This is a genomic window from Sporofaciens sp. SGI.106 (genome assembly GCF_050314255.1).
Lineage (GTDB): Bacteria > Bacillota > Clostridia > Lachnospirales > Lachnospiraceae > Claveliimonas.
The window spans coordinates 1-57,671 of record NZ_JBNPMZ010000003.1 but is presented as its reverse complement, the minus strand read 5'-3'; the positions used below and the strand labels follow the sequence as shown (position 1 = coordinate 57,671).

General features: G+C 44.4%; 52 protein-coding genes, 3 tRNA genes, 1 pseudogene and 1 other annotated feature (1 of these 57 running past the window's edge). Of the genes and pseudogenes, 48 read left to right on the top strand and 8 right to left on the bottom strand.

Annotated elements, in window-relative coordinates; translation table 11 throughout:
- On the top strand, nt 1-937 hold the 3' portion of the coding sequence (gene dnaJ / locus ACQRCC_RS03375; RefSeq protein WP_427849393.1) for a molecular chaperone DnaJ. It extends 248 nt beyond the left edge of the window; 937 of the gene's 1,185 nt are visible here — the last part of the coding sequence; its start codon lies off the left edge, out of view; the stop codon is at nt 935-937.
- A gap of 60 nt (nt 938-997) precedes the next feature.
- Here the strand turns inward: dnaJ and ACQRCC_RS03370 are convergent, their stop codons facing one another.
- Together ACQRCC_RS03370 and ACQRCC_RS03365 are read right to left on the bottom strand one after the other, a co-directional pair.
- Nucleotides 998-1,618: a response regulator gene (locus ACQRCC_RS03370; RefSeq protein WP_427849555.1), complete on the bottom strand. Its 621-nt coding sequence runs from the start codon at nt 1,616-1,618 to the stop codon at nt 998-1,000.
- Nucleotides 1,619-1,622: 4 nt separating this feature from the next.
- On the bottom strand, nt 1,623-2,744 hold the full coding sequence (locus ACQRCC_RS03365) for a sensor histidine kinase (protein WP_427849392.1): 1,122 nt from the start codon (nt 2,742-2,744) through the stop codon (nt 1,623-1,625).
- A 173-nt stretch (nt 2,745-2,917) separates the two neighbouring features.
- Between ACQRCC_RS03365 and ACQRCC_RS03360 the strand changes: the two genes are divergently transcribed.
- The 16 genes from ACQRCC_RS03360 (at nt 2,918) to ACQRCC_RS03285 (ending at nt 21,836) form a co-directional block, all read left to right on the top strand.
- On the top strand, nt 2,918-3,847 hold the full coding sequence (locus ACQRCC_RS03360; protein ID WP_427849391.1) for an ATP-binding cassette domain-containing protein: 930 nt from the start codon (nt 2,918-2,920) through the stop codon (nt 3,845-3,847).
- Between the two features lie 13 nt (nt 3,848-3,860).
- Complete coding sequence (locus ACQRCC_RS03355) at nt 3,861-4,985, top strand: ABC transporter permease (protein WP_427849390.1); 1,125 nt, start codon at nt 3,861-3,863, stop codon at nt 4,983-4,985.
- Nucleotides 4,972-6,126, top strand: a complete 1,155-nt coding sequence (locus ACQRCC_RS03350) for an ABC transporter permease (RefSeq protein WP_427849389.1) — start codon at nt 4,972-4,974, stop codon at nt 6,124-6,126. The genes ACQRCC_RS03355 and ACQRCC_RS03350 overlap by 14 nt, the downstream gene beginning before the upstream one ends.
- 82 nt (nt 6,127-6,208) lie before the next feature.
- Nucleotides 6,209-7,399 (top strand): iron-containing alcohol dehydrogenase, encoded by a 1,191-nt coding sequence (locus ACQRCC_RS03345; RefSeq protein WP_427849388.1) that lies wholly within the window; start codon nt 6,209-6,211, stop codon nt 7,397-7,399.
- Nucleotides 7,368-8,771 carry an MATE family efflux transporter gene (locus ACQRCC_RS03340; RefSeq protein ID WP_427849387.1) on the top strand — a complete coding sequence of 468 codons (1,404 nt, stop codon included), beginning with the start codon at nt 7,368-7,370 and terminating at the stop codon, nt 8,769-8,771. The genes ACQRCC_RS03345 and ACQRCC_RS03340 overlap by 32 nt, the downstream gene beginning before the upstream one ends.
- A gap of 1 nt (nt 8,772) precedes the next feature.
- Nucleotides 8,773-9,723 carry an ornithine cyclodeaminase family protein gene (locus ACQRCC_RS03335; protein WP_427849386.1) on the top strand — a complete coding sequence of 317 codons (951 nt, stop codon included), beginning with the start codon at nt 8,773-8,775 and terminating at the stop codon, nt 9,721-9,723.
- 2 nt (nt 9,724-9,725) lie between these two features.
- Complete coding sequence (locus tag ACQRCC_RS03330; RefSeq protein WP_427849385.1) at nt 9,726-10,100, top strand: RidA family protein; 375 nt, start codon at nt 9,726-9,728, stop codon at nt 10,098-10,100.
- Nucleotides 10,101-10,121: 21 nt separating this feature from the next.
- Entirely contained in the window at nt 10,122-10,952 is an 831-nt protein-coding gene (locus ACQRCC_RS03325) for a P-loop NTPase (protein WP_427849384.1), read from the top strand.
- A gap of 20 nt (nt 10,953-10,972) precedes the next feature.
- Entirely contained in the window at nt 10,973-11,893 is a 921-nt protein-coding gene (locus ACQRCC_RS03320; protein ID WP_427849383.1) for an AraC family transcriptional regulator, read from the top strand.
- Between the two features lie 132 nt (nt 11,894-12,025).
- Nucleotides 12,026-13,447, top strand: a complete 1,422-nt coding sequence (gene melB, locus ACQRCC_RS03315; RefSeq protein ID WP_427849382.1) for a melibiose:sodium transporter MelB — start codon at nt 12,026-12,028, stop codon at nt 13,445-13,447.
- Between the two features lie 15 nt (nt 13,448-13,462).
- Nucleotides 13,463-15,694, top strand: a complete 2,232-nt coding sequence (locus tag ACQRCC_RS03310) for an alpha-galactosidase (RefSeq protein ID WP_427849381.1) — start codon at nt 13,463-13,465, stop codon at nt 15,692-15,694.
- A gap of 5 nt (nt 15,695-15,699) precedes the next feature.
- On the top strand, nt 15,700-16,344 hold the full coding sequence (locus tag ACQRCC_RS03305) for a YczE/YyaS/YitT family protein (protein ID WP_427849380.1): 645 nt from the start codon (nt 15,700-15,702) through the stop codon (nt 16,342-16,344).
- 544 nt (nt 16,345-16,888) lie between these two features.
- Complete coding sequence (locus ACQRCC_RS03300) at nt 16,889-18,199, top strand: putative DNA modification/repair radical SAM protein (protein ID WP_427849379.1); 1,311 nt, start codon at nt 16,889-16,891, stop codon at nt 18,197-18,199.
- Nucleotides 18,196-18,975 carry a TIGR03915 family putative DNA repair protein gene (locus ACQRCC_RS03295; protein WP_427849378.1) on the top strand — a complete coding sequence of 260 codons (780 nt, stop codon included), beginning with the start codon at nt 18,196-18,198 and terminating at the stop codon, nt 18,973-18,975. Before ACQRCC_RS03300 ends, ACQRCC_RS03295 begins: the two co-directional genes overlap by 4 nt.
- A gap of 121 nt (nt 18,976-19,096) precedes the next feature.
- Nucleotides 19,097-19,324, top strand: coding sequence for an HPr family phosphocarrier protein (locus tag ACQRCC_RS03290; protein WP_427849377.1), 228 nt, complete (start codon nt 19,097-19,099; stop codon nt 19,322-19,324).
- Nucleotides 19,325-19,472: 148 nt separating this feature from the next.
- Complete coding sequence (locus ACQRCC_RS03285; protein WP_427849376.1) at nt 19,473-21,836, top strand: ATP-dependent DNA helicase; 2,364 nt, start codon at nt 19,473-19,475, stop codon at nt 21,834-21,836.
- On the opposite strand, the gene ACQRCC_RS03280 is transcribed toward ACQRCC_RS03285, so the two are convergent.
- Nucleotides 21,803-22,699, bottom strand: a complete 897-nt coding sequence (locus ACQRCC_RS03280; RefSeq protein WP_427849375.1) for a LysR family transcriptional regulator — start codon at nt 22,697-22,699, stop codon at nt 21,803-21,805. The two genes, ACQRCC_RS03285 and ACQRCC_RS03280, sit on opposite strands and share 34 nt — an antisense overlap.
- A gap of 105 nt (nt 22,700-22,804) precedes the next feature.
- Between ACQRCC_RS03280 and ACQRCC_RS03275 the strand changes: the two genes are divergently transcribed.
- The 9 genes from ACQRCC_RS03275 to ACQRCC_RS03235 all read left to right on the top strand — a co-directional run bounded on the left by ACQRCC_RS03275 (nt 22,805) and on the right by ACQRCC_RS03235 (nt 31,622).
- On the top strand, nt 22,805-23,521 hold the full coding sequence (locus ACQRCC_RS03275; protein ID WP_427849374.1) for a TIGR01906 family membrane protein: 717 nt from the start codon (nt 22,805-22,807) through the stop codon (nt 23,519-23,521).
- A 120-nt stretch (nt 23,522-23,641) separates the two neighbouring features.
- Nucleotides 23,642-27,442 (top strand): phosphoribosylformylglycinamidine synthase, encoded by a 3,801-nt coding sequence (locus tag ACQRCC_RS03270; protein ID WP_427849373.1) that lies wholly within the window; start codon nt 23,642-23,644, stop codon nt 27,440-27,442.
- A 239-nt stretch (nt 27,443-27,681) separates the two neighbouring features.
- Entirely contained in the window at nt 27,682-29,016 is a 1,335-nt protein-coding gene (gene gdhA / locus ACQRCC_RS03265; RefSeq protein WP_427849372.1) for an NADP-specific glutamate dehydrogenase, read from the top strand.
- A gap of 139 nt (nt 29,017-29,155) precedes the next feature.
- On the top strand, nt 29,156-29,281 hold the full coding sequence (locus tag ACQRCC_RS03260) for a hypothetical protein (protein ID WP_427849371.1): 126 nt from the start codon (nt 29,156-29,158) through the stop codon (nt 29,279-29,281).
- A 91-nt stretch (nt 29,282-29,372) separates the two neighbouring features.
- The gene (locus ACQRCC_RS03255; RefSeq protein ID WP_427849370.1) at nt 29,373-29,528 is read left to right on the top strand and encodes a hypothetical protein; all 156 of its coding nucleotides are present in this window, start codon (nt 29,373-29,375) and stop codon (nt 29,526-29,528) included.
- Nucleotides 29,529-29,532: 4 nt separating this feature from the next.
- Nucleotides 29,533-30,135 (top strand): hypothetical protein, encoded by a 603-nt coding sequence (locus ACQRCC_RS03250; protein ID WP_427849369.1) that lies wholly within the window; start codon nt 29,533-29,535, stop codon nt 30,133-30,135.
- A gap of 26 nt (nt 30,136-30,161) precedes the next feature.
- A complete protein-coding gene (locus ACQRCC_RS03245; protein WP_427849368.1) occupies nt 30,162-31,247 on the top strand; it encodes an alpha/beta fold hydrolase in 1,086 nt (361 codons plus the stop codon).
- A gap of 191 nt (nt 31,248-31,438) precedes the next feature.
- Nucleotides 31,439-31,511: transfer RNA gene (locus ACQRCC_RS03240), tRNA-Val, on the top strand.
- A gap of 37 nt (nt 31,512-31,548) precedes the next feature.
- Nucleotides 31,549-31,622, top strand: a tRNA-Met gene (locus ACQRCC_RS03235).
- A gap of 77 nt (nt 31,623-31,699) precedes the next feature.
- On the opposite strand, the gene ACQRCC_RS03230 is transcribed toward ACQRCC_RS03235, so the two are convergent.
- Both ACQRCC_RS03230 and ACQRCC_RS03225 read right to left on the bottom strand, forming a co-directional pair.
- On the bottom strand, nt 31,700-31,864 hold the full coding sequence (locus ACQRCC_RS03230; protein ID WP_427849367.1) for a DUF6774 domain-containing protein: 165 nt from the start codon (nt 31,862-31,864) through the stop codon (nt 31,700-31,702).
- Between the two features lie 397 nt (nt 31,865-32,261).
- Entirely contained in the window at nt 32,262-33,758 is a 1,497-nt protein-coding gene (locus ACQRCC_RS03225) for a phosphomannomutase/phosphoglucomutase (RefSeq protein ID WP_427849366.1), read from the bottom strand.
- Between the two features lie 177 nt (nt 33,759-33,935).
- Between ACQRCC_RS03225 and ispF the strand changes: the two genes are divergently transcribed.
- The 12 genes from ispF (at nt 33,936) to ACQRCC_RS03165 (ending at nt 46,239) form a co-directional block, all read left to right on the top strand.
- Nucleotides 33,936-34,487 carry a 2-C-methyl-D-erythritol 2,4-cyclodiphosphate synthase gene (gene ispF, locus ACQRCC_RS03220; RefSeq protein ID WP_427849365.1) on the top strand — a complete coding sequence of 184 codons (552 nt, stop codon included), beginning with the start codon at nt 33,936-33,938 and terminating at the stop codon, nt 34,485-34,487.
- The gene (locus ACQRCC_RS03215; protein WP_427849364.1) at nt 34,435-35,514 is read left to right on the top strand and encodes a GNAT family N-acetyltransferase; all 1,080 of its coding nucleotides are present in this window, start codon (nt 34,435-34,437) and stop codon (nt 35,512-35,514) included. Before ispF ends, ACQRCC_RS03215 begins: the two co-directional genes overlap by 53 nt.
- Before the next feature lie 157 nt (nt 35,515-35,671).
- Complete coding sequence (locus tag ACQRCC_RS03210; RefSeq protein ID WP_427849363.1) at nt 35,672-36,379, top strand: response regulator transcription factor; 708 nt, start codon at nt 35,672-35,674, stop codon at nt 36,377-36,379.
- Nucleotides 36,351-38,447 (top strand): sensor histidine kinase, encoded by a 2,097-nt coding sequence (locus tag ACQRCC_RS03205; RefSeq protein ID WP_427849362.1) that lies wholly within the window; start codon nt 36,351-36,353, stop codon nt 38,445-38,447. Before ACQRCC_RS03210 ends, ACQRCC_RS03205 begins: the two co-directional genes overlap by 29 nt.
- Nucleotides 38,448-38,529: 82 nt before the next feature.
- Nucleotides 38,530-38,760: a binding site (T-box leader), on the top strand.
- Nucleotides 38,761-38,966: 206 nt separating this feature from the next.
- The gene (epsC, locus tag ACQRCC_RS03200; protein WP_427849361.1) at nt 38,967-39,656 is read left to right on the top strand and encodes a serine O-acetyltransferase EpsC; all 690 of its coding nucleotides are present in this window, start codon (nt 38,967-38,969) and stop codon (nt 39,654-39,656) included.
- Nucleotides 39,643-41,052, top strand: coding sequence for a cysteine--tRNA ligase (gene cysS, locus ACQRCC_RS03195; RefSeq protein ID WP_427849360.1), 1,410 nt, complete (start codon nt 39,643-39,645; stop codon nt 41,050-41,052). The genes epsC and cysS overlap by 14 nt, the downstream gene beginning before the upstream one ends.
- Nucleotides 41,037-41,504, top strand: coding sequence for a Mini-ribonuclease 3 (locus tag ACQRCC_RS03190; RefSeq protein ID WP_427849359.1), 468 nt, complete (start codon nt 41,037-41,039; stop codon nt 41,502-41,504). Before cysS ends, ACQRCC_RS03190 begins: the two co-directional genes overlap by 16 nt.
- Before the next feature lie 2 nt (nt 41,505-41,506).
- Nucleotides 41,507-42,277 carry a 23S rRNA (guanosine(2251)-2'-O)-methyltransferase RlmB gene (gene rlmB / locus ACQRCC_RS03185; RefSeq protein WP_427849358.1) on the top strand — a complete coding sequence of 257 codons (771 nt, stop codon included), beginning with the start codon at nt 41,507-41,509 and terminating at the stop codon, nt 42,275-42,277.
- A 56-nt stretch (nt 42,278-42,333) separates the two neighbouring features.
- A complete protein-coding gene (gene sigH / locus ACQRCC_RS03180; protein ID WP_427849357.1) occupies nt 42,334-42,948 on the top strand; it encodes an RNA polymerase sporulation sigma factor SigH in 615 nt (204 codons plus the stop codon).
- A 183-nt stretch (nt 42,949-43,131) separates the two neighbouring features.
- The gene (locus ACQRCC_RS03175; protein WP_427849356.1) at nt 43,132-43,812 is read left to right on the top strand and encodes a hypothetical protein; all 681 of its coding nucleotides are present in this window, start codon (nt 43,132-43,134) and stop codon (nt 43,810-43,812) included.
- The gene (locus tag ACQRCC_RS03170) at nt 43,784-44,611 is read left to right on the top strand and encodes a class C sortase (protein ID WP_427849355.1); all 828 of its coding nucleotides are present in this window, start codon (nt 43,784-43,786) and stop codon (nt 44,609-44,611) included. Before ACQRCC_RS03175 ends, ACQRCC_RS03170 begins: the two co-directional genes overlap by 29 nt.
- A 65-nt stretch (nt 44,612-44,676) precedes the next feature.
- Complete coding sequence (locus tag ACQRCC_RS03165; protein ID WP_427849354.1) at nt 44,677-46,239, top strand: SpaH/EbpB family LPXTG-anchored major pilin; 1,563 nt, start codon at nt 44,677-44,679, stop codon at nt 46,237-46,239.
- 63 nt (nt 46,240-46,302) lie between these two features.
- Here the strand turns inward: ACQRCC_RS03165 and ACQRCC_RS03160 are convergent.
- A tRNA-Thr gene (locus ACQRCC_RS03160) sits at nt 46,303-46,375 on the bottom strand.
- 150 nt (nt 46,376-46,525) lie between these two features.
- Here ACQRCC_RS03160 and ACQRCC_RS03155 point away from each other — a divergent pair.
- Together ACQRCC_RS03155 and ACQRCC_RS03150 are read left to right on the top strand one after the other, a co-directional pair.
- Nucleotides 46,526-48,193: a glutamine--tRNA ligase/YqeY domain fusion protein gene (locus tag ACQRCC_RS03155; RefSeq protein ID WP_427849353.1), complete on the top strand. Its 1,668-nt coding sequence runs from the start codon at nt 46,526-46,528 to the stop codon at nt 48,191-48,193.
- 6 nt (nt 48,194-48,199) lie between these two features.
- The gene (locus ACQRCC_RS03150; RefSeq protein ID WP_427849352.1) at nt 48,200-49,609 is read left to right on the top strand and encodes a PLP-dependent aminotransferase family protein; all 1,410 of its coding nucleotides are present in this window, start codon (nt 48,200-48,202) and stop codon (nt 49,607-49,609) included.
- 88 nt (nt 49,610-49,697) lie between these two features.
- Here ACQRCC_RS03150 and ACQRCC_RS03145 read toward each other — a convergent pair whose 3' ends face one another.
- Entirely contained in the window at nt 49,698-50,054 is a 357-nt protein-coding gene (locus ACQRCC_RS03145; RefSeq protein ID WP_427849351.1) for a hypothetical protein, read from the bottom strand.
- Nucleotides 50,055-50,242: 188 nt separating this feature from the next.
- On the opposite strand from ACQRCC_RS03145, the gene cls reads away from it, so the two are divergent.
- The 4 genes from cls (at nt 50,243) to ACQRCC_RS03125 (ending at nt 55,123) form a co-directional block, all read left to right on the top strand.
- Nucleotides 50,243-51,799, top strand: a complete 1,557-nt coding sequence (gene cls / locus ACQRCC_RS03140; protein ID WP_427849350.1) for a cardiolipin synthase — start codon at nt 50,243-50,245, stop codon at nt 51,797-51,799.
- 129 nt (nt 51,800-51,928) lie between these two features.
- Nucleotides 51,929-53,203: an adenylosuccinate synthase gene (locus tag ACQRCC_RS03135; protein WP_427849349.1), complete on the top strand. Its 1,275-nt coding sequence runs from the start codon at nt 51,929-51,931 to the stop codon at nt 53,201-53,203.
- Between the two features lie 186 nt (nt 53,204-53,389).
- Nucleotides 53,390-54,838, top strand: a complete 1,449-nt coding sequence (locus ACQRCC_RS03130) for an aminoacyl-histidine dipeptidase (RefSeq protein WP_427849348.1) — start codon at nt 53,390-53,392, stop codon at nt 54,836-54,838.
- Between the two features lie 114 nt (nt 54,839-54,952).
- Nucleotides 54,953-55,123, top strand: a complete 171-nt coding sequence (locus ACQRCC_RS03125) for a hypothetical protein (RefSeq protein ID WP_427849347.1) — start codon at nt 54,953-54,955, stop codon at nt 55,121-55,123.
- Between the two features lie 25 nt (nt 55,124-55,148).
- Here the strand turns inward: ACQRCC_RS03125 and ACQRCC_RS03120 are convergent, their stop codons facing one another.
- Entirely contained in the window at nt 55,149-55,385 is a 237-nt protein-coding gene (locus ACQRCC_RS03120) for a hypothetical protein (protein ID WP_427849346.1), read from the bottom strand.
- Nucleotides 55,386-55,526: 141 nt separating this feature from the next.
- On the opposite strand from ACQRCC_RS03120, the gene ACQRCC_RS03115 reads away from it, so the two are divergent.
- The 4 genes and pseudogenes from ACQRCC_RS03115 to ACQRCC_RS03100 all read left to right on the top strand — a co-directional run.
- A complete protein-coding gene (locus ACQRCC_RS03115) occupies nt 55,527-56,033 on the top strand; it encodes an SEC-C metal-binding domain-containing protein (RefSeq protein WP_427849345.1) in 507 nt (168 codons plus the stop codon).
- A 15-nt stretch (nt 56,034-56,048) separates the two neighbouring features.
- Nucleotides 56,049-56,921, top strand: a complete 873-nt coding sequence (locus tag ACQRCC_RS03110) for an aldo/keto reductase (RefSeq protein ID WP_427849344.1) — start codon at nt 56,049-56,051, stop codon at nt 56,919-56,921.
- Between the two features lie 86 nt (nt 56,922-57,007).
- Nucleotides 57,008-57,322 (top strand): DUF1540 domain-containing protein, encoded by a 315-nt coding sequence (locus ACQRCC_RS03105; RefSeq protein ID WP_427849343.1) that lies wholly within the window; start codon nt 57,008-57,010, stop codon nt 57,320-57,322.
- 97 nt (nt 57,323-57,419) lie between these two features.
- Nucleotides 57,420-57,671 (top strand): annotated as a pseudogene (locus ACQRCC_RS03100) (AI-2E family transporter); the annotation flags it as partial.

Genomic DNA, 57,671 nt, shown 5'->3' with positions numbered 1-57,671 from the left:
CGGTGGATTCGGCGGTTTTGATTTCAATGGTGCCGATTTCAGTGATATCTTTGGTGATATTTTCGGAGATCTGTTTGGCGGAGGCCGCAGAGGAGGCCGTGCAAGTCAGGGACCGATGAAAGGCATGAATATTAGAAAGAGCGTGCGCATTACATTTGAAGAGGCGGTATTTGGCTGTGAAAAAGAACTGGATGTGGTACTGAAGGATCCATGTACCAAGTGTGGCGGAACCGGCGCAAAACCGGGAACATCTCCGGAGACCTGTCCGAAATGTGGAGGAAAAGGCCAGGTTGTATACACACAGCAGTCCTTCTTTGGAACCGTTCAGAATGTGCAGACCTGTCCGGATTGCGGCGGAACAGGTAAGATTATTAAAGAAAAATGTCCGGATTGCGGCGGAACAGGATATGTGTCCAGTAAGAAGAAAATTTCCGTTTCTATTCCGGCAGGTATTGATAACGGACAGAGTGTGAGAATCCGTGAAAAAGGAGAGCCGGGCGTAAACGGAGGTCCGAGAGGAGATCTTCTGGTAGAGGTAAGCGTATCCAGACACCCGATTTTCCAGCGTCAGGATATGCACATCTTCTCAACCGTTCCGATTACTTATGCTCAGGCAGCATTGGGAGCAGATATCCGTATTAAGACGGTAGATGGTGAAGTGCTCTATAACGTAAAACCGGGAACAAAGACGGATACGAAGGTGCGCCTGAAAGGAAAAGGAGTTCCTTCTGTGAGAAATTCCCAGGTTCGCGGCGACCACTATGTAACACTTGTCATCCAGACACCGGAACATCTGAGCGCGGAAGCCAAAGAAGCACTCCGCAGATTCGATGAGCTGACAGGCAATTCCCTGAATCAGGCATCCGGCGATGAGGGAAAAGGAAAACCAAAAAAGAAAGGTTTTATGGATAAAGTAAAAGAGGCCTTTGATGATTAATTCATCAGGGGCCTCTCCTTTTGTTCTAATTCAGGTACATTTCTAAGTCTTCAGAAGGCTTTACCGGTGTTGATAATAAAACACGGCGAGCTGTGTCCGATCCCGGAGCTGTAATTTGTCCAGAATACTGCTCAAATAGTTCCGCACAGTTCCCTCACTCAGATAGAGATGTTCTGCAATTTCCCGGTTACTGAGTCCTTCGGCAACCAGAGTAATAATTTCGTATTCTCTTGATCCAATGTCATAATTTTCGTAATCAAAGTCTGTATTTTTCTTAAGAAGTCCGGGGATGCGGGACATGATTTCTGTTCCAAATACGGTCTGACCGGTGCAGACTGCCCGGATAGCAGGAATGATGCTGGTATAATCCTGCTTCAGAAGATATCCTTTTGCTCCCAATTTCAGCGCTTTTACTATATATTCGTCATCAGAGAAGGTGGTAAGAAGAAGGATTCTTGCCTCCGGAAATTCCTTTAATATCTGCTCTGATGCGTCCAGTCCGCTCATATTCTTCATGCGGATATCCATGAGGAGAACGTCAGGTTTGCATTTTCGGTAGAGGGAGACAGCATCCGATCCGTCTGCTCCGATTTCGGCAACGCGCAGCTCCTTATCTGCTTCCAGAATGGTTTTCAGAGCATTTGCTACTAATATATCATCGTCTACGATAACGATATTTATCATGTCAGAAATCCTCCTTTTTTGGAATGGTAATAAAAATGCGGAATCCATTCTTCGTCTGAATCTGGATGTGTCCATTCAGGGCATTTACCCTTTCCTGCATATTGGTAAGGCCAAGCTGCTGGGTGGAACAGGAAAAATCCCAGTCGTCAGGATTGCAGGGTTTCCCGTCTGAGCAGGAGCCTGCGGCGGCAGTTGTCCCGTTGTCTTCGATAATCAGCTGATAGATTCCGGGGTGTTCACGGACAATGATGGATGCGCTGGTTGCATTACTGTGTCTGGAAATGTTGTTCAGAGCTTCCTTTACAATCGTAATGAAACTATATTTCACTGTGCGAGGGACTTCATACCCCATGTCGTATTCCAGTGTCAGCCTGCAGAAAGTAAAGGAATTTACAATTTCTGTCAGGGCTTCTTTCAGATTAATGGATTCATCGTGCAGGTCGTGCACACTTTCCCGTACATTATTCATGGCAGTGTTCAGCGTGTTTTCCAGCTGTTCCAGGTGAGGCTTCAGAGTATCTTCCTGATTCAATGCCCGGATCGCCCCGGTCATAAGAATTGCGCGGGAGAGCATATGCCCCACATTGTCATGGATTTCTCTGGCGATTCGGTTTCGCTCTTTCAGTGTGGCGGCGTAAATCTCAGAATTTTGTTTTTCCAGCAGGGCCTGATTTTTTTCCTTCAGTAGGAGGTTACGCTCAACACCGTCATCCCGGGTTTTTTTATAAGCCTGTGTCAGGTACTCGTTTTCGGCGGAACGACTTTGCAGGAGCATAGCGATCATACATCCGGGAATCAGGAAGAAGCATATGATCGAATACGAATGTCTGAGTGCCAGCAGGGCTATTGTTCCTTCTGCTGCGATTAAAAGGCGGCTTCTGTGTTCCAGAAGACCATAAAGGATGACAGGAAAGAACAGGGCAAAGGCATGATTGACCATGAAAAGCGGGGTAAATGCTGTGGACAGCAGGAAGGCAATGCATTTTTTTGAGCTGTAATAGCATGCGGAGGCATAGATGACAGCGCACAAAAATGCCACAAGGAAGGCGGTATCTGCTTTCTGTGACAATACAGCTCCAAAACAATATATGAGAATAACCAGCCAGTCGGATAAGCGTTTCATAAAAATCTCCCATCTGATATTACATTTGTCATGTGAAATGCTGACACGAAACACTTTCATTATAAATTGGCAATGATTATACTACAAGTGACAAATGTCAGAAAAGCCGCCGCACATGACTGTGCAAATGCGGTAAATTACATTTTAAAGTGAAAATATCTGGAGGGAAGACTATGGTTAGAATTACGAATCTGGTGAAGAGATATGGAAATCTTGTGGCACTTGACCACCTGAATCTGGAAATAAAAGAGGGAGAAATATTCGGGCTTCTGGGACCGAATGGATCGGGAAAGACAACAGCCATTAATTGCATGCTGGCATTGCTAAAATACGATAAAGGAAGCATTCGGATTATGGGACAGGATATGCATCCGGACAGCTATGACGTGAAACGGAACATCGGAGTGGTGATGCAGAATGTGGCAGTTTTCGAGCAGATGACGGTGCGGGAAAATATTGATTATTTCTGTGGACTCTATATTCAGGATAAAAAGAAGCGGGAAGAGCTGGTGGATGAGGCGATCCGGTTTGTGGGACTGGAGGATTACCAGAAAATGCGTCCGGGAAAATTGTCCGGCGGTCTCCTGCGCAGACTGAACATTGCCTGCGGCATCGCCCATAAGCCCAGGCTGATCATTATGGATGAGCCGACGGTTGCCGTGGATCCCCAGAGCAGAAATAAGATTCTGGAGGGAATTCTGGAACTGAACCGACAGGGCTCTACAATCATTTATACTTCTCATTATATGGAAGAAGTGGAGCAGATCTGTTCCCGGATAGCAATCATCGATCACGGACAGGTGCTGGCAACGGGAACGAAAGAAGAACTGAAAAGTATGATCAAGACGGGAGAGACCATTACCATTGAGGCAATCTCACTGGAACCGGGACAGCTTGCAGGAATCCGTGAGCTTCCCCATGTGTTTGACATTTCCTATGAGGATCAGGTGCTGAAAATCCGTTTGAGCGGGGCGAAGCATAATCTGGTGCGGATTCTTCATTATCTGGAAGAACAGGATATTTCTTTTGGAAGAGTATTCTCCGAACTTCCGACACTTAATGATGTATTCCTGGAAATCACAGGAAAAGAGCTGAGAGATTAAGGGGGCGTAAAAAATGCTGCATTTAATGAAATACCAGTTTAAACAGACGGTTCGGGAAGTGTCCATTATGTTCTGGGCACTGGTGTTCCCCATCATTCTGGGAATCTTTTTCTACGTTTCCTTTGGAAACAGTGATATGGGAGAAAATATGGAAATGCTGCCGGTGGCGGTAGTGGAAACAGAAAATGCAGATTCTGAAGAGCCATTTCTGGAATATCTGGGCCATCTGGATGGTGACATCATAAAAGTAAAGGTTATGGAGGAGAAGAAGGCGATAAAGGCTTTGGAGGAAGATGAAGTGGAAGGCATTTTCTATGCAGGGGAGGAGCCGGAGCTTACCGTGGCAAAATCTGAGATTGAGCAGAGCATTCTGAAATCCCTGCTGGACACGTATCAGAAGAATGCAAAGATGATCATGACAGTGGCAGAACATCATCCGGAAAAACTGAATGAGGCAATGGATGAGTTGGGCGATTGGCGGGAGACAACGGAGGAAGTCAGCGTGGGCGGCAGGACGATGAATCCGAACATTACCTATTTCTTTGCCCTGATTGCCTATGCATGCCTGTCCGGAGCGTTTCTGGGAGTGAAAGGCTGCTGTGACAGCCAGGCAAATCTGTCGGCACTGGGTGCAAGGCAGTGCATTACACCGACACATAAGATGAGGATGCTTTTGTCCGTATTTTTTGTGCTTTTTGGGATTCATTTTGTAAATATTATGGTTTTGACGGCCTTTATCCGTTTCGTGCTGGGAATTGATCTGGGGGGAAACCCGGGAGGAATCATTCTGGTAAATCTTATGGGAAGCATGATCGGAGTTTCAGCCGGAATTCTGCTTGGAAGTGTCAGCAGATTATCATTTGGTGTGAAAATGGGATTTACGGTAATGGTTACACTGGTTCCGGGATTTTTTGCAGGCCTTATGTTTGGAGATATGAAAAATATTCTGGAACAGCATGCTCCGATTGTAAACCGGCTGAATCCGGCGGCAGTGCTCAGTGATTCTTATTACTGTATGGCGGTATTTAATGATGCTGCGCGGATGAACAGGAATCTTCTGACTCTGTTTCTGATGAGTGCAGGGTTCGTGCTGGTGGCATTTCTGGTGACAAGGAGGGAACGATATGACAGTATTTAAGGGATTTATAACGCTGATTAAACGGAATATTTTTATGTGTATCCTGTATCTTGTCATCTTCATGTCCATCTGCATTTCCATACAGATGCTGACCGGAGGGAAGGGAACCACCCAATTTGAGGAAGAGCGTCTGAAAATCACGGTTATTGACAGGGATGGAGGGGATCTGGCGGAAAGTTTGAAGGAATACCTTGGGGAAAAGCATGATCTGGTGACATTGAAAGATGATGAAAATGTGATCCAGGAGAATCTGTTTTACCGAAATATCTATTACGTACTGACGATTCCGGAAGGATTTGAAGAAAAATGCCTGGATGGAACCGAAAAGCTTAAAACAACGAAAATTCCGGGAACTACCAGTGCTTTCTATGTGGACCAACAGATTGATACCTTCCTCAATGATGTGCGGGTGCTGAAAGCGTCCGGGTTTACAGTAGAAGAAGCTGTGGAGGAAGTGAAAAAAATCGGGGATATGAAAACAGAGGTAACATTGCTGGATAAAAACGGGTACGGCGGTGAACGGCCGGCTCATGCATATATGTTTCAGTTCATGCCTTATATGATGATTTCGGTGCTGTGCTACATTATTGGTTTTATTATGATTGCTTATCGGAAGAAGGATGTCCGACAGAGAATCCGCTGTTCCGCTACCTCCCTTTTCAGTCAGAATTTACAGCTTGTAATGGGATATATTGTCTTTGGAATCGGATTCTGGATCATCTGCATGCTGATGCCGACGGTGTTATACACGAAAGACTTTGTGACAGACCGGAATCTGGGATATTATCTGCTGAATTCTTTTGTTATGATGCTGGTATCGCTGTCTATCTCATTCTGTGTGGGTGTTCTGGTAGAGCGGGAAGAGATTGTCAACGGAGTGGTCAACGTGATCTCTTTGGGCATGAGCTTCACCTGCGGTGTATTCGTTTCCATGAGTGTGCTTGGAAAAGGAGTTCGCGCCGTGGCACATTTCCTGCCCGTGTACTGGTATGAGATTGTAAATGAAACCATTGCCGATAATGGGGCACTTTCCGCCTCGCAGCAGACGGCGGTCTGGCAGGGCATCGGGATACAATTGCTGTTCGCGGCAGCTATACTTGGTGTGGGAATGATGCTTAGCAAACGCGGCAGTCAGGAATAATATTATCTATGGAAGAAACCTTCCGTATGTGTTACAATCTTTACAGAGTGAAAGGTTGAGAAACAGATACGGGAGGTTTTTTATGCAGAATTTCAGACAATATACACCAACGGAGATTGTATTTGGAAAGGATACGCAAAAAGAGGCCGGACATCTGGCAAAAAAATGGGGCGCATCCAGGGTGTTGATCATCTATGGCGGCGGAAGCGTAGTAAGAAGCGGTCTTCTGGATACGGTGAAGGAAGCGCTTGACGAGGAAGGAATGGAACATGCTGAGCTTGGAGGTGTACAGCCAAATCCAAGGCTGTCACTGGCAAGAGAGGGTGTGCAACAAGCGATTGATTTCCAGGCAGATTTGATTCTTGCAGTGGGCGGCGGAAGTGTAATTGACACTGCAAAAGCAATAGCCATCGGTGCCGCAAATCCGGGAAAGGATATCTGGGACGTGTTCTGGATGGGACAGGAACCGGTGACACGGGCACTTCCGACAGGAGTGGTACTTACCATCGCGGCAGCCGGCAGTGAGACCAGTGAATCCGCGGTTCTGACGAATACAGATACGGGGAAGAAGACCGGACTCAGCACAGAGTTCAACCGCCCGAGATTCGCCATTATGAACCCGGAGCTTGCGGCTACTCTGCCGAAGTACCAGGTGGCATGCGGAGTGGTCGATATTATGATGCATACCCTTGAGCGGTATTTTACACCGGTCTCTGAGGGGAATCAGATGACGGATGAGATCGCAGAGGGGCTTCTGCGGACTGTGATTGAAAATGGGAAAAAAGCGTGGGAGAATCCGACGGATTATGAAGCTATGAGCGAAGTGATGTGGTGCGGAAGCCTCTCGCACAATGGGATTACCGGGCTTGGAAGACCCAAGGATTTCCTGAATCATAAGCTGGGTCATGAGCTGGGGGCCATGTTTGATGAAGCTCACGGGGCCACACTCTCCGCAGTGTGGGGAAGCTGGGCCCGTTACGTATACAGGCTGGATGTGGCAAGATTTGCCCGATATGGAAGAAAGGTCTGGGGAATAGAAGAAGAACAGGAGGAGGAAGCTGCGCTTCAGGCAATTGCGGCAACGGAAAACTACTTCCGTTCCATAGGGATGCCGGTGTGTCTGGGTCAGATGGAAATGGGAGTACAGCCGGATGAAGTTCTAAAAGATCTGGCATGGCGTGCCACAAAGGGAGACACGGTTTGGCTGGGCTCTTTTATGAAAATGAATGCGCAGAATATGTATGAAATCTATAAAGCAGCAAACCACGGATAATCTGAATATTAACTGGAAGAATTTTTATCGCAGCGTATTTGCACTGGTGATACCAATGGCACTGCAGAATCTGATCAATGTAGGTGTTACGGCAGCGGATGTGATCATGCTTGGCAAAGTGGGAGAGAAGGTGCTTTCCGGCGCGTCGCTGGCGGGGCAGATACAGTTTATCATGATGCTGATCTTCATGGGCATCACCTCGGGGGCAACGGTTCTGACGGCACAATACTGGGGAAAGAAGGATACCCGGACGATTGAGAGGATTCTGGGCATGGGACTTTCGGCAGCACTTTTGATTGCGGCCCTCTTCGCGGCTGCAGCAATCTTTATTCCGCAGCCGCTGATGAAAATCTACACTTCAGACCCGGAGGTCATTAAAGAAGGAGTGAAATACCTTCAGATTGTAGGAATTTCCTATGTTTTTATGGCGGTTACCCAGGTGTATCTTAACATCATGCGGAGCATTGAACGGGTGCTGATAGCTACGATCGTTTATCTGGTGTCTCTTCTGGTAAATATCAGCATCAATGCGGTGCTGATCTTCGGATTATTTGGTGCTCCGGCTCTGGGAATCCGGGGCGCGGCAATCGGAACACTGTGTGCCCGGATCGTGGAGATGATGATCGTATTTTTCTATGCATTCGTGAAAAACAAAGTGGTTCGCATCCGGTTTGGCGATATGATCCATATTGACAAGATCCTGCTGAAGGATTATCTGGTTTATGCCATGCCTGTGGTGCTCAATGAGATGATGTGGGGGATGGGAAGCTCTGCAAACACGGCGGTCATCGGGCATCTGGGAAGTGCGGCGGTCGCAGCCAATTCTGTTGCTCAGGTGGCGAGGCAGCTGGCAACGGTGGTGGCGTTCGGTATCTGCAATGCCACGGCAATTTATCTGGGGAAAACCATCGGTGAGCGCAAACTGGAGCATGCGAAGGCTTATGCGAAGCGCTTTATCTGGCTGAGTGTGATCCTGGGCATTTTGGGCGGCGCCATGATCCTGCTTGCGGCACCCATTGCAAATGCCAATCTTGCTCTTACCGGAGAGGCAAAGGAATATCTGTCATTTATGTTTTTTGTCATGTCCTATTTTACCTTCGGACAGTGCTGGAACAGTACGATGGTAGTGGGCATCTTCCGCTCCGGCGGAGATACCAGATTTGGTCTGATTATGGATGTGTCGACTATGTGGGGATGTTCCATATTATTGGGAGCGATTGCGGCCTTTGTATTCCATGCCAGTGTGCCGGTGGTTTATGTAATATTAATGAGTGATGAAATAATTAAGATGCCGATTACATGGAAAAGGTATAAAAGTTATAAATGGCTCCGGGATGTGACCCGGGAAAAAGAAGAACTGGAGGGAGCGTAAAATGGTTATTTTAAGCAAAGAGGAAATTGAGGCGTTGATTGACCCGAATGAAATGATGGACACCATCGAAGAGGCATACCGTATATTTGGGGCAAATGAATTCTATATGCCGCCCAGACCGGTGGTAGAGCATGAGAACAAGACACTGATGTATATGCCGTGTTACACAAAAGAGATTATTGGAACAAAAATTCTCAGCATTTTCCCTGAAAATACAAAGCTGGGTCTTCCGTCTATTGATGGGGTGGTTCTGTTAAATGACCAGCAGACAGGAGTTCCTGTTGCCGTGATGGATGGGCAATCTGTGACAGCCTGGAGAACCGGAGCAGTCGGTGGTGTGGGAATCCGACATCTGTCCAGAAAAGATGCGCATTCCGTGGGAATCGTAGGAGCGGGGGTACAGGGATTCCATCTGGCACTGTATGCGTGTGCCGCAAGAGACATCCACACCGTGTATGTATTCAATCACAGTGACAGAAATCTGACCGATTATCTGGCAAGGCTTCAGAAAGCTATTGCGGACCCGTCGGTAGAAGTAGTACAATGTAAGACGGTGGAAGAACTGGTAAAGGCAAGTGATATTATCTGTACGGCGACCCCGGCAACATCACCGGTACTGCCCAACGATGCAGAACTCTTAAGAGGTAAATGTATCATTGCTATCGGTTCTTATACACCGGAGATGAGAGAAATCCCGGATGTCATCTGGGATCTGGTGGACAATGTATATATTGAACTTCCGTATGCATGTGAGGAAAGTGGCGACTTGAGCCAGCCGCTTGCACAAGGACGACTTACCATGGACAGAACTGTTCTCATGGATCAGTTTTTAAAGTCCGGAGCAGATGAAAATGAAATCACAAAAGGCACCACCTACTTCAAATCTGTAGGAATGGGACTTTTTGATGTGTGCATTGCACAGAAATTATTAGAGAAAGCAAAGGAGAGATAATTATGAAAGTAGTAGCAACAGAAAAAGCACCAAAGGCACTTGGACCATATTCCCAGGGATATGTACACAATGGAATCTTATATTCAGCAGGACAGATTGCCATCAATCCGGCAACAGATGCTGTTGAGGCAGATACCATTGAAGGACAGGCAGATCAGGTATGTAAGAATCTGGGAGAAATCCTTGCAGCAGCAGGAACCGATTTTGATCATGTATTAAAAACAACCTGCTTCCTTGCAGACATGGGAGATTTTGCTGCATTTAATGAGGTTTATGCAAAATACTTCACATCCAAACCGGCAAGAAGCTGCGTGGCTGTAAAAACATTACCGAAGAACGTACTCTGCGAGATCGAAGTCATCGCTGCAGTTGAGTAGGACAGAAAGGGAGTTAGTGTTATGGAAGAACAGAAACAGGGATGTTCCCCGTCTGACTGTGCCGGATGTGCACATGCAGGCTCCTGTGGGAGCAAGCCGGCAGACTTAAGAGAGCCAGCCAATCCATTTTCTCATATTAACAAAGTCATTGCCGTAGTCAGCGGTAAGGGCGGCGTGGGAAAATCCATGGTAACGGCATCCCTTGCAAGAATGATGCGGGAGCAGGGATTCTCAGTGGGAATTCTGGATGCGGATATTACCGGTCCGTCCATTCCGAAAATGTATGGACTCCATGAGAGTGCAAAAGGAAGCGAAGAGGGAATCTTCCCTTGTGAAGCGAAGGACGGTACCAGAATCATGTCTGTCAATCTGCTCCTGGAGAATGAATCAGACCCGGTGATCTGGAGAGGTCCGGTCATCGCCGGTGTAGTAAAGCAGTTCTGGACAGATGTTATGTGGGGAGAGCTTGATTATCTGTTCGTAGATATGCCTCCGGGAACCGGAGATGTTCCCCTTACCGTATTCCAGTCCCTTCCGGTGGACGGAGTGGTAATCGTAACTTCACCGCAGGATCTGGTGCAGATGATCGTGGAGAAGGCTTATCACATGGCAAAGCAGATGAATATTCCGGTTCTTGGTATTGTGGAAAATTACAGCTATCTGGTATGTCCGGATTGCGGAAAGAAGATTTCCGTATTCGGTGAAAGCCATATTGATGATATCGCTGCCGGACTCAAGGTTCCGGTACTTGGTAAAATGCCAATTGACCCGGCACTTGCCGAGGTGGTAGAGGCAGAACGCTTCTATGAGATGGATAATCCGTATCTTAAGGATGCGGTAAATAAGCTGTAAGTATGGAAGACGCATATGTATTGCAGTTATTAGAGCCGAAATTCAAGGAGTTCCATCTGTGTTTCTGCGGTTATGCTGAGTGTGACCCACTGCACAGCTATGGTCCGGCAACCCGCCCGAATTATATCATTCATTATATTCTGGACGGAAAAGGGATCTATCAGGTGGGCGAGCGAAAATATATTCTGACAAAAGGGCAGGGTTTCCTGATTGAACCGGAGACCCTGACTTTTTATCAGGCGGACAGAGAAGAACCCTGGAGTTATCTGTGGGTGGGATTCGGCGGAAGCGGAGCGGCAAAGCTGGTTCAGGATATTGGACTTAACAGTCGCCAGACGACATTTCAGTGTGATTACGGAGAAGAGCTGAAGAAAATAGTATTCTCCATGCTGAAGCATACGGAGTCATCCACCTCGAATTTATACTATCTTCAGGGCAAACTATATGATTTCTTTTCGGTACTTACCAGAGATATTGTGATCGACTCCTATGAGGATGAGAACAAAGAAAGTATGTATGTACAGAAGGCAATTGCCTATATACGTAATCACTATTCGGAAGGAATCACAGTGCTCGATATTGCGGAGCATTTGAATGTCAACCGGAGTTATCTGTATACCATTTTTAAAAACAGTCTGGAACTGTCTCCCAAGGAGTTTCTGACGAAATTCAGGTTGTCCAGAGCGAAGGAACAGCTGACACTGACGGATGTATCGGTGGAAAATATTGCATACTCCTGTGGATATCGAAGCCCTCTTGTTTTTACGAAGGCATTCAAACAGGAGATTGGAATGACTCCCAGCAGGTATCGAAGTACAAACCGGACAGAAACAAAAGCTCATCTGGTGGCCAGCAAAGAGGAGTTGGATGAGATAGGAGAGAAAGGAAAGAAATTTATCCATAATCAGCGGAATGATTTGGCGCTAAAACAAACAAAATGATATGAGGATTTCTGTTATCTAACATTTTGCATGGTGTTTAAAACAAAATGCTATAACAGGAGTCCTTTTTTTCGTCTTATACTAATTTTAGAGATAAGGAATGCGCGCGTAAATCCATTGAGGAGGATAAAAATGAATACGCAAAAAGAAATTCAGAAAACAAATTATAAGTATGCATCAACAAGAGAAAAAATGTGTTTTGGTATTGGTGCAATTGGAAAAGATGCCATTTGTAACCTGGTAGGAGCATTTTTAATGCTGTATTTTACAGATACTTTATATCTTGCACCGGCATTTGTAGGAGTGCTGTTTTTTGTCGCGAGAATCTGGGATGCTATTAATGATCCAATGATGGGAATGATTGTAGATAATACGCATACAAGATTTGGAAAGTTTCGAATCTGGCTTGTAATTGGAACATTAGTAAATTCAGTAGTATTTGTTCTTTTGTTCCACAGTTTTCAGCTTTCAGGTACCTCTTTGTATGTGTATGTTTCTGTAATGTACATATTATACGGTATGACTTACACAATTATGGATGTACCATACTGGTCATGGCTTCCGAATTTGACAAATGATCCGCATGAGCGTGAAAAAGTATCAGTCATCCCGAGATTTTTTGCCAGTCTTGCAGGCTTCTCTGTATCGACTTTTGGTCTTTATATTATTAATTATTTTAATCGTATGGCAGGGGAAGAAAACCTGTTTGCAGAAACAGGATATACGATTTTTGCAATTGTAATAGCATTTATCTTTATTGTAACAATAGGTATTACTGTATTTAACGTAAAAGAGGAATCTACAGTTGGTACTTCAGCAGAAAAAACAAGCCTGAAACAGGCATTTAATGTTATTGTTAAAAATGATCAGCTTATGGCATTTATAGGACTGCTTCTGACATTCAATCTCTGTACACAGATTGCCAAAAGTTTTGCAGTTTATTATTTTAAAAATGTATGTGGAAATGAATATCTCTATTCTATTTTTGGATTAGCTATTATCGCAGAGATGATCGGACTTGTATGTTTCCCCAAAATTGCAACAAAAATAAGTCGTGAAAAAGTGTATGCTCTTGCATGCGGGCTTCCAATTTTGGGATTTGTTTTGCTTGGCGCAGCCGGTTTTGTCGCACCTCAAAATGCGGTTTTAGTTGTAGTATGTTGCGCACTGCTGTTTTTTGGGTCCGGTTTATCTCTGGGTGTTACGACTTGCTGTATGGCAGATGTTATTGACTACGGTGAGGTAAAATTTGGAGTTCGTAACGAAAGTGTTACCTGTTCTGCCCAGACTTTCTTGATGAAAGCAGCAATGGCAGCTGCAGGAGGCTTGACCGGTATCGGACTTCAGATTGTAGGATATGATGCAAAGGCTGCAGTTCAAAGTGCAGGAACGATTATGGGAATCCGGGTTTTAATGATTGTTGTTCCGATTATTCTGGCGGCAGTGAGTTTTGGAATTTATAAAAAATTCTATACCCTTAAAGGGGAGAAAATGGAAGAAATTACAAGGAAAGTAAATGAAAGGCATGCCCTGAAAGAAACGCAGGCAGCATAAGAACAGGAGGAACCTATGGCAAATATCATTTTTCATGAAGATACGAAAACATTTCATCTGTATAATCAAAAAGTGAGTTACATTATTCAGGTGTTGGAGAATGGACATCTGGGTCAGTTATACTATGGAAAGAAGATTCATGATAAATCGGATTTCTCTTATCTGGTAGAGAAATATCCCAGACCGATGACGTCTTACATATACGAGGATGACCGGACCTTTTCGCTGGAGCATATCCGTCAGGAATATCCGGTTTATGGAACGACGGATTATAGACATCCGGCAGTGGAGGTTCTGCAGGAAAATGGAAGCCGTATTTCGGATTTCCGTTACCAGAGTCATGAAATTTCAGAGGGAAAGCCTAAGCTTGCCGGGCTTCCGGCTACCTATACGGAAGATGATGAGGAGGCAAAGACCCTCTGTGTTACAATTCTTGATCCTGTGACACAGGTAAAGGCAGAACTGCTCTATACCATTTTTGATGGAGAAGCTGCTATTGCGAGAAGCGTGAAATTCTGCAATGAGGGCACAGAGCCCGTGCATCTTCTGAGTGCCATGAGCTTAAGTATTGATCTTCCGGATAAAGATTATGTGTGGATGCAGCTTTCCGGAGCCTGGTCCAGGGAGCGCCATGTCAAGAATCGTATTCTGGAACAGGGTATTGTGGCAATAGATAGCATGCGGGGTAATTCTTCCCATGAACATAACCCATTCATGGTGTTAAAAAGACCCAATACAACGGAAAGAGAAGGGGAGGTCATCGGATTCAGCCTGATCTACAGTGGAAATTTCCGGATTCAGGCAGAGGTGGACACTCATGATGTGACACGAATTACGGCGGGAATCAATCCTTCCGGATTCGACTGGAAACTGGATGCAAAAGAAAACTTCCAGACACCGGAGGCAGTGATGGTGTATTCGGATTCAGGTCTGAATGACATGAGCCAGACCTTCCACCGTCTGTACGGGAGACGCCTGGCAAGAGGATACTGGAGAGATCGTCCGAGACCCATTTTAAATAATAATTGGGAAGCCACATATTTTGATTTTACGGAGGAGCGTCTTGTGGAAATTGCCGCAAAGGCAAAGGAATGCGGTGTAGAGTTGTTTGTTCTGGATGACGGATGGTTTGGGGAGAGAAACAGTGACCATGCGGGATTGGGAGACTGGGCACCGAATAAGGAACGTCTTCCTAAGGGAATACGGGGACTTTCGGAAAAAATAGAGGCGCTTGGAATGAAGTTCGGACTCTGGTTTGAACCGGAGATGACGAATAAGGATTCTGAACTGTACCGCGCGCATCCCGACTGGATTCTCAAGACACCGAACCGCAGTGTTTCTCACGGAAGATATCAGTATGTACTGGATTTTTCCCGCAAAGAAGTGGTAGACTGTATTTACGGAATGATGGAAAAGATTTTATCCGAAGCAAAAATCTCTTATATCAAATGGGATATGAACCGGAGTATTACGGAGTGCTACAGTGCTTCTCTTCCGGCAGACCGCCAGGGAGAGGTGTTCCATCGGTATATTCTGGGAGTATACGATCTGTATGAAAGATTGACCACTAAATTTCCGAAAGTTCTCTTTGAATCCTGCGCAAGCGGAGGCGGGCGATTTGATCCGGGTCTTCTGTACTATGCACCTCAGGGATGGGCAAGTGATGACTCAGATGCGGTAGAGCGTCTGAAAATACAATATGGTACGTCCATGTGTTATCCAATCAGCAGTATCGGAAGTCATGTGTCGGTGACGCCTAACCATCAGGTGTTCCGCAACACACCTCTGCATACCAGGGCAAATGTGGCATATTTCGGCACCTTCGGGTACGAGCTGGATCTGAACAAGCTGAGTGAGGAGGAAATAACAGAAGTAAAATCCCAGATTCATTTTATGAAAGAATACCGGGAAATTCTTCAGTTTGGTACGTTTTACAGATTAGAAAGTCCGTTTGAAGGAAATGAAACTGTCTGGATGGCCGTCAGTGACGATAAAAAGACGGCAGTCGTGGGATGGTACCGTGTATTGAATGGTGTAAATATGCCATACAGTCGTGTCCGTCTTGAAGGGCTGGACCCGGATACTCTGTATGAAAATGTGCAGAACAAAACGGAAAATTACGGTGATGAACTGATGAATCTGGGTCTGATTACTACGGACGTGACTGCCGGGGAGGTTCCGGGAGATGCCGTACCATGTACAGATTTTGAATCCAGAATTTATTTGTTAAAAGCAAAGGAGCAGTAAGAATTATGAAAAAGAATCATTTTGGACTTCGCGTTGGACTCATGCTGTTAGGAATTCTGCTGATAGGGCTGTGTGTATCCCTTTTCCGACTCGCAAATTTTGGCGTGGATCCATTTACAGGCATGAATCTGGGAATCAGTGGATTTATCGGATGGACATTTGGAAACTGGCAGCTGGTAGCGAACAGCGTGATTCTTATTATCGTATTTTTTACTGTCCGCCACTGTATCGGAGCGGGAACGATCATCAATATGGTATTTGTGGGTTATATTGCAGACGCTGTCTGCTGGCTGGTACAGGAAAGGATGCAGATGGAGATGACATTGCTTCTCCGCATTATTGCACTTTTGGTCGCACTTCTTCTTGCATCGAGCGGCGTTGCATTATACATGAAGGCAAACATGGGAATCGCACCTTACGACAGTGTGGCAGTTATTATTGAGAAAGTAACGAAGGAGAAAATCCCTTTTCATATCGGACGTGTCATATCGGATATTACGGTAGTTGTTGTAGGTGTATTATTCTGTGTTGCAGCGGGCAACAGCGTGTGGACGGTAATAGGAGTCGGAACCATCTGTAACGCTTTGTTTAACGGACCACTGATTAAAGCCTTCCGGGAGAAGATTGACAGGATTTGGCCGGAATTGTAGTATGAAGATATCTTTTATGTGAAAAAAGAAGATTATGAGAGAGCATCCTCACTGGTGGTGTAAGGAAAATGGGAGTGTCGCAAATTGTGATACTCCCATTTTTTAAGCAAAATTTGGAAATTACCATTTGATTCTGCTTTTCGACAATCTGAAGGCACGAAATATGTGGGATTTACCATCTGCTTTGTATTTTGGTTAATTTGAAGGCACAAAATGCTTGTGATTTACCATTCATTTTGCATTATATCTACTTCGGTGGCATTTTCATACTTACATTTACCATCTGTTTTGCCGATTTGTCAATTTGAAGGTAAAATGTACTTTAAAATTACCATTCATTCTGTTTTTTCCACTTTCCGAAGGTAAAAGCGAGTTTAAAAATACCTTCCAGAAAAGGGATTCTCCGTTTTCAATGGCAAAACGTCTATTTTTCTCTTTCTTCAGTACGGACGAAACTACTAACATCCCTCTTGACAAACCGAATGTATGTTCCTATAATTAAAACAGAACACAAGTTCGATTAAAAAAGAGAGGAAAATGCATTATGAGGCTGCAGGAATCCATGTCACTCAATGAAAAATTAAATATTTTGTCAGATGCGGCCAAGTATGATGTGGCATGTACATCCAGCGGAACATCGAGGAAGAATGACGGTACAGGTATGGGAAGCTGTGAGCAGTCGGGAATCTGTCACAGTTTTTCTGCTGACGGTAGGTGTATTTCTCTTCTTAAGATATTGTTTACCAATGAGTGTGTTTATGACTGTAAATATTGTATTAATCGCAGAAGCAATGATGTGCCACGAGCGTCTTTTACGCCAGATGAAGTGTGTACCCTTACAATGGAGTTTTATCGCAGGAATTATATAGAGGGATTGTTTTTAAGTTCCGGTGTGTTTCAAAGTCCTGACTATACGATGGAGCTTCTATGTGCCACTTTATATAAGCTCAGGCGGGAGCATAATTTTCAGGGATATATTCATGTGAAGACCATACCGGGTGCCAGTCCGGAGCTGGTGCAGAGACTGGGATTCCTGGCGGACAGGATGAGTGTGAATCTGGAGCTTCCCACGGCGGAGAGTCTGAAGCTTCTGGCACCGCATAAGACGAGAAAGACGATTCTGGCTCCCATGCGTCAGGTGCAGAATAGGATGGATGAGAACAAAAAGGAGTTGGCGATTTATCGCAGTGCACCGAAGTTTGTGCCGGCAGGACAGAGTACACAGATGATTATCGGGGCTACACCGGAGACGGATTATCAGATCATCAATGTGGCAGAGTCTCTGTATCAGAAATTTGGTCTTAAGAGAGTGTTCTATTCTGCCTTTATTCATGTGAATGAGGATAAGAATCTTCCGGCAAAGACGGATGAGGGGCCGCCTCTTTTGAGAGAGCATCGTCTCTACCAGGCAGACTGGCTGCTCCGCTATTATCATTTTGAGGCGAAGGAGCTGCTTTCCGAAGAAAATCCTAATTTTAATGTGCTGCTGGATCCAAAGTGTAACTGGGCTTTGAAGCACCTGGAAGAATTTCCGGTAGAGGTGAACAGGGCAAGCTATGAGATGCTGCTTCGTGTACCCGGGCTGGGGTACAAGTCTGCCGTTCGCATTGTAAAGGCGAGAAAAATGGGAATGCTGGATTTTGGCGATCTGAAGAAAATGGGAGTGGTACTGAAGCGCGCCATGTATTTTTTGACCTGTAACGGCAGGATGATGTATCCGACGAAAATGGATGAGGATTATATCACCAGGAATCTTCTGAATACAAAGGAGAAACTTCCGGAGGGGATTGACGGGATGACTTACCGTCAGATATCCCTGTTTGATGATGTGCGGTTCGGAGGTGGGCTTGCGTGAGAACAATTTATATATGTGAAGATACGGTAACGGGCATTTTCTCCGCAATATATGATGCCTGGAAGGCAGGAGAAGATGCGGGGAGATGCGGTATCGGATTGAGAGGGCAGATGGAGCAGGAATTGTTCTGCAGTTATACGGAAGTAGAAGAAAGTGAGAAAAAGGCAGAAGCAGTGGAGCGAATGATCCTGAAGCATCTGGGAGAAAAAGCTTACTGGGATATTTATCATGCCCTGCTTTCTCATGATGCCGGGAAAGGAACTGCTATTCTGGGAGCGATGCTGGAAGCCAGAAGAATTCCGGACAGTACCAGAATTATGGAGCATCTGTCTCATCCTATGGTGGAGAAGGTGTTTGAGCTTAGCAGAAATGTAGGAGGGGAAGCGCATGTGCTGAAAGGATTTGTGCGTTTCCGGGAACTGGCAAATGGAATTCTGTACTCGGAGATTACACCGAAGAATCGGGTTCTTACCTGTCTGGCACCTCATTTTGCAGACAGGCTTCCTGTGGAAAACTGGATGATTTATGATAAAACGCACAGAGAAATTGTTCTTCACGAGAAGAAGAAACGGTGGATTCTTCTGACGGGAGAGGAACCGGATGTGGAGTGGATATCCAGGCTGTCAGAAAACGAGGAGGAGTTTTCAGAGCTTTGGAGAGGATTCTGTCGTACAATTTCCATTGCATCAAGGGAAAATCCCAGATGCCAGAGGCAGCACCTTCCCCTGTGGTACAGGAAGAATATGGTAGAATTTGACGAAAGATCAGAGGGTTGAAAATACAGATTTTGTGCGGGTTGCACGTTGACTTTGCCTAAGAATGGTGGGATAATTTTCAAAAAATATAACGAGTGTATAATTTTATTTTGATTTTTAACCCATGAAAGGGGTGTCAGCGATGAGATATGAAAAGAAAATTAAATTGAAAACAGAGGATGTACAGGATTTTGTAAGAGCTGCGGAGAGATGTGATTTTGATGTTGATGTGTTTTATAACAGAGTGATCGTAGATGCCAAGTCCATCTTAGGTGTGCTTGGTCTGGATCTGAGCCGTATTCTGACTGTAAGATATGCGGAGAAGGATCATAGATTTGAGCAGGTACTGCAGAAGTACTGTGTTGCATAGAAGAAACGGAGATTCGTGAAAGAATAAAGGCGTGCAGATTCCTTTTATCCAGAGGATGATGCGCGCTTTTTGTATTTGTGTTATACTGGTCTTTGAGATAAGCCCAGAGCAAAAAAGCGAGGGTGACGAGGAAGAGGCTGGTGGAATCATGGAGAAACAGACTATTCGGATCTCGGTCCGTAATCTTGTAGAGTTTATACTGCGAAGCGGGGACATTGACAATCGAATTGCGTCATCGGATAAGGATGCCATGCAGCTGGGAGCAAAGATTCACCGAAAGATACAGAGGCAGATGGGCGCATCCTATCACGCTGAGGTGACCATGAGGCGTGTGGTAGACTGTGAAGAATTTGATATACAGGTGGAAGGCCGTGCCGATGGAGTGATGGAGACGGATGAAAGAATCTGCATCGATGAGATCAAAGGTGTTTTTCGTGATCTTGCGCTTATGAAAGAGCCGGAGGGAATACACCTTGCTCAGGCAAAATGCTATGCCTGCATCTATGCCATGCAGCATGAACTATCTGAAATTGGCGTACAGATTACCTACTGTAACATGGAGACGGAAGAAATACGAAGGTTTCAGAAAAATTATGAAACGGATGAACTGGAAGAATGGTTTCAGGATCTGGTGACCCAATATGAGAAATGGGCAAGATTTCAGGTGGAATGGAAGAAAATTCGCAATGCATCCATCCGGGAAGTGGAATTTCCCTATGTATATCGGGATGGACAGAGGGACCTGGCTGCATCGGTCTACCGGACTATTTTAAGAAAAAAGAAGCTGTTCATTCAGGCGCCCACCGGAGTGGGAAAAACGATGGCAACTGTATTCCCGGCGGTGAAAGCAGTGGGAGAAGGACTGGGGGAAAAGATTTTCTACCTGACAGCCAAGACCATCACAAGGACGGTTGCCCAGCAGGCTTTTTCCATTCTGAAGGAGCAGAAGCTGAGATATAAGGTCATAACGCTGACGGCGAAGGAAAAAATATGTTTCTGTGAGAAGGCAGAATGTAATCCGGATTACTGTCCGTATGCCAAAGGCCATTATGACCGGGTGAATGACGCAGTATTTGAGTTAATCACTACTGAGGAGGAACTGAGCCGCCAGATACTCGAGAATCAGGCGAGAAAGTGGAATGTCTGCCCTTTTGAAATGGGACTGGACGTGTCTTTGTGGGCAGATGCCATTATCTGTGATTATAATTATGTGTTTGATCCAAATGCACATCTGAAACGGTTTTTTGGTGACAATGTGAAAGGAGAATATTTATTCCTGATTGACGAGGCTCATAATCTGGTGGAGCGTGGAAGAGAAATGTACAGCGCCAGCCTGTGTAAAGAGGATATCCTGAAGGTGAAGCGTCAGGTAAAATCACTGGATGGAAAACTTGCCAGGCGGTTGGAGGAGTGCAATAAACAGCTGTTGGAACTGAAGCGGGAGTGTGATGGTGTGACAGTGCTGAACAGCGTTGCTCATATCTATTTAAAGCTGATTTCGGTGATGGCGGAGCTGGAACGTTTTCTGGAGGAATACAAGGAGGAAGCAGTGAGGGAAGAGGCACTGGATCTGTATTTTTCCGTCCGTACATTTGTAAGTGTTTATGAGAAATTAGATGAAAATTATATGATTTACTGCGAATTAACGACGGATGGATCTTTTGTGGTCCGGCTGTTCTGTGTAAATCCTTCCGTGAATCTGAAGGAATACATGGACAAGGGAATCAGCACCATTTTCTTCTCGGCAACACTTCTTCCGATTCATTATTATAAAGAACTGTTAAGTACGGAAAAGGATGACTATGCGGTGTATGCTCAGTCGGCATTTTCGAAGGAACAGAGGCTTCTGGCGGTGGGGACGGATGTGAGCACGAAGTATACTCTGCGGGGAGAAGAAACTTACCGGAAATATGCCAGATATCTGCTTGCGGTTGCACGGGCGAAAAGTGGGAATTATATGGCATTTTTCCCTTCTTACAAATTTATGGAAGAGGTATATACAACATTTGGAGAACTTCTGGTAGAGGAAGGGGCTGAGATTGACTGTATTATTCAGGCTCCTTATATGTCGGAAGAGGCAAGAGAGATTTTTCTGGAGAGCTTTGAGGAAGAACGAAATGGAAGCCTTATGGGGTTCTGTGTGATGGGAGGCATTTTCTCAGAGGGAATCGACCTGTCAGAGGATAAACTGATTGGAGCAGTGATTGTTGGAACGGGACTTCCCCAGGTATGCAGGGAGAGAGAACTGTTGAAAGAGTATTTCGATAAGAGAGGTGTCCGGGGATTCGATTATGCCTATGTATATCCGGGAATGAATAAGGTACAGCAGTCAGCAGGGAGAGTAATTCGGACAGAAGAGGATCGGGGAATTATTTTGCTTCTGGATGAGAGATTTCGGGAGCGCAGATACCAGGAAACCTTCCCGCGGGAATGGGAAGGCTTCGGGTATTGTACGGTTTCCAGTGTGGAGAAAATGATTCAGGAATTCTGGGAAGAGCCTTCATCAAAATAATTCAGAAACGCTTCGGCGGATCTGGAAAGCGGGAGTTTGGGATTGTATGCTGCAACCAGCTCCCGATGGGGAAGCTTTTCCGTAGTTTCTACGATGAAGAGCCCTTTTGGCTCTTCGGGAATACAATACCTTGGAACACAGGCGATACCAAGACCGATGCCTGCCAGATCAATGAGAAGGTCATTGCTGCTTAATTCAGCCTCCGGAATTAAATCCAGCTGGTGCTGCTGGAAGAAATCATGGAGAAATTCACTGGTGGTGCTTTTCTGATCCAGCATCAGGATGGGGTGGTTCAGGAGTTCTTTTAAGGTTACCGGGCGATTCTTCAGATGTGCATAGGAGTCGTTGGCAATAAATACATCCTGAAATTCCTTCACCTTTCGGGTGGTGTAGAGATTTCCAAGGTAGGCATTGGGTGCATTTGCTACGATAAAATCCACCTGTCCGTTATTCAGAAGCTCTACGCAGCGGATGGAAGTGGCGTTTGTTACTTTAATATGGACACCGGGAAATGCCTGGTGAAATTTTTCGATAAAGGGAACCAGAAAATAGCGGCAGATGGTATCACTGGCGCCGATGCGGAGCTGCCCGGCGGAGGGGGTGGTGTCCAGGAGCTGTCTTTCTCCTCTCTGAATGAAATTAACAGCCGGTTCGATGTGCCGCAGAAGAAGCTCCCCTTCCGGCGTAAGCTGTACCTTTTTGGTGCTTCGGATAAAGAGTGTCTGATTCAGCTTTTTTTCCAGAGTCTTGACGGACTGGCTGACGGCAGACTGGGAAATAAAGAGCTTTTTCGAGGCTTCGGAAAAGCTGCTTAAGGTTGCAACGTAATAAAAAACTTTATATAATTCATAATTAATATCCATGTTGAGTCCTCCTGAAGGCATTCTTGAAGTCATTATAGGTGAAAAATCCGGGAGAATCAATGATTTCAACCTGAAAACAGAGGACGAAGAAAGGAAGAAGAGATAATGAAGCAAAATGACAAAAATGGCAGACTTCAGAAAGCTTTGGGAATTATAGCGATGATGTGTCTGATTATGGCACTTCTCCTGACCAGCTTTCAGATAGCAATCTATGGTGACAGTGATTACAAATTCTACGAAAAAGAATATGCGAAATATCAGGTGACGGAAAGTCTTGGTATGGAGATGGAAGATGTGATGGATGTGACGGACAAGATGATGGCATATCTGATCGGAGAGAGGGAAGAACTGTCTGTCATCACAACGGTGGAGGGAAAAGAACAGGATTTCTTCAATGAGCAGGACCGGCTTCACATGGCGGATGTGAAGAATCTGTTTCTGGGAGGACTGAAACTCCGTTGGCTGCTTTTGGGAGTGAGCCTGATTCTGGTGGGGGTTCTTTTTATCAGGAAAGCAGATGTGAAGCAAATCCTTCCGGATGCCTATTTTAAGGCACTTGCAATTTTCGGAACACTGACAATTGTTCTGGGTGGCCTTTTTGCCTCGGATTTTAACCGGTATTTTGTGATCTTTCATAAAATCTTTTTTACAAATGACCTGTGGATTTTCGATCCGGCCACAGACTATATGATCCGGATGCTTCCGGAAGGATTTTTCTATGATATGGTGATGAGGATCGGGATGGTGTTTATAGCAGGACTTCTGCTCATCGCGGGCGGAATGTTCCTGATAAAACGAAGAAATATAGACCAGCAAAAATAAAATAAGTACAACTTATAAAAGAGTTTAATTATATTAATTACACTAATGACGAAAAATGTGATATTATAAAAAAAGAGTAGAAACATACTATCTATATTTATTCTTAATGGAGGAACTTTTATGAGCGGTGTAAAACGAGTGTATGTTGAAAAAAAGCCGGACTTTGCGGTTGCGGCAAAAGACTTGCGGCATGAGATCAGAGGATATCTTGGAATTAAAACGCTGGAGAATGTCCGTGTTCTGATTCGTTATGATGTTGAGAATCTTTCTGATGAAACGTTTGAGAAGGCATGTAACGGAATTTTCAGTGAGCCTCCGGTTGATGTATTATATAAAGAGGAATTTCCGGTAAAAGAAGGCAGCAGAATTTTCTCTGTAGAATTTCTTCCGGGACAGTTTGACCAGCGTGCAGACTCCGCAGTACAGTGTGTACAGTTTATTAAGGAGGATGAGAAGCCGGTAATCAAAACTGCAACTACTTATGTAATTGAGGGTGAGATCAGTGATGCAGAGTTTGAGGCAATCAAGAATCACTGCATTAACCCGGTGGATTCCCGTGAGACCGGAATGGAGAAGCCGGAGACGTTAGTGACAGTATTTGATGAACCTGCAGATGTTATTATTTTTGATGGATTTAAGGATATGGCAGAGGATAAACTGAAAGAACTGTATGATTCTCTGGGACTTGCCATGACATTTAAAGATTTCCTTCATATCCAGAATTATTTCAGAGGCGAGGAAAACAGAGATCCGTCCATGACAGAGATCCGCGTGCTGGATACCTACTGGTCCGATCACTGCCGTCATACCACCTTCTCTACAGAGCTTAAGGATGTAACCTTCGGCGAGGGTGATTATAGAGGAATAATTGAAGATACTTACAAACAGTATCTGGCTGACCACAGCGAGATCTTCAAGGGCAGAGAGGATAAATTTGTCTGTCTGATGGATCTGGCTCTGATGGCTATGCGTAAACTGAAAAAAGAAGGAAAGCTTCAGGATCAGGAAGAGTCTGACGAGATCAATGCCTGCAGTATTGTAGTTCCGGTTACTGTTGATGGTGTGGAGGAAGAATGGCTTGTGAACTTCAAAAATGAGACCCACAACCACCCGACTGAGATTGAGCCTTTCGGTGGAGCAGCTACCTGTCTCGGTGGAGCAATCCGTGACCCATTGTCCGGACGTACCTATGTTTACCAGGCAATGCGTGTGACCGGTGCGGCAGACCCGACCGTATCTGTAAAGGATACCATGAAGGGCAAGCTTCCACAGAAAAAACTGGTGCGTGAGGCTGCGCATGGATACAGCTCTTACGGTAACCAGATTGGTCTGGCAACCGGTATGGTAAAAGAAATCTATCATCCGAATTATGTGGCAAAACGTATGGAGATTGGTGCGGTTCTCGGTGCAGCTCCGAGAAGAGCGGTTATCCGTGAGACATCTGACCCGGGCGATATCATCATCCTTCTGGGCGGACGTACCGGACGTGATGGCTGCGGCGGTGCTACCGGTTCTTCCAAGGTGCATACAGAAGAGTCTATCGAAACCTGCGGAGCTGAGGTACAGAAGGGTAATCCGCCGACAGAGCGTAAGATCCAGAGACTTTTCCGCAGAGAAGAAGTAAGTAAATTAATTAAAAAATGTAATGACTTTGGTGCAGGCGGTGTATCCGTAGCAATCGGAGAGCTGGCTGACGGTCTTAGAGTTGATCTTGATAAAGTGCCGAAAAAATATGCAGGTCTGGACGGAACAGAGATTGCGATTTCCGAGTCACAGGAGCGAATGGCAGTCGTTGTTGATCCGAAAGATGTGGCAGAATTCATGGGCTATGCAAAAGAGGAAAACCTGGAGGCAGTAGAGGTTGCAGTTGTAACAGAGAGCCCGAGACTGGTACTTTCCTGGAGAGGAAAAGAAATCGTAAATCTTTCCCGTGCATTCCTGGATACCAATGGAGCACATCAGGAAACTACGGTTGCAGTTGATATTCCAAACAGAGCTGACAGCATTCTGACTGACAAAGTGGAAGTAGAAGATGTGAAGGCGAAATGGTTAGAGACATTGAGAGATCTGAATGTCTGCTCACAGAAGGGTCTGGTGGAAATGTTCGATGGTTCTATCGGTGCCGGTTCTGTATTCATGCCTCATGGCGGAAAATATCAGCTTACAGAGACTCAGGCAATGGTTGCCAAACTTCCGGTTCTTAAGGGAGACTGCGATACCGTTACTATGATGAGTTATGGCTTTGATCCGTATCTGTCCAGCTGGAGTCCATATCATGGAGCTGTATATGCAGTAACCGAGTCTGTGGCTAAGATTGTGGCAGCAGGCGGAGATTATAAGAAGATCCGTTTCACTTTCCAGGAATACTTCCGTCGTATGACAGAAGATCCGCACAGATGGAGTCATCCATTTACAGCACTTCTGGGTGCATACAACGCACAGCTTGGATTTGGACTTCCATCCATCGGAGGTAAAGACAGTATGTCCGGAACATTTGAGGATATCGATGTTCCGCCTACACTTGTTTCCTTTGCAGTTGATGTGGCAAAAGAAAAAGACATTATTACACCGGAGCTTAAGAAAGCCGGAAATAAACTGGTATGGCTGCGGATTGATACAGATGAAAATGATCTGCCGGATTATGAGAAGGTTATGGATCAGTACGGCAAATTTACAGACGATATTCACAGCGGAAAGATCGTATCTGCATACGTTCCGGATCGTCATGGTGTTATTGCAGCTGTCAGCAAGATGGCATTTGGTAACGGCATGGGCGTGAAGATTGAGCACAATATGGATCCGAGAGAGCTGTTTGCTCCGGCATTCGGCGATCTGATCGCAGAGGTTCCTGCTGACAAAGTAGGTGAACTCAGCATTACCTATACTGTCATCGGTGAAGTAACAGACAATGGTACTTTCGCATATGGCGATACTGTAATCGGACTTGGCGAGGCAGAAAGTGCATGGAAAGAGACTCTGGAGAAGGTATTTAAAACAAACTCCGGTACCCAGGATGGACCGACAGCTCACTTCTTTGCAGGAAAAGAGACTGAGGAAGGAAAGCTTGAGGAGGATGGATGCTATCATGCAAAGAAGGTACACATCTGCAGTCATAAGATTGCACAGCCGACCGTATTTATTCCGGTATTCCCAGGAACAAACTGTGAGTACGACAGTGCAAGAGCTTTTGAGCGTGCCGGTGCAAAAGTAATCACGAAAGTATTCAAGAACATGGATGCGGCAGATATTATTGACTCCGTAAATGTATTTGAAAAAGCAATCGGAGAATCCCAGATTATCATGTTCCCGGGAGGATTCAGTGCAGGTGATGAACCGGATGGTTCTGCGAAATTCTTTGCAACTGCATTCCAGAATGCAAAGATGAAGGAAGCAGTAGAAAAGCTTCTGAACGAGAGAGATGGTCTGGTACTTGGTGTTTGTAATGGATTCCAGGCTCTGGTAAAACTGGGACTGGTACCGAACGGAGCTATCACAGGACAGGATGACAATTCTCCGACTCTGACATACAATACCATCGGCCGTCATATTTCCAAGATGGTATATACCAAAGTGGTAACCAACAAATCACCATGGCTCCAGATGGCAGAACTTGGCGGTGTATACACCAATCCTGCATCCCACGGTGAGGGACGTTTCGTTGCAAATGATGAGTGGCTTGCAAAATTATTTGCAAATGGACAGGTTGCTACCCAGTACTGTGATCCGGAAGGAAATATTACAATGGATGAGGAATGGAATGTCAATGGTTCTTACTGTGCTATCGAGGGTATTACCAGCCCGGATGGACGTGTGCTTGGTAAGATGGCTCATTCCGAGCGTCGCGGACGTTCCGTTGCAATGAATATCTATGGAGAACAGGATTTGAAGATATTTGAATCTGGCGTTGCATATTTTAGATAAAAAAGTTGAAAGTGATAGGATAAAACAGCGAAAGATTGCAGGAAACGAAAAAAAAGTTGCAAAAAAATGGAAAAAATTAAAAAAATGTCTTGTGTTTTGCGCCATATTACTTTAATATGGTAAAGGACAAAGGCGTCAGAAAAAGAGTGGGCTCCAGAGTCTGCTCTTTTTTTATGAAAAAGCGAATGCTATGCGTTTTCAGACTTTGTGTATTAATCATATTTGAGGAGGAAAAGACGATGTCATATGTAGATGAGGTCATTCAGAAAGTAATTGAAAAGAATCCGGCAGAACCTGAATTTCATCAGGCAGTAAAGGAAGTACTGGAATCACTGAGAGTTGTAGTTGAGGCAAATGAAGAGAAGTATAGAAAAGACGCTCTTCTGGAAAGACTCGTTGAGCCTGAGAGACAGATCAAATTCCGTGTACCGTGGGTAGATGATAAGGGACAGGTACAGGTGAACACAGGTTACCGTGTACAGTTCAACAGCGCAATCGGACCATACAAGGGAGGATTACGTCTTCACCCATCCGTTAACCTTGGTATTATCAAATTCCTTGGTTTCGAGCAGATTTTCAAAAACTCCTTAACAGGTCTGCCAATCGGCGGTGGTAAAGGTGGTTCTGACTTTGACCCGAAGGGCAAATCCGACAGAGAGGTAATGGTATTCTGCCAGAGCTTTATGACAGAGTTGTGTAAATATATTGGAGCTGACACAGATGTACCGGCCGGTGATATCGGAACAGGTGCAAGAGAAATCGGTTATATGTTCGGACAGTATAAGAGAATCCGCGGATTATATGAAGGTGTTCTGACAGGTAAGGGATTAAGCTACGGCGGTTCTCTGGCAAGAACAGAGGCTACAGGTTATGGACTTCTGTACCTCACAGAAGAAATGCTGAAGCTGAACGGACAGGAGATTGCCGGCAAGACTGTTGCTGTATCCGGTTCCGGTAACGTAGCAATTTACGCTACACAGAAAGCTCAGCAGCTGGGAGCTAAGGTTGTAACTGTAAGTGATTCTACCGGTTGGGTATACGATCCGGAAGGAATCGATGTGGAAGCACTGAAAGAAATCAAAGAAGTAAAACGTGCAAGACTGACAGAGTACAAGAACTACCGTCCGAATTCCGAGTACCATGAGGGAAGAGGCGTATGGAATGTGAAAGTTGATATTGCACTTCCATGTGCAACTCAGAATGAGTTACACCTTGAGGATGCAAAGGCTCTGGTTGCAAATGGATGTATCGCAGTTGCAGAGGGAGCTAACATGCCTACTACACTGGAAGCTACAGAGTACCTGCAGAAGAATGGTGTGTTATTTGCACCTGGTAAAGCTGCAAACGCCGGTGGTGTTGCTACATCTGCACTTGAGATGTCACAGAACAGCGAGAGATTAAGCTGGACATTCGAAGAAGTTGACAGCAAGCTTAAGAACATCATGGTAAATATCTGCCACAACATGGCTGATGCTGCAAAGAAATACGGAGCAGAAGGCAACTATGTTGTAGGAGCTAACATTGCAGGATTTGAGAAAGTTGTAGACGCAATGACAGCACAGGGAATTGTATAAAAAAGTTACATTTTGCAGGCACGAAAGTGCCTGCTTTTTGTTGCCATGCATACGCCAAAAAGGTCCGATTAACATTATTTGAAAGGAATCGGTCGTCTCACGCATATTATATATGTAAGGCCTTAAGGAGTGAACATATATGTCGAAAGAAGAATTTGTAACCTTTGCAGAAAAGTACATGGATACCATATATCGAGTGGCATATAGCTGGACAAAGAATCCCGATGACGCAGGACGTTTTAATACAACTATACAAAACAACTAAGGAATTTGAATCGGATTCCCATTTAAAGAACTGGTTAATCAGAGTCACTGTCAATCAATGCAAAATGCTGTTCCGATCCCCATGGAATAAAATGGAGGATATTGGAGAATATGCAAATACTCTTGGATTTGAAGAGGAAAGTCATCTGGAGCTGTTCCAGGCTGTTATGAATCTGGACAAGAAATACAGAGTACCAATACTGTTCCGAGCAAAGGCCAGGTTAAAAGATTATCTGAAGGAGGAGTAAGAAAATGACAGATAAAGAAAAATTCCAGAGAGTTTTTGATAAACTGCATGCTTCTCCGGATGTATTGACGGAGGTGCTGAATATGACGACAAATGAGAAGGTTGTTCCGATTAGAAAGAAACATTTTATCTCTAAAGTAGCTGTAGCTATAGCGGCATTCGTACTCGTGGTTGGATCCGGAAGTGCAGCCTATGCTATGGATCTTGGTGGTATCCAGAGAATTGTGCAGGTATGGATCCACGGTGATCAGACAGACGCTACATTTACTGTAGAAAATGGAAGTTATACACTTGATTATAAGGATGCAGATGGTAATGACGTTCATCAGGAAGGTGGCGGTGTTGCATATGAGAACGGTGTGGAAAGACCATTAACTGATGAGGAATTACTGGAAGAATTAAGTATGCCGGATGTTGAATATAAAGAGGACGGAACAGTATGGGTTTACTACATGGACCAGAAAATGGAAATAACAGATAAATTTGAAAATGATATCTGCTATGTGAAGCTGGAGGTTGATGGGAAAACACAGTATATTACAGTTAAGTACCAAAATGGTTTTGCCATAAGTCCTCATGGTTACGTTCAGCCATCAGAGTTTAACTAAGTTGTGAAAAGGAAAATAAAAAACCTATGTTAATTGTGTTTATTATAATTATCTCTGTTATTGCGCTTGTCACATTTTCAGTTTTAGTTTTACGTCTGATAAACAGCAATAAAAATAAAATTGATACCGAAAGCGGAATTCAAGAATCTACATACATAGATATAGACGGAATGAAACAATACATTCAGATACGTGGAGAAAGCACCGAAAATCCTGTTATGATTTTCATTCACGGTGGTCCGGCAAGTCCTATGGGATATGTATCTGCTTATTATCAGAGGGAACTCGAATCCGAACTTACTATTATTAATTATGACCAGCGTGGATGCGGCAGAACTTACTACGCCAATGATTGCAATGCAAATGCTGACATAGATTTGCTTGTTAATGACCTTAATGTAATTGTTGAGTATGTAAAAGAACGCTTCGGCAAGAAGAATGTAATTATTGCAGGTCATTCATGGGGAACTGTAATTGGCAGTATCTATGTGCAAAAATATCCTGAAAATGTAAACTGCTATATCGGTATCAGTCAGATTACTAATCTTTATAAAAACAAACTGAACGTTGCACGAACGGCTCTTGAAAAAGATGAAATCAAAGGAACAGAGGATGAGCAAAAACTTACAGAACTTATCAAAAGAATGAGTCGAGTTAATGACTATAATGATATGTCGCTTGACGACCTCAGTCAGCTTGTTACTGCCACATCAAAATACATTGCCTGTGAAGGGGAAATGTCGGGGCTTTCTCAGATGATTACAGGCATTACTTCTCCTGATATGAATTTTGATGATATGAAATGGTTTATGTTACAAATGAATACGGAGAAATTCTTTGCTCAAAATAAAGGAATAATGGAGTATGCTTTCTTTGGTTTTGATATTAATCTGATTTCAAAAACCTATAATGTGCCTGTATATTATCTTGCCGGCAAAGGCGATTATGCTGTTTGTCAGGAAGATGCCCAAGCTTATTATGAAAATATAGAAGCACCTGATAAAGCCTTTTATTGGATTGAAAATGCAGGTCACAGTATGTTTATGGATAATCCGAAACTGTATTGTGATACAGTAAAAAATATTTTATCCAAAACAGAAAAATCAGCATAAGAATAAATGGAAAAGGTTGTCCGTGTGAGGGAAACCTTTTTATATAAATTGTAGAAAAAAACGCAATTATTTAATCGATTTGAAAAAAATAAAAAATTTTGAAAAAACCTATTGACATTTAGCGACAAATAATAGTATAATAGCGAAGCAAGGTTGAGGCAAGCAAACAAAGCGAGCACAACCGAAAAGCCGGGATCTTAGCTCAGCTGGGAGAGCATCTGCCTTACAAGCAGAGGGTCACAGGTTCGAGCCCTGTAGGTCCCATTTGCAACAAAAGATTGTTGCAACACAAACTAAATATGGCGGGATAGCTCAGTTGGCTAGAGCACACGGTTCATACCCGTGGTGTCGCTGGTTCAAATCCAGTTCCCGCTACTCGCGTGAAACGCGACATCAAGAGACAGAGTAATCTGTCTCTTATTTTGTGTTGTGAAAAAGCATAACATTATAGTTTATTCTTTATTTTTACGAGCTGAATTCCTGGCAATTATAACAGCAAGCATATCGCCCAGCGCTGTGAGGTTTGTGGCGAGTATTGCAAGTTCATCCTCAGAAAGACATACGGAGAGTTTACAGGCAATTGTTGAGAGGAGATAGAGATCAGAGCAATTATTCATAATATACTGACACCAAAGCACTTTTGATTTATATTATGCGGAATTATGAAATTTGTTTGGGGATAAAACTTCAAGAAGTTGGGAACATATCAAAATAACTGTTTAGATTACGTGTCAGATTTTAATTTTTAATTTTTTACATGTAGAAAAATTGTAGTCCTACGTGTGGGATAGGAAAAAAGACATTTTTCCACGTAAAAAATAACGAAAGATACGTGTGAAAGGGAAAAATTAGTAGTTTCCCACGTAGAGAATGCCTAAAACTACGTGTCAGATGGAAGAAAAGTAATTATTCCACGTAAAAAGGGGCGTTGCAAAATAGATGAATAGTCTATTGAGTAGTCATTCACTTTTGCAGCCCCTTCATATGTTTTAGTGTTTCTAAACCATGCCAGTATTAAATTACTTCCAGCTTATCAAATCCATTCAGTAATTCTCTTACAATTGCAATCATCTTATCGCAGTCTCCCGGACGCACACCTTCCATGTTAAGAGGCATAAGAGGATCATGCAGGGAGAGACGAAGAAGCATCCAGCCCTTTACATCCTCGGAATCGAAGGAAATGCGGACTCCTTCGTAGGAATTCGGTGCTACAGCGTAGCCTGCAGCCTTTGCGCGTTCCTCGAACTGTGCCAGAACATTCTGACCATAAGATGCGAAGTCTTCGCAGGTAAGCTTCATACGATATTCCCGTTCATCAATTCCCTTTTCCAGTTTTTCAATAAAGGAACCAAGAGCTTTTCCTTCTTTTGCGGCAAGTGCAGCGGCAATCAGAAGTTTTACAGCCATGTATGCACCGTCATCCAGGTAGTAATTTTCACTTAATGCGCCGTGACCGGAGGTTTCGATGGCAAGTGGTGACAGAATACCTTCTTCATTTAAACGTTTGCACTCATTAATAACATTCTTGTATCCGCGTTTAAAACGATGATGCTTCATCTGAAGCTCTTTTTCCAGGAATACGGTCAGTCTGTCTGAGGTAACGGAATCAGTTACGATTGTACCGCCCGGATAGTCTTTTGCAAGAATTGCAGCCATCATTGCAATAATGGCATCACGATTCACTTCGGAGCCATCCGGCAAAACAGCGGACATACGGTCTACGTCTGTGTCGAAAATAATTCCCAGATCGGCATGGTTATCAAGAACAGCTTTGCGGATGGCCTCCATTGCCTGTTTGTTTTCCGGATTAGGAATGTGGTTCGGGAACATTCCGTCCGGTTCCAGGAACTGGCTTCCTGAAGTGTCTGCTCCCAGCGGTGCGAGAACCTGGTCTACGAAGAAACCGCCTGCTCCATTTCCGGCATCTACAACAATGTGAAGTCCCTTTAACGGATGCTCATAGTCTTCAGCATTTACGCCTGCACATATTTTTTTGCGAAGACTCTTGGTGTATGCATCAAGACTTCTGCAGCTTTCTGCCTTCCGGTCTGATGTAGCAGGGGTAAGTGTCTTTGCGATAGTCAGAATCTCGGTGATATCACTTTTTTCCAATCCTCCGTCGGGATTAAAGAATTTCAGACCGTTTCGGTTGAATGGAAGGTGGCTTGCGGTAATCATAACAGAACCGTCAAAGGCAAATTCCGGAAAGACCACCGTCATGAACATGGATGGAGTGGAAACCAGACCGCAGTCATAGACGGAAGCACCTGCAGTGAAAAGCCCCTGGAAGAAAGCTTCTTTCATTTTTTCAGCAGTAATACGGGAATCGTGTCCGACACCGATTCGAATATCTTTTGCCTCTTTTCCGGTACGATTGGATAACCATTGTACAAAAGCCTGTCCGATTAAGTTCACAGCATCAGGGGTAAGATTTACAGCTTCGCCTTCTACACCTTCAGCGGCAACACCTCTTACGTCACTGCCATTTTGAAGTTTCATTAAATCTACCATAATAACAATCGCTCCTTTATATTTCTTATTGTGAAAATATTGTATCACAGGAACAACTGTGTTGTAAACACAGCAGGAACCGGGCAAAATAATTGCATTGATAAAATAATCATAAAATGGTAATGTTATGGTATGCGAATGGCGGGGGAAAATAATTGATGGAAGTGAGGAATAGATATGCGTATTGGCATGGGATATGATGTTCATAAACTGGTAGAAGGAAGAGACCTGATTCTGGGTGGGGTCAGCATTCCTTACGAGAAAGGACTTTTGGGTCATTCGGATGCGGATGTGCTTCTGCATGCAATTATGGATGCTTTGTTGGGCGCGGCAGCACTTGGAGATATCGGGAAACATTTTCCGGATACGGATCCAAAATATAAAGGCGCATCCAGTATAAAGCTTCTGGAACATGTAGGAAGGCTGATTGATGAGAAAATGTATGTAATCGGCAACATTGATGCTACCATTATTGCACAGCGGCCGAAGATGGCACCGCACATTGAGCAGATGAGAAAAAATGTGGCGGATGCTCTGCATATTGATGTGGATCAGATTAATATTAAGGCAACGACAGAAGAAGGACTTGGCTTTACCGGATCAGGGGAAGGAATTTCTTCCCAGGCGATAGCATGCCTCGAGACTATTGCAAATTACAGTTATGCGGTTGCAACGGATGAAGAGCGCGGATGCGCAGGGTGCAACGGATGCCCTCATTCAGACAGATAACGGAAAGGCTTGGGAAGAAAAGATGGATATATACAAATTAGATAATAGTGAACGCCAGATGACCCGGGAACTATATGAAGAAATATTTTCCGAAGACAGTAAGGCATTTGTCGACTATTATTATACGGAGAAAACGAAGGATAATCAGATTTATGCAGTGAAAGAAGATGGAAAGCTTTGTGCCATGCTTCATCTGAATCCCTATACCATTCTGGTAAACGGAAATGAAAAACAGGCTCACTATATTGTGGCGGTGGCTACGAAAGAAGAGTACCGGAAAAGAGGTTTCATGTCTGCCCTTATAAAACGGGCGCTTCAGGATATGTATCAGGCGGGTGAGACCTTTACTTATCTTATGCCTGCAGCGGAGAAAATTTATCTGCCGCATGATTTCAGAACCGTATATGAGCAGGATATAAAATATTACCAACCTGGAGAAACAGAAGAAGGAATGGAAGTGTCCAAAGCCGTGGAGGCGGACTGTGAGGCTCTAGCGCAATGGGCGAATTATATGCTTGGCGGCAAATATCAGATATTTGCAAGAAGAGACGAAGCTTATTATCAGCGTCTTATTCGGGAATGTGGAAGTGACGGCGGAAGTCTTATGATATATCGGAAAAATGGTGAGATTACAGATTGTCGTCTGTACTATCCGGATGAAGAAGAGCCGAAATCTGAAAAACCGAAGATTATGGTACGGATTGTGGATGTTCGTCGAATGCTCATGTCGGTAAGGCTCAAAAGCCTTATGGCAGCATGCTTTCAGATTACAGATCCGATTATTCCGGAAAATAACCGTTGTGTAACTATCACCGGAACAGAGTTTTCGGGAGTAATGATGATGGACAGTAAGCCCGAGAACAGCGAGGGAACAATTACTGTGGCAGCACTTGCGAGTCTTCTTTTTGGTGCCAAGAGTGTGGACGAGGTGTGCGAAGAAGAAGGCGTGCAGATGTCAGAGCGGATGAAGGGTGAGATGGAGAAGATTGTGCCTCTGTCTCAGATATATTTGAATGAAGTTGTATAAAAGGGTAGGGGACGGTTCTCTGTCCTGGTTCAGTTGACGGAACCAGGACAGAGAACCGTCCCCTACCCTTTAGAAAATCTTTAGAATTCTCAGGTTTTTCTCTTAAGATTTATAGGTTATAGTATTTACAGATAAAAGAAAATCAGGGGGGATTGTTATGGAAGTGAATCATGTGCTGGTGGTGGAAGACGACAAGGAAATCCGCGAAGGCATTGAGATATATCTGAAGAGCCAGGGATATGTGGTGTTCCAGGCGGCGGATGGAGTGGAAGGACTTGAGGTGATAGAGCGGGAAGACATTCATCTGGCCATTGTGGATGTTATGATGCCGAGGATGGACGGGATTGCCATGACGGTGAAACTTCGGGAAAAATATGATTTTCCGGTTATCTTCCTGTCTGCAAAATCAGAAGAGGTAGATAAGATCATGGGGCTTAACATGGGAGCGGATGACTATGTTACGAAGCCGTTCACACCGATGGAACTTCTTGCCAGGGTGAATTCCCAGCTTCGCCGTTACCGGAAGTTCCTGGAAAAGCTGGGAGATAAGGCGGAGACTGCCAATATACATACGATCGGCGGTTTGGAGCTGAATGAGGATACCGTAGAGGTTACGGTGGATGGAGAGGCGGTGAAGCTGACTCCCATTGAATACAAGATATTGCTGCTGCTTATGAAAAACCCGGGAAGAGTATTTTCCACAGAAGAAATCTACGAACGGGTATGGAATGAGCGGGCGGTGAATACGGATACCATCATGGTACATGTGAGAAATATCCGTGAGAAGATTGAGATTAATCCGAAAGAACCGAAATATTTGAAGGTGGTGTGGGGTGTTGGATACAAAATTGAAAAACAGGCATAAATTAGCGGTTATTGTTATTTTATCAACCATATTACTGGCGGCTTCTGTGGTGGTTTCACAGTATCGGGGATGGAGTAATGAGCAGCAAAGCGCCATGCAGCAGGAAAAGCATGATGCGGTGACATCGGAAGAGTTCCTGAGTCGTTTTGCAGAGGCCAGCTATATTCTTTACAATACGGAAAATGGGAAATCGTCAGATGAGATAAGATCCGAATATTCGGGAATGGTGAGTGAATATGAGGCGTTCTATCCATATCTGGATTACGTTGTGTTGGATGAAAACCGGGAGACGGTGGAGAGAAGCACGGTTAATTCCACCCAGGGAGAGCTTTCCGAAAGCCGGCTTTATGATGAGGACTTCGCAATCGGGATGGTCATGATCTATGATGAAAATGGAATTCCCGTGGTGGGACTGAAACAGGGAGAGTATGAATCAGAGCAGGGCAGGGTACTCAGACAGGCAATCCAGAGTTTTCTGAGTACGATGAACAATGAGGATGGAGAAATAACAACAGAGGAATATGCGGAAGACACAGGAAATGCAGGAATGCCGAGAAACCGGACCTATATTTTTGCGATGACAGAGGAGAATCTGAACGAGTATCTGGCAGACTGGACATTGGAAGGAATTCACCCTTCCGATAATATGGCAAATCTAATCATGATTCTCCTTTTGCTGGTGGCAGCGACGGCGTGGGTTTATCCGTGTTTTCGCTCATGGGAAACAGGAAATGAAATCATATTCCGGGCACCGTTAGAAGTGGCTGCCATAGTACTTATGATAGTCATCACCATTGTGGCTGAAAATATGGGCTGGCTTGTTTATCGAAATGACGGCAGAGCCGACGGATCAGATTTCCTCATATGGGCGACATTGTTTGCTCTGATTTACTGGGGATCGGCCTGTTTAAGCCCTGTAAGCAGGATGGGTGTGAAGAGATATCTGAAGGAGAGATGCCTCATCGGACGTTACTGGCGCCGGGTGATTTCAGCTATCAGGCGGGGACTGAAGTTCTGTGTTGAAAAGATACGAAATGGATGCAGGAGAGCCTATCATTCCCTGGCAAATATTGATCTTCGGGAGGACGGTACAAAGACGATTGTGAAGATTGTTGTATGCAACTTTGGAATCCTGGCTGCTGTCTGTACCATGTGGTTTTTTGGAATCCTGGCACTGATTATTTACTCGGTTATTCTCTTTTTTATCCTTCGGAAATATTATCAGGACGTACAGAGGAAATATGCACTCCTTCTGGAAACAACCGGGCAGCTTGCAGCCGGTAATCTGGACGTGGAGATCAGGGAGGATCTGGGAATTTTCAATCCTTTCAAACCGGAAATAGAGAAGATTCAGAAGGGATTTAAACAGGCGGTAAATGAGGAGGTGAAGAGCCAGAAGATGAAGACGGAGCTCATTACCAATGTTTCCCACGATCTGAAGACTCCGTTGACAGCCATCATTACCTACGTGAATCTGCTGAAAGAGGAAAAGGACGAAGGGAAGAAAAAGGAATATATTGACGTGCTGGAGCGGAAGTCTCTCCGGCTTAAGGTACTGATTGAAGATCTGTTTGAGATCAGTAAAGCCAGCAGCGAGACTGCGATTCTGAACCTTGTCGATGTGGATGTTGTAAGTCTTTTTAAACAGGTGAAGCTTGAGACGGAAGAGAGATTTCGGGACACAGACATCGAATTCAGGTGCATTTATCCGGAAAAAAGGCTGATTGCATCTCTGGATAGCCAGAAAACTTACCGCATATTTGAAAATCTTCTGGTAAATATTTCAAAATATGCACTTCCGCATACGAGAGCCTACGTAGAGATACTGGAGTGCGATGGGATGGCGGTTGTACGGATGAAGAATGTTTCCAGAGAAGAATTAAATTTCAATCCGGATGAGATTACAGAGCGTTTCGTTCGGGGAGATGCATCCCGAAATACGGAAGGAAGCGGACTTGGCCTTGCAATTGCAAAAAGCTTTACGGAGCTTCAGAAAGGAAAATTTCGGATAGAGACAGAGGCAGACCTTTTCAAGGTTGAAATTCAGTTTTTGTTGAAAAAGGCATAAATAAAAGTACATAATTGATGGATTTTAAACAATGGTTGACAAAATCCCGTTTTTCACATAGTATAGTCTATAGTGATATTTGGTAAAGACGAAGAACGGAAAGAGTAACGGGATTCTGGAACTGACAGAGAGAGATTGTCACCGGCTGAAAGCAATCTTAAGGAACACACCTGTGAAGTGCATCCGGGAGTCGATCCGGCGAAGAACGACCAGTAGCCGGGTACGTAGGGCATGCGTTAAATGCAAAGGAGTGGAGGGCTTTTTTGAAAAGTTCTCTAATAAGAGTGGAACCGCGGATTATTTCGTCTCTTACGCTGTGTGGCGTAAGAGACGTTTTTTCGTCTGGTAGAGATTGCGGTCATCCGGATGAAAATCCCGAGATTGTGCTTGCGCAAATCCCGGGAGATTCATACGGATAGTTGCAGGGCACCTGCGACTGAGTGAGCGAAGCTCACGAAGTGACCGCAAACAGTATCTGGGATTTCACTCATGAAAGTAAGGAAAAGGAGGTTATTCTGAATGGGATTATTAAAATACGTGAAGGAGGAACTGCAGGTTATTAAGGAACGCGACCCGGCGATCAAGTCTAATATGGAAGTATTCCTTTACCCCAGTTTCAAGGTTATCATGAGCTATCGGGTAGCTCATAAGCTTTATATGAAGAAACATTATTTTCTGGCCCGGTGGATATCTCAGCGGGCAGCAAGAAAAACAGGAATTGAGATTCATCCGGGAGCAAAGATTGGAAAAGGACTCTTTATTGACCACGGAACCGGTGTTATTATAGGAGAGACCACAGAAATCGGCAATAACGTAACTCTTTACCAGGGTGTGACCCTTGGAGGAACGGGTAAAGAAAAGGGCAAACGTCATCCGACCCTGAAGGATAATGTAATGGTAAGCGCCGGAGCGAAGATCCTTGGCTCCTTTACCATCGGTGAAAATTCCAAAATCGGTGCCGGAAGCGTCGTGCTGAAGGAAGTGCCGCCGAATTGTACTGTTGTTGGAGTGCCGGGACGTATCGTCAAGATGGGGGATCAGAAAATCCCCCGCTCAGACATGGATCAGGTGCATCTGCCTGACCCGATCAGTAATGATATCCGGGCATTGCAGGACGATAATGTCCGTCTTTTAAAACGGGTAAATGAACTGGAAAAATGCATGAAAAATATAGAGAAAAAACAGGAGGACGAACATGAAACTTTATAACACAATGAGCAAAAGAAAAGAAGAATTTGTTCCGGTAGAGGAAGGAAAGGTAAAGATGTATGTCTGCGGACCTACCGTCTATAACTTTATTCATATCGGAAATGCGAGACCGATGATCGTATTTGACACGGTGCGCAGATATTTCGAATACAAGGGTTATGATGTAAATTATGTATCCAACTTTACAGATGTGGATGATAAGATTATCAAAAAGGCAATCGAAGAAGGTGTGTCTGCTGATGAGATCTCCAAACGTTATATTGCAGAATGCAAGAAGGATATGGAAGGAATGAATATTAAGCCTGCAACCAAGCATCCTCTGGCTACAGAGGAGATCTGCGGCATGGTAGATATGATCGGTACTCTGATTGAAAAAGGCTATGCGTATGAGAAGAACGGAACGGTATATTTCCGTACCAGACAGTTCAAAGATTATGGAAAACTCTCCCACAAGAATCTGGATGATCTGCGTTCCGGTAACCGTTCCCTCCTGGTAAGCGGTGAGGACGAGAAGGAAGATCCGTTGGATTTTGTACTCTGGAAACCGAAGAAAGAGGGAGAACCTGCATGGGAGTCACCATGGTGCGACGGTCGTCCGGGCTGGCATATTGAGTGTTCTGTTATGTCCAAGAAATATTTAGGTGAGCAGATTGATATTCACGCAGGTGGAGAAGATCTGGTATTTCCACACCATGAAAATGAGATCGCTCAGAGTGAGGCGGCAAACGGCAAAGAATTTGCAAAATACTGGATGCACAATGCATTTTTAAATATCGATAACCGTAAAATGAGTAAATCTCTGGGCAACTTCCGCACCGTTCGTGAGATCAGTGAGCAGTATGATCTTCAGGTCCTGCGTTTCTTCATGCTGAGCGCTCACTACAGAAGTCCGCTGAATTTCAGTGCTGATCTGATGGAAGCTTCTAAGAATGGTCTGGAGAGAATTGTCAATGCGGCAGCCAACCTGAAATATATTATGGAAAATGCGGCAGCAGCTGAGATGACGGATGCAGAGAAGGAAGCACTGGAGAAGACGCAGGAGTATGTAAAGGCATTTGAGGATGCAATGGACGATGATTTCAATACAGCTGATGCGATCGCAGCAGTCTTCGACCTGGTTAAATATGCCAATACAACTGCAAAGGCTGAAGTCTCTTCTAAAGAGTACGCAAAGGCATTGCTTGATCTGCTTGTGAAGCTTACAGATGTGCTTGGTCTGATTGTGGATAAGAAAGAGGAACTTCTGGCAGAGGATATCGAGGCATTGATCGCAGAACGTCAGGCAGCACGGAAAGAGAAGAACTTTGCCCGTGCGGATGCAATTAGAAATGAATTACTGGAAAAAGGTATTATTCTGGAAGATACCCGAGAAGGAGTAAAATGGAAAAAGGCATAGAATGGCAGTTTGATTCCTTGATGCAGGAGATGTTCCATATGCAGGAGGTGGATATTCACACATATTCACCTCTTGCTTTGGCATTTATCGGAGACTGCGTCTTTGATTTGATTATTAAGAGCCTGGTTCTGAATCAGGGAAATAAGCAGGTACAGAAGCTTCACAGAGAGACCAGCCGGATCGTGCAGGCATCCTCCCAGTCACAGATGATGCGGGAGATTCAGGATCATCTGACGGAAGAGGAGCATGCGGTATATAAGCGGGGGAGAAATTCCAGGACGGTTACTCCGGCGAAAAATCAGTCGGTGACGGATTACCGCCGTGCAACCGGATTTGAGGCGCTGATCGGTTATCTGTATCTGAAAAAGGAATGGAAGCGGATTCTGGAGCTGGTGAAGATCGGACTGGATTCGCTGGAAGAAAATCATTTAACAGAAAAAGATGGAGAATAAATATGGGTGAAAAGCGAACGTTTAAGAATACAGAGGAAAACGGACTTGTTGTAGAAGGACGTAATGCGGTACTGGAGGCATTTCGCTCCGGAAGACCGATTGATAAACTGTATGTGCTGGATGGCTGTCAGGACGGACCCATCCGGACGATTGTGCGGGAAGCGAAGAAGCATGACACGATTATACAGTTCGTGGATAAGGAGCGACTGGCTCAGCTGTCCGAGACGGGAAAGCATCAGGGAGTGATCGCCCATGCGGCAGCCTATGAATATGCGGAAGTTGAGGACATGCTGGAACTTGCAAAAGAGCGCGGGGAAGATCCATTTCTCATTCTTTTGGATAATATTGAGGATCCGCACAATCTGGGAGCAATCATCCGTACCGCCAATCTTGCAGGTGCGCATGGAGTCATTATTCCCAAGCGCCGTGCAGTGGGACTGACAGCAACGGTGGCAAAGACATCTGCAGGAGCGCTAAACTATACTCCGGTTGCCAAGGTGACGAACCTGGTGAAGACTATGGAAGAGCTGAAGGAAAAAGGCCTGTGGTTTGTATGCGCGGACATGGGTGGAGAGTCCATGTATCAGCTGAATCTGAAAGGCCCCATTGGTCTGGTGATTGGAAATGAGGGAGAGGGTGTCGGCCGTCTCGTGAGAGAGACCTGTGATTTTGTGGCAAGCATCCCTATGAAAGGTGACATTGATTCTCTGAATGCGTCGGTGGCAGCGGGAGTTCTGGCATACGAGATCGTGCGTCAGAGACTTACCCGGTAGGGCGCTGGTTCACTCTGGCATCCTGAAGGGAAAGATTTGGAATATGAGGAAATAATATGGCAAATTATGAGACCATGACGGATGAACAGCTGATTCGTAATCTTCAGAATGGTGAGAAGGAGATTATGAATTATATCATGGAAAAATATAAAGGTCTGGTGCGCAGGGAAGCCAAGGCAGTCTATCTTCTGGGCGGGGAAAATGATGACCTGATTCAGGAAGGGATGATCGGGCTCTTTAAAGCGGTACAGGATTATGATGTAAATCAGAATGTGTCATTTTACAGCTTTGCGAAGCTGTGTATTACCAGACAAATGTACAGTGCGATTACAGCTTCCAAGCGGAAGAAACATCTTCCTCTGAATTCCTATGTGTCATTATATGATAAAGCGGAGGGAGAAAAAAGCGAGAGAGTGCTGGACACTATAGAAGCGGGCGGAGAGACCAATCCGGAGGAAATCCTGCTGAGCAAAGAGAATATCCGGAATCTGGAGGAGGAGCTGGATGCTCAGCTCAGTGAGCTTGAAAAAAGGGTTCTGTATCTGCATCTTCTGGGTACGGATTACAGAACGATTGCCGGTCTTCTGGATAAAAGCCCCAAAACGGTAGATAATGCCCTGCAGAGAATTAAGAACAAAGCAGAAAAAATAGTAGAAGAGATGGGGCATTAACTGAATAAAGATAAGATTTAGAGAAAGCGGTTTGAATGAGAAAATTATTCGAGCCGTTTTTTTGTTATTTAAATTAATTTACATAAAAATATATGTAAACTATTGAAAAGCGGTGAATTATGTAATATAATACGTGCAATAAGAGATTTACATAAAATAAAATCAATTAGAAAAGGTAAGTGTATGAAAAGAAATAAAAAAGAAAAAAACCTGTTTTCGCTTGGATTCGTTCTGATTGCATTTTTCTGCAGTGTCTGTATCTGTTCTGCGAAAGAGAACGCTGAATGGTTGTGCAGTATTACGCTGGAATTACAGGATACCGGGATGATGAAGGGAAATTACGGGTTTCAGGTCTATCGGATCGGAGAAGCAGAGATGGAAGGGGAACTTCGATACCGTCTGATGAATGTCTATCAATATCTGGGTGTGGATTTGAATCAACTGTATCTGGCCGGGCAGCAAAGAGAGGCAGCCCGAAGGTTCAGATCCGCACTGTCTCTGTCGACTCTCATCAGGGAAGGGTGTACGGATCAGGAAGGAAAGCTATGTTTTGAGTCAATGAGCCCGGGAGTCTATCTGGTCATACAGTCTGATTATCCATCCGATATAGAAATAGAGCCATTTCTTGTATTTCTGCCCTATTACATAGATGGAGGATGGGAATATCATCCTCGAATCGCACCGAAGGTAAGCAATTATACAGAAAAAACTGTCAATGAAATCTGGGATAAAGGGGCGAAAACCGGAGACAGTCCGGAAATGCAAATATATCTTGCTTTGATATTTGGAAGTTTGATGACGGCAGCTGGTGTGACGATGAAGAGAGGGTGGGACGGTGGAAGAAAAGAAACTGAGATTAAATAGAGGAACAATTACCTGCTGTGTGATATTTATCCTGTGTATCGCTGTTATGGATTACCCTTTTGTGGCGCGCTTGTATAACGAATGGGTGCAGGGTGAGGTGGCGCTGAATTATAAGAGCAGGACGAAAAATGCCAGAGAGGACTGGGAGGCACAGTGGGAGCAGGCGGTGGAATATAATCGGAGGCTTGCCAGTGGAACCGGAGATCCGGAACCGGTTCTACTGGAAGATGCAGGGGAGGATGATGTGATGGCTCTGATCGAGATACCGAAGATACGTGTATCCCTGCCGGTATATCAGGGAACATCTCAGGCTGTACTGCAGAAAGGAGCCGGGCATCTGGAAGGGTCATCTCTCCCCACGGGAGGATCCGGGACCCATACAGTTATATCGGCACATCGTGGGCTGCCGGACTGCAGGATGTTCACTGATCTGGATCAGATGAAGGCGGGAGATGTATTTTTTATCCACTTTCTTCAGGAAATCCTGGCTTATGAGGTGACGGAGACTGAGATTGTGCGGCCGGATCAGACGGAATCACTGGCAATCTGCGAAGGTGAGGATCTGGCAACTTTGGTTACCTGTACTCCTTATGGGATTAACACTCATCGAATGTATGTGCATGGAAGGAGGATCCCTTATGAGGATTCCTTAAGGGATGCGGCATTTCGGGAAGGAAAGAAAGGCTGGTGGATACAGTACTGGTGGATCGCGGCAACGATAGCCCTCCTTGGGTGGATGGGAATATTGCTGGCGCTTCTGAATAAAACAGAGGGGAGGAGAGAGACGGACATGAAGTGAAGATTATATTTGTATTAGTGAAAAACCATAACAACATTGTGTATTAAAAAAGGAGGATGATGAATATGAAGAAAAAGCAAAAGACAGTGAGATGGATAGCAGGTATCATGGTTTTATTTTTGATGGGGACACTGATGGTGGGATTCGGATTCCTGATGCCAGTAACGGCACGGGCAGCCGGTAATACTGTCATTGATGGTACGGCATCGACCGGAAGTTTGAAGATTATCCGGACGGATAACACTCCGGAGCGTACACCACTTGGAGGAGCGAAATACTCCATTTACAGGATCATGAGTCTGACACCGGGGACAGCATCCGGAGAATTTGCTGCCTATGAAAAAGAAGATGCCTTCCGGGATGTTCTGCAGGGAGTAGAGCCGGATCAGCTTCTGGGAGAATATTCGGCAGAGGAGTTGGATGCCCTTGCGGTGGATCTGGAGGCAGCATCGGTGAATGCGGAAGCAGAACAAACGAAAGCAACATCAGGAACAGGTATTTGTGAATTTTTCAGTCTCCCACTTGGCTATTATCTGGTAGTGGAGACGAAGGCGCCTGCCGGATACATTGCGGGCAGCCCCTTCCTTGTAGCGATTCCGTCTGCCGATAATTATGAGACCGGAGCAGAGGGAACACAGTGGGTTTACGATGTAGAGGTTATGCCAAAGAGCGGGGAGATATCCATTCACAAAAAGCTTGCGGATACGGTAGATGGAAGTGTGGCGGCCGATGACTTTGTACAATATGTTGTGACAGCGGAGATTCCGGATTACACAGATAATTATGAAAGCCCTGTATTTGAAATACGGGATATTATGAGTGACGGGCTGGAGGTTCAAAATGATGGAACTCACGGGATCACAGTTAAAGTAGGAGACGCTCCGGTGTTAGCGTCAGACACTACATATACGATGGCAGCCGAAAATAAGACAGGTAACGAGGCGGATCTGGTCATTTCTTTCCAGAATGCTTATATTAAAGCAAATACGGGAAGCCATGTTGAAGTAACCTATTATGCCAAGGTAACAGACCGGGCAGTGATGGGAACAGCCGGAAATCCGAATAAGGCGGTTTTGGTTTACAACAGTAAACCGGGAACAGAGGCGACGGCAGAATCTTCGGAAATACGGGTATACAGTTTTGGAATCCGGGTGGAGAAGTATGCCGGTTCCAATCAGGCCTTAAATGGTGCGCAGTTTGAGCTATATGAAGACGCTGCGCTGACCAGGCAGATCGGTGTGGCAAAGACGACGGATGAGACCGGTATCCTGAATTTTGAACGGTTGGATGAGGGTGTTTATTATCTGAAGGAAACGAAGGCGCCTGCCGGTTATACACTGCTTACGAATCCGGTTAAAATAGAGATTACAGCCAGTAAAACAAATGGAATCGCTTCGGGAGGCCATACTCTTAAGGTGAATGATAAAGACATACTGGAAACACAGGGAATATTTGTGACAAGATTGGACAGCACTTCCGGTATATCTACGGTGGCGGTAAAAAATCAGAAAGGCTTTTCCTTACCGGCCACAGGAGGACGGGGAATTCTGTTATTTCTATTCGTGGGAATGTCGGGAATTGCAGCAGTTACTGTTGGTGTGATCCGCCAGAGTGGGAAGAAGAGATAACACAGAATGCGCAAAAAAAGAGCATCACATCTTAACTAAATTAAAATGCAACACTCATTTGAAAGCTGTCGAGCGGAATCGAACCGCCGACCTCCGCCTTACCAAGGCGACGCTCTACCGACTGAGCCACGACAGCACGCATATTTCATATGCAACGTGATTAATATACAATACAAAGTGGTGGTTTGTCAATGGGAAAATGAAAATAATTCTACGGTATTGTCGAACTTTTAGAAGTATGATAAGATAAAACACATGATTAGACTAAAATTTCAGGGAGGGCGCCATGGGAGAAGAAGTGGTTTCTAAAAATTTTATTGAACAGGAAATAGATAAAGATCTGGCGGAGGGTGTTTATTCAGAGGTGTGTACCCGTTTTCCACCGGAGCCGAACGGATATTTGCATATCGGACATGCTAAGTCCATTCTGCTGAATTCCGGACTGGCAAAAAAATATAATGGAACTTTCCACCTTCGGTTTGATGATACGAACCCTATGAAGGAGGATACGGAATTCGTTGAGTCCATTAAGGCTGATGTTGAATGGCTGGGAGCCGATTTTAAGGATCATCTGTATTTTGCTTCAGATTATTTTGATATTATGTATGAATGTGCGGTAAAGCTGATTAAGAAAGGTAAGGCATTCGTATGTGACCTTACTCCGGAAGAGATGAGAGAATATCGTGGAACTCTGAAAGAGCCTGGAAAGAACAGTCCGTACCGTGACCGTTCCGTTGAAGAGAACCTGCGTCTGTTTGAGGAGATGAAGGAAGGAAAATATAAGGATGGAGAGAAGGTTCTCCGTGCAAAAATTGATATGGCATCTCCGAACATTAATATGCGTGATCCGGTTATTTACCGTGTGGCACATATGAGCCATCATAACACAGGTGACAAATGGTGCATTTATCCAATGTACGATTTTGCACATCCGATTGAAGATGCTGTAGAGAAAATCACACATTCTATCTGTACTCTGGAATTCGAAGATCACCGTCCACTTTATGACTGGGTGGTTCGTGAGTGTGAGTTTGACCCGGCACCGAGACAGATTGAGTTCGCTAAGATGTATCTTACAAATGTGGTTACCGGAAAGCGTTATATTAAGAAGTTAGTACAGGATGGTGTTGTGGACGGATGGGATGATCCGCGTCTTGTGACCATTGCTGCCCTCAGAAGAAGAGGATTTACACCGGAGTCACTGAAGATGTTCGTGGATCTCTGCGGAGTATCCAAGGCACAGGGTTCTGTAGATTATGCGATGCTGGAGTACTGTATCCGTGAGGATCTGAAGATGAAGCGTCCGCGAATGATGGCTGTTCTGGATCCGATCAAACTTGTGATCGATAATTATCCGGAAGGGGAAGTAGAGTACCTTGATGTGGATAATAATCTGGAGAATGAAGAACTGGGCAAGAGAAAGGTTCCGTTCTGTCGGGAACTTTATATTGAACGCGATGACTTTATGATCGAGCCTCCGAAGAAATACTTCCGTCTGTTCCCTGGCAACGAAGTTCGCCTGATGCATGCATATTTTGTGAAATGCGAAGGCTATGAGACGGATGAAAATGGTAATGTAACGGTGGTACACTGTACTTATGATCCGGAGACAAAGTGTGGAACCGGCTTTACAGGCAGAAAGGTGAAGGGAACCATTCACTGGGTACCTGCTCCATATGCAAAACAGGTGGAAGTGCGTCTGTATGAGAATCTGATCGATGAAGAAAAAGGTGTCTATAATGAAGAGGATGGTTCTATGAATCTGAACCCGAATTCACTGGAGGTTCGTAAGAACTGTTTCGTGGAGCCAAGCTTTGATGACGCAAAGCCATATGACAGCTTCCAGTTTGTGAGAAACGGATATTTTTGTATTGATGCTAAGGATTCTAAGGAGGATGCACTGGTATTTAATCGTATTGTATCTCTGAAGAGTTCCTTTAAGTTGCCGAAATAACAGAGAATGAATGAACTGACGATTAATCTGAAATCAAAGGATAAAGCGCCGCTTTATGAACAGATATACCAGTATATCAAGGAGAATATTCAGAGTGGTAAGATTCCATACGGAGAGAAGCTGCCATCCACAAGGGCTCTGTCCAGACATCTGGAAGTAAGTAGAAGCACGGTAGAGCTTGCATATGAGCAGCTTCTGTCAGAAGGATATGTGGAGACGGAACCCTGCCGTGGCTATTATGTGGCACAGATCGAGGAACTCTATCACCTGGATGCGATGGAAGTTTCGCCGGATACGGAACAGAAGCAACAGGAATCCAAAAGGAAATACCGCTATGATTTTACACCGAATGGAGTGGATCTGAAGAGTTTTCCATATAATGCATGGAGAAAGCTGTCCAGGGAAATCCTTTCAGATGACAGGGTGGAGTTGTTCCGCTCCGGAGATTCCATGGGAGAATACAGTTTTCGTAAAGCTATCTGCACCTATCTGTACCAGGCGAGAGGGGTAAACTGTACGCCCTCACAGATTATTGTAGGAGCTGGAAGTGATTATCTTCTGATGCTTCTGTGTGCCATTTTAGGCAGAGAGCATATAGTTGCAGTGGAGAATCCGACATATAAACAGGCTTACCGGCTTTTTCGAAGTCTGTCATATAAAGTGGTTCCTGTAGATATGGACCGCTATGGTATGAAAGTGGAAGAACTGCGGGGAGAAGATGCAGATATTGCCTATGTGACTCCGTCCCACCAGTATCCTACGGGAATCGTAATGCCGATTAAAAGGCGGATGGAGCTTTTGCGGTGGGCAGATGATGCAGATGGCAGATACATTATTGAGGACGATTACGATAGTGAATTTCGATACAAGGGAAAACCCATACCGGCTCTTCAGGGATATGACCGGCATGAGAAAGTGGTGTATCTGGGAACATTTTCCAAATCTATTGCACCGGCTCTTCGCCTTAGCTATATGGTACTGCCCAGGCCGCTTTTGAAGAACTATGAGGCGAACTGCCGCTTTGTGAATTCTACGGTTTCCAAGGTGGATCAGTTGATTGTCCAGAGATTTATTGAAGAGGGTTATTACGAACGTCATCTGAATAAGACCCGTGCACTGTATAAAAGTCGTCATGATCAGCTGATTGCGGGGTTAAAACCGCTTTCCGGTCAATGCTGTATATCGGGAGAGCATGCGGGAGTACATCTCCTTCTGACCTTTGTTAATGGAATGACGGAACAGGAACTGATTGCCCGGGCGGAAAAAGAAGATATTCGTGTCTATGGACTTTCGGATTATTTTGCGCGAAAGGATACACAGGAGAAGTCAACTGTCCTGTTGGGATATGCGAATCTGACAGAAAAACAGATTCAGGAAGCGTGTAAGATACTATGTAATATCTGGCGCACTAAATAGAGGGTTTTAATGCGGTTTGCCGCACAAAAAAATAGATTACGCTGATGCGTAATCTATTTTTTTCCCCGTGTAATACCCTTAGAGAAAACTATGCTTCTTCGTTCTCTGCCTCAGTTTCCTCAGCTTTTTCTTCGGTTTCTACAGCTTCCTCTGCAGCTTCAACTTCTTCTTTAGCTTCTTCAGTCTCAACATCAGCCTCAACATCAGCTTCTTCAGCTTCGTCATCTTTAACAGCTTCTTCAGTCTTAGGCTGAGTATTCAATGGCACATATTCACGATCAGAAACAGGTTTTAAATCATGATCAAGATCGAAATCCTCATCTTCAAAATCGTCTGTCGTTTCCTCCTCTTTCGGAGAATCTGATTTCTTCAGATAGTAGACAAGACCTGCGATGGCACTACCCATAGCAGCAAGCCCTAATAAACGTTTGCTCCATTTAGACATATGCATGACTCCTTTCTTTCGGTTAGCATGTACGTTACTACATATTGTAATACTTTTTGACGAAAAAAGAAAGCCAAAAAGTATTAAATAATTATAAAGGAAACTGGCGTTCTTGTGATAAATAAAATGTTGTGATATAATTATTATTTAAACTGGAGATGAAGGTTTTGTGAAGGGGGTTTTACGGAATGATAGAGGCATCGGGTAAAGCAAAAAAAGGGATTCAGAGAATTATATTCAGCCGGGCGGGTATATTTCTCCTGCTGATTCTTCTGCAGCTGGGACTTTTTGTGGTCACATCGGAGATTTTGCAGGAATACATGATTTTTATTCACGGATCGTTTACCGTTCTTGGTGTTGTTGTGTTGATCTATATTATTAATTCAGAGGGGAATCCCGCATTTAAGATGACGTGGATGCTGTGTGTTATGGCATCTCCTGCGGTAGGAACTCTTGGATATATTTTTGTAAAAAATCAGATTGGATCGAGATGGATGGGCGAGCGGCTTGCTACGCTGAAACTGGAGACGGATCCTTATATGCAGCAGGATATTGAGGTTATGGATGCGCTTCGGGAGAGCAAACCGGCAAATGCTAATCTGGCCCACTTTCTTTCCGGACCTCTGGGCTTCCCGACTTATCGAAATACCGAAGTCACCTATTTTCCTTTGGGAGAAGATAAATTTGAAGCATTAATCCTGGAATTGAAAAAAGCAAGAAAATTCATTTTTATGGAATATTTTATCGTAGAGGAAGGGTATATGTGGGAGACTATCCTGGATGTCCTGATTGATAAGGCGGCCCAGGGTGTGGAGGTGCGCTTTATGTATGATGGCATGTGTGCTATTTCCATGCTCCCGTATGATTATCCTGAACAAATTCAAAGATACGGGATCAAATGTAAAATGGTCAGCCCTATCCGCCCGTTCCTGTCTACGGTACAGAATAACCGTGATCACAGAAAAATCTGTGTAATTGATGGAAAAACAGGATTTACCGGCGGCGTGAATCTTGGCGATGAGTATATTAATAAAAAAGAGAGATTCGGACACTGGAAGGATACTGCCATCATGCTGAAAGGAGATGCCGTTCAGAGTCTGACCATGCTCTTTCTTCAGATGTGGAACGTAGATGAGAGACAGCAGGACAATTATCAGAGATATCTGACGCCAAAGAGACCGATGACAGATCCGAATCTGGGCTATGTGCTGCCATATGGTGATAGTCCGTTTGATAACGAAAACGTGGGTGAGGAAGTGTATTTCCACATACTGAATCATTCGAAAAAATATGTACATATCATGACGCCGTATCTGATTCTGGATAATGAGATGATCACTACTCTTACCAGGACTGCAAAAAGTGGCATAGAGGTGATTATCATCATGCCTCATATCCCGGATAAATGGTATGCATTTGCGGTGGCGAAGACTTATTACAGAGAACTGATCAAGGCTGGCGTTCAGATCTATGAGTATGAGCCGGGATTTGTGCATGCCAAGGTGTTTGTCTCCGATGATGATACGGCAACGGTAGGAACGATTAATCTGGATTACCGCAGTCTCTATCTGCATTTTGAGTGCGGTGTATTTATTTATGACAATGCAGTGGTGAAGGATGTGGAAGAGGATTTCCAGAATACACTGAAGCGTTGTCACAAGGTAAGTCTGATCGAAGTGAAGAAACAGCCGCTGCATCTGAAGGTAGCAGGACATGTCCTTCGATTATTTGCTCCATTGATGTAAAATTATTTATTTTATTCGTGCAAAATAGTCATGTACAATACGGAAAAAATATTGTATAATGCTTAAGTGGTTTTAGAAATTATTATCATCGAATAAACAAAACAGAGACGACACACAGGAGGAATCGTTATGGTAAAAGCAGTAGTAGGAGCCAATTGGGGTGACGAAGGCAAAGGAAAGATTACAGATATGCTGGGAGAAAAAGCGGATATTATTGTTCGTTTCCAGGGAGGAGCTAATGCCGGACACACAATTATAAATAACTATGGTAAGTTTGCACTTCACACGCTGCCTTCGGGAGTGTTTTATGATCATACAACCAGTATTATCGGAAATGGTGTGGCACTGGACATTCCGGTATTATTTGGTGAAATTCAGTCTATTCTGGATAAAGGTGTTCCGATGCCGAAGATTCTGGTTTCAGACCGTGCGCAGATGGTAATGTCATACCATAAGAATTTTGATGCATATGAAGAAGAGCGTCTGGGAGGAAAATCCTTTGGTTCTACAAAGTCCGGAATCGCGCCGTTTTATTCAGATAAATATGCAAAGATCGGCTTTCAGGTAAGTGAGCTGTTTGATGATGAACTGTTAAAGGAAAAAGTAGTACGTGTGGCAGAGCAGAAGAATGTTCTTCTTGAGCATCTGTATCACAAACCGCTGATTAATCCGGATGATCTGTATCAGGAGCTTCAGGAATATAAAAAGATGGTTGAGCCGTATGTATGTAATGTATCCCTCTTCCTTCACAATGCATTGAAAGAAGGAAAGGAAATCCTGTTAGAGGGTCAGCTTGGTTCTCTGAAGGATCCGGATCATGGAATTTATCCGATGGTAACATCCTCCTCTACTCTGGCGGCATATGGTGCGATCGGAGCCGGTATTCCTCCGTATGAGATTAAGCAGGTGATTACCGTATGCAAGGCATATTCCAGCGCGGTAGGAGCAGGAGCATTTGTAAGTGAGATTTTCGGAGAAGAGGCAGATGAGCTGAGACGCCGTGGTGGAGATGGCGGAGAGTTTGGTGCTACTACCGGACGTCCGAGACGTATGGGATGGTTCGACTGCGTCGCTTCCAAATATGGATGCAGACTGCAGGGAACTACAGATGTGGCATTTACGGTACTTGATGTACTGGGATATCTGGATGAGATTCCGGTATGTGTGGGCTACGAGATTGACGGAGAGGTTACAACCGAATTCCCGACAACACATCTTCTGGAAAAGGCAAAACCGGTTCTGAAGACACTTCCGGGATGGAAATGCGATATCCGTGGAATCAGGAAATATGAAGAACTGCCGGAAAATTGCCGGAAATATATTGAATTTATTGAAGAACAGATTGGATATCCGATTACCATGGTTTCCAATGGACCGGGAAGAGAAGATATCATTTACCGTTAAGGATGATGAAGAGGCTGTGCATATGCATGGCTTCTTTTTTCTTTGTTTTATTCATCCTGTACTTGCCTCTGAGTTTGAGCTATAATAATATAGAAAAGATGGCAGATGATTCCAGTTTTTTGGGGTGAAAGGCTGGAAACAGGCATGCCACAGGTATGAAAAAGAGGTACGAGAGGAGAACTAACAATGGACGTATTAACAAACTATGAACCAAAAGAGGCACTGTATTATTTTGAACAGCTTACCAAAATCCCGAGGGCTACATACAACTGTAAAGCAGTAAGTGATTACTGTATGAAATTTGCTCAGGATCTGGGGCTGGAATGTTATCAGGATGAAGCTTATAATGTGGTAATTAAGAAACCCGGAACACCGGGATATGAAAACGCCGATCCGGTAATCATGCAGGGACATTTGGATATGGTTGCTGTAAAAACAGAAGGCAGTACACATGATTTTTCAAAAGATCCACTTGAGCTTTTTGTGGAAAATGGAAAAGTAGGTGCAAAAAACACATCTCTTGGCGGAGATGATGGTGTTGCCATAGCATTAACAATGGCAATCCTTGCAAGTAAGGATATTCCGCATCCGCCGATTGAAGCACTTTTTACCGCTGATGAAGAACAGTCCATGAATGGTGCAAAGACAATAGATATGAGCCTTTTTAAAGGAAAAATGGTTATGAACATTGACGGGGAAGAAGAAGGGGAATTCGTTGTGGGATGTGCCGGAGGATTTATCTGCAGAGTGCATATTCCATATACACTTGTGGAAGAGACCGGAAAAAAGGTAAGTGTTACCATAAAGGGATTGACAGGCGGCCACTCAGGTGTGGAAATCCAGAAGCAGCTTGCAAACTCTAACAAATTAATGGGACGTGTTCTCTATAACCTTTCCAGGGATCTGGATTTTAATCTCATTAATATCAATGGTGGGGTAGCTGCAAATGCAATTTCTCAGTGTACTTCAGCAGAGCTGATCGTCGCACCGGAACACGCCGATGAATTTATTGCACGTTTTAAAGCATATGAACCGGTTCTGAAAGCAGAATATGGCGGAGATGAAGACGGTATGGTGCTGGAGGTGGCAGATGAAGGTGAGGCAGCTGTGCAGGCAATGGATGCAGATGCAACCTGCAAGATTATTTCCTATCTTTTCGGTGCACCGGACGAAGTACAGGCATATGACCGTTCCTTCCGTGAATACGTTGAAACATCTCTTAATACGGGTATCCTTAAGACGGACGATGGAAATGTATGGGTTGAATATCAGGTTCGAAGCTCTGTAAAATCTAAATTAGAGGCCATGAAAGAAAAGATGGAAATGTGGGCGGAGCTTGTAGGCGGATGGTGTGAAACATTTGGCGATTATCCGGCATGGGCTTATAAAGAAGATTCAAAACTTCGTCAGATCATGGTTAAGAAATATATGGAAATGTACGGAAAGGAACCATCTGTATACCTTACACACGGTGGCCTTGAAGGCGGTATGTTCATTGAAAAGAATCCGGACCTTGATATCGTTTGCTTCGGATCCAATCTTTACGATGTACATTCTGTAAATGAGCGCCTGGAAATCGAGTCATTTAGACGTACATATGAGTTTATTTTAGAAGTATTAAAAGAATGTAAATAAAAAATGGCGAAAGCAGACATATTTGCAGGAAGGAGAGCATAGAATAATAGGGCGGGGAAACACAGGAGAAGGTTTAGAGGGTATAAATAATTAGTAGAAATGGAGGTAATTGGTATGGAACAGGAGACAAAGAAAGAAGTCGACAAAAGAAACGGTTATCAGGAAATTATTTCCATGGAAGAATATCTGGACAAAAGACGGAAAATGAAAAGAAATGAAAAGAGTAAGATGAAGAAAATGCAGGAAAAAAGCCCTGCGTGGATTCTGGCAGGGCTGTATATGTGAGGCGTACCTGAATATTAATAATGAGCTAAACTGTATCATCGGAATTGTCGTCGGGAAACTTCCGGTCATCCTTCCGGGTGATCCGGTAGACGAGAGTATAGGCGTAGATCAGCACAGGAACAACGATGGTACATACAATGGATGCCTTGAAAAACCCCATAGTTTCGGAATGATCTGTGAGTGCAAAAAAGAGAGTACTTCCATACAATATGATGAGCAGTGCTGCGCCGACAAGAGCAAGAATTCGTTTTGTCTTTTTCATTTCGTTATCACCTCCTGTGATGAGTACAGGACAATTATATCTGGAATGGAGTAAAAATGCAAAAGAAAGCTTTGAAAAAATGACAAAATGTTATATAATAGGGCGTGCAAAATAAATAAAGATACAAAGGAGTATATTGATATGAGTCATACATTATTAGAAAAATGGAGAGCAACCGCATATAACGAACAGGCTGATAAGAATCAGCTTCAGAGATTCTGGGCAACCTATTTCCAGATCGAAAAGGAGATTTATGAGGATCTTCTCTCTCATCCGGACGAAGAGGTTCGCGGAACTCTGCCACAGCTGGCGGAAAAATATGGTCGTGACGTTATGACTATGGTGGGCTTCATGGATGGAATCAATGACAGCCTGATAGAGCCAAACCCGATTGAGACAATGGATGAGACAACAGAGCTGAACCTGGTATATGACAAGGCTCTTCTTTATAAAAACATGGTAGCAGCAAAGGCTGACTGGCTGTATGAACTGCCACAGTGGAAAGAGATTTTCACAGAGGCTGAGCTGAAAGCTCTTTATAAGGAGCAGAAAGAATCCGGAACAATCCGTAAGGAGAAGAAGATCGGACGTAATGATCCGTGTCCGTGCGGAAGCGGAAAGAAATATAAAAAATGCTGTGGTAAATAGTTGAGGAGAAGGCGAATGACAGAATTGCATAGTATGCAGGATGGATTCGTACTGAATAATGGTGTGAAGAACCCCTGTGTAGGTTTTGGTACTTATAAGACGGCGGACGGAAGTGATACCGAAGTTCTGAAAATGGCGATCAAGGCCGGATACCGGTATTTTGATACAGCTTCATTTTATGGAACGGAAGCTTTTCTTGGCGAATCCATTCGTGAGATGGGAATTCCAAGGGAAGAACTGTTCCTGACTTCCAAGCTCTGGAAAACAGAGATGGGATATCATGAGACGAAACAGGCATTTGAGGAGACTCTTAAGAATCTGGGAACGGATTATCTGGATCTGTATCTGATCCACTGGCCGCTTCCGGAGGATGGATATCAGGACTGGAAGAAGCTGGATATAGATACCTGGCGAGCAATGGAGGAGTTATACCGTGATGGAAAAGTCCGGGCAATCGGTGTCAGCAATTTCCTGCCTTACCATATTGAAAATCTGCTGGAGAACTGTGAAGTGAGACCGGCGGTGAATCAGATCGAGTTTCACCCCGGATATACACAGGAGTTTACGGTTCGTTACTGCCAGGAGCAGGATATCCTGGTGCAGGCCTGGAGCCCGATCGGCAGAAGTTCTCTTTTGAATCATCCAATGCTTATGGAAATGGCGGAACGCTATGGTGTTTCGGTTGCACAGCTCTGTATCCGTTATGCGCTTCAGAGAAATGTAGTTCCGCTTCCCAAATCTTCTGCTATGGAAAGAATGAAGCAGAATCAGGATGTATTTGGCTTTGAGATTGGAAGAGAAGACATGCTACGCCTTGGCAGTATGGCACAGACCGGATGGTCCGGTCTTCATCCGGATGGAGGAAGCGTCCGAAGCGCATCGAAATAGCCGGAAGAGCAGATTGATATTTATGCATATTTTTGAGATGGATGCAGATACTACTTCTGAGGAATAAACGAAAAGGAGGTATTTGTATGCCAGAATTAAAATGTACGGTGCAGACCTGTACCCATAATAAGAACTTTTACTGTGATCTGGATTCAATTCAGGTAGGAGGAGATTCTGCAAGACGTGCGGATGAGACCTGCTGTGACAGTTTCGAGGAGCGAAAGGGTGATACCTACAGCAATATAACCGGGGATGCATCTCCAACAAGCAATATCGACTGTAAAGCGGTAGAGTGTATGTACAATCAGGAATGCAAATGTCATGCAGGAAAGATCAGTGTAGAAGGAAGCAATGCCTGTCATTGTGGAGAAACGGAGTGCGCTACATTTAAGTGCAGTTGATGGTTTCGACAAACAGTAAATAAAGAAAATGAAAAGGATGCAGCAGATTGTAAATTTGTTGCATCCTTATTTGCTTTTTTGGGCAGAGATTGTTATAATGTCAGTATATGTGCAGAAAGGTAATCGGGGAATCATGAAAGAAACACAGGAAAATCGGAATCAGACGCAGAATCAGCAGACCGGAGGGTATTATGGAAACCGTCCGAATCTGACGAATAAAGGACCGTCAAAGCTTCGGCAGCAGTTCGGAAGGGGCATGACATATTTTCTGGTAATTGCAGCCAGTATCGTGTTTTATTTTGCGCTGCTTAGGCTTACCAATCTTTCAGATGTATTTGCAAAGATTATC

Coding starts and splice junctions, on each gene's coding strand:
- ACQRCC_RS03365 (WP_427849392.1), bottom strand. CDS start 2,744: ATGAAACGCTTATCCGACTGGCTGGTTATTCTCATATATTGTTTTGGA.
- ACQRCC_RS03360 (WP_427849391.1), top strand. CDS start 2,918: ATGGTTAGAATTACGAATCTGGTGAAGAGATATGGAAATCTTGTGGCA.
- ACQRCC_RS03355 (WP_427849390.1), top strand. CDS start 3,861: ATGCTGCATTTAATGAAATACCAGTTTAAACAGACGGTTCGGGAAGTG.
- ACQRCC_RS03350 (WP_427849389.1), top strand. CDS start 4,972: ATGACAGTATTTAAGGGATTTATAACGCTGATTAAACGGAATATTTTT.
- ACQRCC_RS03345 (WP_427849388.1), top strand. CDS start 6,209: ATGCAGAATTTCAGACAATATACACCAACGGAGATTGTATTTGGAAAG.
- ACQRCC_RS03340 (WP_427849387.1), top strand. CDS start 7,368: ATGAAATCTATAAAGCAGCAAACCACGGATAATCTGAATATTAACTGG.
- ACQRCC_RS03335 (WP_427849386.1), top strand. CDS start 8,773: ATGGTTATTTTAAGCAAAGAGGAAATTGAGGCGTTGATTGACCCGAAT.
- ACQRCC_RS03330 (WP_427849385.1), top strand. CDS start 9,726: ATGAAAGTAGTAGCAACAGAAAAAGCACCAAAGGCACTTGGACCATAT.
- ACQRCC_RS03325 (WP_427849384.1), top strand. CDS start 10,122: ATGGAAGAACAGAAACAGGGATGTTCCCCGTCTGACTGTGCCGGATGT.
- melB (WP_427849382.1), top strand. CDS start 12,026: ATGAATACGCAAAAAGAAATTCAGAAAACAAATTATAAGTATGCATCA.
- ACQRCC_RS03310 (WP_427849381.1), top strand. CDS start 13,463: ATGGCAAATATCATTTTTCATGAAGATACGAAAACATTTCATCTGTAT.
- ACQRCC_RS03305 (WP_427849380.1), top strand. CDS start 15,700: ATGAAAAAGAATCATTTTGGACTTCGCGTTGGACTCATGCTGTTAGGA.
- ACQRCC_RS03300 (WP_427849379.1), top strand. CDS start 16,889: ATGAGGCTGCAGGAATCCATGTCACTCAATGAAAAATTAAATATTTTG.
- ACQRCC_RS03290 (WP_427849377.1), top strand. CDS start 19,097: ATGAGATATGAAAAGAAAATTAAATTGAAAACAGAGGATGTACAGGAT.
- ACQRCC_RS03285 (WP_427849376.1), top strand. CDS start 19,473: ATGGAGAAACAGACTATTCGGATCTCGGTCCGTAATCTTGTAGAGTTT.
- ACQRCC_RS03280 (WP_427849375.1), bottom strand. CDS start 22,699: ATGGATATTAATTATGAATTATATAAAGTTTTTTATTACGTTGCAACC.
- ACQRCC_RS03275 (WP_427849374.1), top strand. CDS start 22,805: ATGAAGCAAAATGACAAAAATGGCAGACTTCAGAAAGCTTTGGGAATT.
- ACQRCC_RS03270 (WP_427849373.1), top strand. CDS start 23,642: ATGAGCGGTGTAAAACGAGTGTATGTTGAAAAAAAGCCGGACTTTGCG.
- gdhA (WP_427849372.1), top strand. CDS start 27,682: ATGTCATATGTAGATGAGGTCATTCAGAAAGTAATTGAAAAGAATCCG.
- ACQRCC_RS03260 (WP_427849371.1), top strand. CDS start 29,156: ATGTCGAAAGAAGAATTTGTAACCTTTGCAGAAAAGTACATGGATACC.
- ACQRCC_RS03255 (WP_427849370.1), top strand. CDS start 29,373: ATGGAGGATATTGGAGAATATGCAAATACTCTTGGATTTGAAGAGGAA.
- ACQRCC_RS03250 (WP_427849369.1), top strand. CDS start 29,533: ATGACAGATAAAGAAAAATTCCAGAGAGTTTTTGATAAACTGCATGCT.
- ACQRCC_RS03245 (WP_427849368.1), top strand. CDS start 30,162: ATGTTAATTGTGTTTATTATAATTATCTCTGTTATTGCGCTTGTCACA.
- ACQRCC_RS03230 (WP_427849367.1), bottom strand. CDS start 31,864: ATGAATAATTGCTCTGATCTCTATCTCCTCTCAACAATTGCCTGTAAA.
- ACQRCC_RS03225 (WP_427849366.1), bottom strand. CDS start 33,758: ATGGTAGATTTAATGAAACTTCAAAATGGCAGTGACGTAAGAGGTGTT.
- ispF (WP_427849365.1), top strand. CDS start 33,936: ATGCGTATTGGCATGGGATATGATGTTCATAAACTGGTAGAAGGAAGA.
- ACQRCC_RS03215 (WP_427849364.1), top strand. CDS start 34,435: ATGAAGAGCGCGGATGCGCAGGGTGCAACGGATGCCCTCATTCAGACA.
- ACQRCC_RS03210 (WP_427849363.1), top strand. CDS start 35,672: ATGGAAGTGAATCATGTGCTGGTGGTGGAAGACGACAAGGAAATCCGC.
- epsC (WP_427849361.1), top strand. CDS start 38,967: ATGGGATTATTAAAATACGTGAAGGAGGAACTGCAGGTTATTAAGGAA.
- cysS (WP_427849360.1), top strand. CDS start 39,643: ATGAAACTTTATAACACAATGAGCAAAAGAAAAGAAGAATTTGTTCCG.
- ACQRCC_RS03190 (WP_427849359.1), top strand. CDS start 41,037: ATGGAAAAAGGCATAGAATGGCAGTTTGATTCCTTGATGCAGGAGATG.
- rlmB (WP_427849358.1), top strand. CDS start 41,507: ATGGGTGAAAAGCGAACGTTTAAGAATACAGAGGAAAACGGACTTGTT.
- sigH (WP_427849357.1), top strand. CDS start 42,334: ATGGCAAATTATGAGACCATGACGGATGAACAGCTGATTCGTAATCTT.
- ACQRCC_RS03175 (WP_427849356.1), top strand. CDS start 43,132: ATGAAAAGAAATAAAAAAGAAAAAAACCTGTTTTCGCTTGGATTCGTT.
- ACQRCC_RS03165 (WP_427849354.1), top strand. CDS start 44,677: ATGAAGAAAAAGCAAAAGACAGTGAGATGGATAGCAGGTATCATGGTT.
- ACQRCC_RS03155 (WP_427849353.1), top strand. CDS start 46,526: ATGGGAGAAGAAGTGGTTTCTAAAAATTTTATTGAACAGGAAATAGAT.
- ACQRCC_RS03150 (WP_427849352.1), top strand. CDS start 48,200: ATGAATGAACTGACGATTAATCTGAAATCAAAGGATAAAGCGCCGCTT.
- ACQRCC_RS03145 (WP_427849351.1), bottom strand. CDS start 50,054: ATGTCTAAATGGAGCAAACGTTTATTAGGGCTTGCTGCTATGGGTAGT.
- cls (WP_427849350.1), top strand. CDS start 50,243: ATGATAGAGGCATCGGGTAAAGCAAAAAAAGGGATTCAGAGAATTATA.
- ACQRCC_RS03135 (WP_427849349.1), top strand. CDS start 51,929: ATGGTAAAAGCAGTAGTAGGAGCCAATTGGGGTGACGAAGGCAAAGGA.
- ACQRCC_RS03130 (WP_427849348.1), top strand. CDS start 53,390: ATGGACGTATTAACAAACTATGAACCAAAAGAGGCACTGTATTATTTT.
- ACQRCC_RS03125 (WP_427849347.1), top strand. CDS start 54,953: ATGGAACAGGAGACAAAGAAAGAAGTCGACAAAAGAAACGGTTATCAG.
- ACQRCC_RS03120 (WP_427849346.1), bottom strand. CDS start 55,385: ATGAAAAAGACAAAACGAATTCTTGCTCTTGTCGGCGCAGCACTGCTC.
- ACQRCC_RS03115 (WP_427849345.1), top strand. CDS start 55,527: ATGAGTCATACATTATTAGAAAAATGGAGAGCAACCGCATATAACGAA.
- ACQRCC_RS03110 (WP_427849344.1), top strand. CDS start 56,049: ATGACAGAATTGCATAGTATGCAGGATGGATTCGTACTGAATAATGGT.
- ACQRCC_RS03105 (WP_427849343.1), top strand. CDS start 57,008: ATGCCAGAATTAAAATGTACGGTGCAGACCTGTACCCATAATAAGAAC.